Raw genomic sequence first — 56296 nt, 5'->3', positions numbered from 1 at the left:
ATTCTGAAACACGGAAGAAAGGCAAAGTCGTTTGTCAAGTATGGTCTGGAAGAGATTTTTACCATACTTATGCGTTCGACTTATACCCCAAAATTTGATGTTTTCAAATTTTTGTCATCTACTTAAACTTTATAGAATTACCATCGTTGTATTATCTCGCTTTCGCGGAAACGCCAGTAGGAAAGTGCATAGTTGATAATGCATCCAAATATGACAAGACACCATAACAGGCCCATGGATGGTTCGCCCGAAATCATACCGGAATACCAGTAGCCGGAGTCGAAAATCCTATATGTCCCGTAACCGATGAAATAGTAGACGGTCGCTATGAGCATGACTGCGATAAATGTCTTTGCAACCGGATGTTTCTGGAAGAATATACTGCCAAGTGCAAAAAGCGACTGTGAAAACAATACTGCCATCCAGAATACATTTACCTCTGACCACATTTCGTATTGTTCAATATAATCAGTTAACTCTGATGGAGTTATCAGTTTTAATGCTACTGCGGAGCCGGGAATGACGCTACGGCATATTATATAACGCAACAGGTCGGAAAGAAAACATGCCGCCAATGCCGCTAAAAGAAATAGCGGAATGTATATAATCCATCGTGCGAGGTACTTTTCCAACTGTGAGGCCGGATACATGATGGTTGAAAGACGGCTTTGCCGATCGCTCATATCTTTCATCAGATTGGAAGCGCTTATAGCTCCGAATATGATTATCGACCATACAAACAGCCCAAGCATGCTGACCCATAAAGGGTCTGCGGCTCTGTCAGGGTCTGTGCCGTACTTTTCATATTGCTGAAATACTATAAACAGAGTAAACAGACACATGATACCGGTCATAACTAATACTCTCATCAATAAGGTGCGCTTGTTTTCGCGCAGTTCTTTGGCAAATGTATCGGCGAAACGTGTGATTGAAAACATACTGATCAGTTGTCTAATAAGTTCGTGAATTGTCTATTAAGAAGCCCGGGCGATTCAAGCGCGAAATTAAACAGCGCTTCAAGATCAAGTTGTGAGTCTTCGTCATCATTGTTCGGCAGCACTACTGTGACTCCCGATGGATTATTCTGTGTATAAAGGGCGCGTTGAATGATGTCGCGGTCCTGTGTCGATGCGAACTTCAATGCACGGGTTATGTCAAACGCAGAATGATTGAACAGTACGTTATGATTGTCCATTATTATCACATGGTCAAGAACCGAGTCTATGTCTCTTACCTGATGTGTGGAGATGATGATGGTCTGGTCTTCACGCATTGACGAGACTATAAAACGGCGGAATGCGCTTTTGCCCGGTATGTCAAGACCGTTGGTGGGCTCGTCCATGAGTAGCAGCGATGTGTTGCATGCAAGAGCAAAACTCATGTAAACTTTCTTTTTCTGCCCCATAGACAGTGCTCCGAGGTTTATATCGGGAGCTATGTCGAATGTGGAAAGGTGGCGATGCATGTCATCCACCGAAAACTTCGGATAGAAAGGCCCGTTTATTTTTATATACTGATTAAGCGACACAGCCGGTAGGGTAAACTCTTCAGGCACTATGAATATGTCAGACAGCGTGTCGGGAAGTCTCCGACGTGTGTCGGCTCCTTTGTAAAGTACACGTCCTTTCTGTGGGAAGAGCAATCCGCATATAAGATATAACAATGTGGATTTCCCGGCTCCGTTTCGCCCCAAAAGTCCATATATGCCTCCGGGAGCAAGCTGAAGCGAAAAGTCATTGAGTACATTTTCGCGCCGCTTCGGATAATTAAACGTGAGGTTGTCAATTTCGAGCATAATGAGTGTATTAGTTTATTAGTACACCGCGAAGTAGTGCCAATTTATTTATTATCCAAATTTCTTTTAAACTTTTTTGAAAATAATGAATTTGCGTATTGTAAAACAAAGGCGCATTTCATATATTTGTGATATTAATATAAAGAATAGCAGATTATGAATATATATAATGCCGAAGTCGAAGGGCTGTGCAGGTTTCTTGATGACAGTGTATGCAACTTTTATGCCGTAGATACTCTAAAAAAAATGCTTGACACAGCCGGTTTCAAGGCACTTGAACAAGGCGATGCTTGGCGTCTGCATAGGGGCGGAAAGTATTATGTCACTAAAAACGGATCCGCGATATTCGCATTCATTGTCGGCGACGGGTCGGCGAATGACGGTTTTAAAATAATTTCGGCTCATAGTGACTCTCCGTGTTTCAGAATCAAGCCGAAGCCTGAGATGCTTACTGACGGTAATATAATAAAACTGAATACGGAAGTTTATGGAGGCCCCATATTATATACTTGGTTTGACCGACCGTTGTCGATTGCCGGACGAGTGCTTCTGAAAGGGACCGATGCTTTGCATCCTGTCACCCGGCTTGTCAGATTTGACAGACCGTTACTTACTATACCGCATCTGGCAATTCACTTCAACAGAGCTGTGAACGAGGGCAATCCTCTGTCAAGGCAAAAAGATATGCTGCCGGTTATCGGTGCAGTCAGGAATGCAGTGGAGAAAGACGGACTTGTCATGCGCACGGTCGCAGAGCGCCTTGGTATTGAGGTGGCAGACATACTTGACATGGACCTGTCGCTGTATGATACGACTAAAGCCTGCAGGGTAGGGCTGAATGATGAATTTATATCTTCAGGACGTCTCGATGACCTGTCTATGGTACATGCCGCAGTGTCGGCACTGCTCAATGTAGCGGGAGGACAGCCTATGACGCGTGTGATGGCCATATTTGACAATGAGGAGACCGGCTCCGGTACAAAACAAGGAGCTGCATCGCCGGTACTGATGAATATAATGAGACGCATAACAGACAGCCTCGGCGGTAATGAAGAGGACTATCTGAGGGCTGTTGCAAACTCATTTATGATTTCGGCCGATAACGCCCATGGCGTGCATCCAAATTATGTAGAGAAACAGGATCCTACCAATCATCCTGTACTTGGTGGCGGACCCGTGATAAAAATAAATGCCAATTGCAAGTATATGACCGACGCCGATTCCGCCGCGGTGTTTAAATCGATATGTGCCGAAGCAGGAGTGCCGTGTCAGTATTTTGTCAACCACTCCGATGTGGCGGGAGGGTCAACGCTCGGCAATATACTTACTTCGCAGATTGACTTGCGTGGCGTAGACATGGGTGCGGCTTTGTGGGCCATGCATTCGGTTCGCGAGACCGCTTCATGTGCCGATCATATATACACTATAAAGGCTTTTACCCGCTTTTATGAGCTATAGCTCTGAAACGTCAGCCGCTATCGCCCTCCATAGGTTGTCATCGGGCAACGGTGCTGTTATGTCTATCGGTTTTCCGATTACGGGATGGATGAACTCTATACGGTGTGACAGCAGTGATATGCTTCCGTCAGGATTACTGCGTTTGTCACCATATTTCAGATCGCCTTTAATCGGGCATCCGATTGCGGAAAGCTGCACTCTTATCTGATGCTTGCGTCCTGTGAGCAAATTTATTTCAAGAAGGTGATAACGGTCTGACGATGCTATGTACCGATACATAAGCACGGCACGTTGTGAGCCTTTTTTCTCCGTATCAGATGCATATGACTTATTGTTGCGCTCGGTCGAAGTTATGTAGTGAGTGAGTGTGTCGGCCTGTTTCGGAGGACAGTTGCGTGTTATGGCCCAATATGTCTTCTTTACCTCTCCGTTTCTAAACATCTCGTTCATCCTTGACAACGCTTTTGACGTTTTGGCAAAGACTACAAGTCCGCCTACAGGACGGTCAAGGCGATGGACTACCCCGCAGAATACATTGCCGGGCTTGGCATATTTTTCTTTAAGCCACTGTTTTAGTTCATCGACAAGAGGCCGGTCACCGGTTTTATCGCCTTGTACTATCTCGCCGGGAGCTTTGTTCACTATAATAAGGTGGTTGTCTTCGTAGACTACTTCCATGTCGTTAATGTATATAGTTGCGGGCGACTTTTAACGAGCCGCCCGCAATATTTTATACTATTATTATCAGTCGATGCCGAGGTCTTTCTTGATAGCTTCGATTTTAGCGTTGGCTTCGTTGTTGGCTTTCGCATAATCGGCATTGGTCTTCATCTCACCCTTGACTTCGACATAGAACTTGATCTTGGGTTCGGTTCCAGAAGGACGTATCGATACTTTTGTGCCGTCGGCCGTAAAGAACTGCAACACGTTGCTGGTCGTGGGCATGTCCATCTTGGTGATTTCGCCAGTCTTAAGATTTTTCATATTAAGGTCGGCATAATCTTTGACAGTCACCACATCGCTTCCTGCAAGTTGTTTAGGCGGGTTCTCGCGGAACGATTTCATTATGGCTACAATCTCTTCAGCACCGGTCTTGCCTTTGCGCACGAGCGATATGCCGGCTTCATGTGAGTATCCGTATTTAATGTATATATCCTGAAGCATCTGCAGGAAGTTCATATTCTTGGTCTTGGCCCAAGCAAGCGCTTCGGCCATAAGCGATATAGCCGATACCGCATCCTTGTCACGGCAGAAGTCTTCAGCCAAGAAGCCGTAGCTCTCTTCGCCGCCTCCAAGATAACGGCCCACACCCTCATTATCGCGTATTACGGCTGCAATCCATTTAAAGCCTGTGTAGCAGTCGTACATATTGAACCCGTTTTGTTCGGCGATAGACTTGATGGTCTCGGTTGTCACGATAGTCTTTACGATATATTCTTTACCTGTAATGCGGCCGAGCTCCTTGTTGCGGGTCATGATGTAGTTCAGAAGAATCATGACAATCTGGTTGCCGTTGATGAGCACGTACTCTCCGTTGTCATCGCGAAGCACGCAACCTATGCGGTCGGCATCGGGGTCCGATGCAAGGATAAGGTCTGCGTCGACTTGCTTGGCTTTTTCGATAGCCATGGCCATTGCGGACGGCACCTCGGGATTGGGCGACTCGACAGTGGGGAAATCACCGCTGGGTATATCCTGCTCGGGCACATTGATGATATTTGTGAAGCCGTAATTCTTCAGTGAAGCGGGTATCAGTTCCACTCCCGTACCATGTATAGGCGTATATATGATCTTCAGGTCATGATATTGCTTCACAGCCTCCGGACTGAGTTGCAGACCCTTGATGGCGGCAAGAAACTTATTGTCGATTTCTTCACCGATAATCTGAATTTTGGATTTATCACCGTCAAACTTGATTTCACCGACTCCGTTTATGCGGTTTACATAGTCGATGATATTCACATCATGGGGTGCGATAATCTGTGCACCGTCAGACCAGTAAGCTTTGTATCCGTTGTATTCTTTCGGATTGTGCGATGCCGTGATGTTGACTCCGCTCTGACAGCCGAGTTCGCGTATCGCGTAGGAAAGCTCCGGAGTGGGGCGGAAACTGTCGAAAAGATATACCTTTATACCGTTGGCCGAGAATATGTCAGCGACTATTTCGGCAAATAAACGGCTGTTATTGCGTACGTCGTGACCGACTACGACTGAAATTTCGGGCAGATCCTTGAAAGCGACCTTAAGATAGTTGGCAAGCCCTTGTGTGGCGGCTCCTACGGTATATTTGTTCATGCGGTTGCTGCCGGCACCCATGATGCCGCGAAGACCGCCGGTCCCGAATTCAAGGTCACGGTAAAATGAGTCGATCAACTCGGTTTTATCATCCGCCTCAAGCATACGTTTTACTTCAGCTTTCGTAGCGTCATCGTAACCTTCGCCCAACCACATGTTGGCTTTTTCGGTCACTACTTTCATCAAATCTTCATTTTCCATGTATGACAGTTGTTTTTAGGTGTTATATTATATAGGCAAAGATAGCATATTGAAGTTATAAAACCAAGCCGGTTGTTAATATATTTGGCCGGCTTAGTGAATTTTTTCAAGTCGTTAACTGAATGCGGAGCCTTTTACCATGTGAATTTGCTTTCATGCCGTGCCGTATTGCCGCATGCGTCGGTGACAGAGATGACAAGGTCGTGTTTTGTTCCCCGTGTCCAGCGTGAGGCATCCATCCTGAAGTTGAGTCGTCCTGTCTTTCCGTCAAGTTCAAACAGTGCGAATTTTCCGTCTATCTCTCCGCGATAATTATCTATACCGCTTAGATTGTCGCTGATTTTCACTTTAATAACACCGGTTTTACCCCAACGGGCCGGAACTTCGGGCCGTATCCGGGGTGCTTTGGTATCGGTAGTGACAGCAAAATTTCCGAGAGCGCTCGGTGTGCCTGTGACACGTCCGTCCTCATATCGGCTGTCAACGCGACTTACCCGCTTGCCGTTGATACGCACCATCAGGTATTTCGACTTGTCGGCTATCGTATCGTCAGGGAGGTCAATTGTCAGTTTATAGCTGCCGGAGACCGGTATGGCTCGGTCGCCTACGTGATATACAGGTGTAATATATTCTGCGGATGGACTTTTGCTTACCGAGAAGTCTATGTCGGAATAAAATGTTCCTGCAGGAAAATCCACTTTAATACCGTCGATGGAGTAGGTATTGTGTCCTTTGTAGTCTAACCTGTCGCCCTTAGGACTGACTTCGGCAATATCACTAACGTGTCCTTGTATGGTAAAGGGCACACGACGGGTGTTGCCGTACTCGTCGGCAAGTATCCATTCGCATTTATACTCGCGTTCTTCATTTATGTTTATTACTCCGCCGTCACATGAAGTGATCATATGGTCCAATGGTGCCGACTGGGGAATGAGTGTCCACATCATCCAAGAGCCGTGGTTGACTACAGCGTCGTTATCGACAAGAGTATGTATGGCTCGTGTGTTGTCAAAATCGAAACGTTCTATTGTACGATTATACACCTCTTTACCGTCGACTTTCAGTGTCATGTACTTAATCCCGTATATATTATGTGTGCCCGACATGCGGTCATAGGCTTTTATGGCAGGGATTACCTCTCCCCACGCAGAATATGGCTTGTTTAGCTCCGCAGGTGTATGTACCGACGGCTTATCGATGCTCTCTACCGCCCCTGAACCTTTCACGGGATAAAGAGCCACGGCCCTTACTTCAGGAGCTACATTGTCGGTTATATGACGCCGGAAGTAGGGTAGCGGATCAATCGCTTCACCTGTAGAGGTGTCGCGCACATCAAGATGCAGATGCGGACCGCCCGATGAACCGGCATTGCCGCTTTTGCCGATTGTTTCGCCTCGCTTGACAGGCAACTCGTCAGGCTTAAATTCACAGTCTATACTGAACTGCTCACGTTCATACTGCATTCTGCGTATAGTCTTGTCAATCTTAGGAGAGAAAGAATCGAGATGCCCGTATACGGTGGTGAGACCCGATGCCGGATGAGTCACGTAAACGGCACGTCCGAAGCCCCACGGTGATACCACTATGCGTGACACGTAACCGTCATCCACACTGAATACCGGCAATCCTATACGCCCTTGGGTCTTTAAGTCTATGCCGGAATGGAAATGATTGTTACGTAATTCGCCGAAGTTTCCACTCAAAAACAACGGTATATTAAGCGGCTTTGACAGCTCCGGCAGTTTCTCATTGCAAAAAGCTGATGATGCTGTTAATACAGCCGCAGTTAAGATGTATCTGTAATGTTTCATTTGTTTTCATTTATTTTGAGTATTCAAAGTTACGGCTTTCGTCTAAATAAAAATAGCCTCTGACGCCATAAAAATGCTGTCAGAGGCATAAGACCGGTTATAAAATGTTATATCCGCTTTAACGGGCGGCGTAGTATTTGTCGGCAGCCATTTGCTGGTAAGCATATACTCCGGCTTGTGACAGTTCTACTATCTGCATGCCGCCGTCGGGAGCTATCATTTTTACATGTGTGTCGTCAACAAATGTCATGAGTTTGTAGCTTTCGCCTTCGTTGACCGAAACGCTCCAAGAATTGTCGGATTTATCAAAGTCAAGACGCACTACGCTTTGGTCGTTTTCGCTGGTTATTGTATATCCTGTTTTGTCGCATTCTACAAGATAGCGTCCGTCCTGACCGTCAATCACCTTTGTGCCTTGAGCCACGGGATTGTTACCGCTCCAGAACTCAATGCTGTTGCAGACAAGTACGTCGGCCAATGCCGATATTTCATAGACTGGTATTACCCAGAAAGCGAAAAATACGAGTTCGTTTACAAACTTGTTGCCGACTGTCTGGTTCCATGCGAGCAGTTTGTTGGTAAGAGCAAAGCTGCCTATGCATGATGTTGAGAGCATCGAGGCGCACAACGCCAGAACTACAGCCACACTAAGATACTTTTTCTTCATAATCGTAATATATTTATGTTAATTAAGGAATTGATGTCAACGGGGTATTTGTCTGCGGCAACGTTCATAGAAATCCATTACTTTTGTCACATAGGCGGTTGTCTGTTTGCCGCGGAAATATCCGTATTTACATACCGGGTCATTATAGTATTCGGGATTGGCTTTCATAAGTATGGCATCGGCCACGTTGCCGTTCCATATCCGTGCATCTTTGCCGTATTTCCCGGCAAGCGCTATAGCGTCATATACATGGGCTATGCCTGAGTTATATGCTGCTATTACAAACTTGCGGCGCTCGACTGAATCGGGCACATGCTTTTTCAGTGATTTGTCAAGATCTCCGATTATATCTACGGCTGCCTTTATGTTGGCTTCAGGATTGGTTATGCGGTCGGCCGACAAGCCGTAGGCCCTTGCCGTACGCGGCATGATCTGCATAAGTCCGCGTGCACCGGCCCATGATACGACAGTCGTGTCGAAGTGGCTTTCAGCATAACCTTGCGATGCTATGAGACGCCAGTCCCATCCGATTTTTTTTGCATATTTTTTAAATAGTTCGTCATAGGGCGATATGCGTCCTTTTGACAAATCTATGTTGAACTGCGGACTCTCCTTGCTTAGCTCAAAATAGCGCTTGAGCAATCGTGCCTGTATTTGTGCGGGTTCACTTTTTATAAACCACTCGTTTATCGTATCGGCCAGCCAAGGCATGTCTGGGCGTACACCCCATGACGATCGTTGCTCGAAACTTATCTCAAGCCCGACGTCAAGGGAGTTGTAGTAAGTACGGTTGAGCCGTGCCACATCGCTGTCAACTATTGTAAGCGGTATTTTACCCGTCGATACCATCTCGATAAGGTCTTCGGTAATAAGAGTATCTTGATCTACCGTATGTATTATGATACCTCCACCTATCTCATCGTTAAGATTGTTCAGCCTGTGCTGATACTTTGAACCTTCTTCGACATAAATCTCTTTGCCGATAAGTTGGGTCACATCGGTGATGCGGTCTTTACCTTTCGGCTGTACGAGTACCTGATGGGTTATGTTTTCAAGGCCGCACGGCATGATATGCTTGCGAAATTCGGCTGTGACCGGTATTTCATAAGCGGCCAAGTCTATTTCTCCGGAGTCGAGCATCTCTATCAGTGCCGGAAGGCTTGGCGCCACATGCAGGTCTATGACAATACCTTTGTCGGCGCCGAAAGACATCATCAGATCATAATCGTAGCCCATTTTCTCCTCTCTATATATAAAATAGGAGGTAGGACTGTAAAGAGTACCTACACGCAATGTGTCGGGAAGCTCGCCGGGCGAATGGTCTTCCTGCGAATTTCCTTTTCTACCGTTGCATGCTACGGCCAATGTCGTGAGGATTGCGACAGCTGCGATTGCAAAAAGACCTCTCATATACCTGCACGGCGGAATCAATATTCAAATGTGCCTTTTTCCGAGATAATTGTGAGCCGGTTGCTGTCGCTGTCTTCAACACGGCCTACTATGCGCGCGGGAATACCCATGGATTCTGACAGAGCTATTACTTCGGAAGCATGTTCCGGAGACAGATATATCTCCATTCTATGACCCATGTTAAACACTTTATACATCTCTTTCCAGTCGGTGCCTGACTCACGCTGTATCATGTCAAACAGCGGCGGTACTGGAAACAGATTGTCCTTTACGACATGCTTGCGGTCTACAAAGTGCATGACTTTTGTCTGTGCGCCTCCGGAGCAATGTACCATACCGTGTATGTCGCTACGCATGGTGTCAAGAAGTTTCTTGATGACAGGAGCATAAGTACGGGTAGGGGAAAGCACCAGTTTGCCGGCATCCAGAGGTGTGCCTTCTACTTTGTCGAGCAGATTCATCGTGCCGGAATAAACAAGCTCTGACGGGACTGCGGCATCGAAACTCTCAGGATATTTTTCGGCGAGTATCTTGCAGAATACGTCATGACGGGCCGACGTAAGACCATTGGACCCCATGCCTCCGTTATATTCTTTTTCATATGCAGACTGTCCGTAGCTTGCAAGCCCCACAATGACATCGCCGCCTTTTATGTTGGCGTTGTCAATGACATCTGCTCGTTTCATGCGGCATGTTACAGTACTGTCGACAATTATGGTGCGTACGAGGTCTCCGACATCGGCGGTTTCACCTCCGGTACTGTAGATTGACACTCCCATATCACGGAGTTCGGAGAGCAGCTCTTCCGTGCCGTTTATTATGGCCGCTATCACTTCGCCCGGTATAAGCATCTTATTGCGACCTATCGTAGAACTTACGAGTATATTGTCGGTCGCTCCCACACATAACAGGTCGTCTATATTCATTATAAGCGCATCCTGAGCTATGCCTTTCCAGATACTGAGGTCGCCCGTCTCGCGCCAATAAATGTAGGCCAATGATGATTTTGTGCCCGCTCCGTCGGCGTGCATTATGTTGCACCATTCGGCATCACCGCCAAGATAATCGGGTATTATCTTGCAAAATGCTTTGGGAAACAAACCTTTATCAACGTTCTTTATGGCGTTGTGTACATCTTCTTTCGATGCCGACACTCCGCGCAGGTCATATCTTTGATCGCTCATAGTGATGAATATTTATATCATTACAAATTCTATATAAATAATAAGTAACAAGCCACTGCAGGTACCACACACAGCAATGAATCTATACGGTCGAGGATTCCTCCGTGTCCCGGTATTATTTTACCGGAATCTTTTACGTTAAGCGAACGCTTGAACATAGACTCCACAAGATCGCCCCATGTGGCAAATACCGATACCACTATTGAAAACCCGGCCATCTGACAGGTAGTAAGTGTATAGGTATCCGGCCAAAATGACTTAATAACAAAAGCCGCGGCTATACAAAAAACAAGACCGCCCCAAAAACCTTCCCACGACTTCTTTGGCGACAGACGTGGAAAGAGTCTGTGACGTCCTATAGAACATCCAACAATGAATGCGCCCGTATCGTTCAGCCATATGAAAATAAACATAGCCATTACCAGATAAGGTGAACTGGCATATATAAACATAATCGTGGATAGCGGCAAGGCTATATACAGTTGCCCCAAGAACGATTTTGACAACGAAGCTACAGGGTCGACGTCTTTTATGTATAATTGCGTGATAAGTCTTGCAAGCAAATATATCAGGTACGCGGCAATACCGTATATGCACCAACCGGTAACCAACAGCCATGTGCCGCTCACCATAGCCACACCGCCGGCCACATCAAGAATACATGTCAAATATTTGTGCCGCGATGCAGTCGTATGCAATTCAAGCGAAAAATACTCAATAAGTGACAATATAGTAAACAACACACATAAAGCGAGAAAAGTCCAATTGTTTATAAGGACTCCCGCCAATATAAGAGCAACATAGATTGCGCCGGAAATACTGCGCAACAATATATTTTTCATTTGTACGAATGCATATTAATTCGGGGTTCAAAAGTACACAAAAAAAGTGACACATGGAAATTTCGGCTGATCAACTTTCATAAACAGCTGATAAATATCGTACATAAAATTATATTGATAATATGTCCCATATTTTTTTGGATTTTCCGCGAATTATGTTAATTTTGCATTTAAATGTTAAAACGCCCCGGTCTATTTCGATTCTGCGAGAAAACATTTAACGCTATTATTTGTTAACGTTATATAATATAAAAGAAGTTTCACGCAAGTGTTACATCATTGATAAGATGAAAAAAGCGACTATTTGGTTCCTCACAATAATAATGGCTCTGACTTTCTGCGGATTGTTATACATTCAGATCATGTATATGAATAACATGGTCAAGATGCGCGACGACCAGTTTGCCGAAGGTGTGCGTAGGAGTCTGTACGGGGTCACCACGACACTTGAACAGGACGAGACTCGGCATTTTCTTGAAGAAGATGTCGATGTTATAGAACAATCGATATACTCCCAATTTGACAGCAAGAGGGGTAACAACCGCTTTAATCTGTCATATACTACTCCCGACGGTATCGAACTTACTATACAAGGCGATCCAAAATCATTGCCCAAAATCGACTCTTCGACAGCCGACAAGTACCGTGACATACAGGAGTCAATCAAGGGGCAGTATCTATATCAGCGCGGACTCCTCAATGAAGTCATACTCAATATACTCAGCCAGTCGAGCAACCGTCCTATACAGGAGCGTGCCGACTCTGCGGCGGTTGACGGCTATCTGCGTTCCGAATTTGAGAACAACGGTCTTAACCTGCCTTTTGAGTATGCCGTCGTGAATCGCGGCGGTCGTGTGGCATATCAGTCAAGCGGGTATGATCCCGCTCAGGCCGGGCGCAACAATATGTTTATCCAGACTCTTTTCCCAAATGACCCCGCCAGCCGCATCAATTATCTAAAAGTATATTTTCCGACTAAAAAGGATTATATAATGTCGTCGGTCAAGTTTATGATACCGTCGTTTATATTCACCTTTATTCTGTTGATAGTATTCTTATATACTATCATTATCGCATTTAAACAGAAGCGTCTTACAGAGATGAAAAACGATTTTATCAACAACATGACCCATGAGTTCAAGACTCCGATATCGTCAATCTCGCTTGCGGCACAGATGCTCAATGATGATTCGGTAAGAAAGTCGTCAACGATGATGCAGCATATAGCCACCGTGATAAATGATGAGACAAAGCGCTTGCGTTTTCAAGTAGAGAAGGTGCTGCAGATGTCTATGTTTGACCGCCAGAAAGCCACTTTGCGTCTGCAGGAGATAGATGCAAACAAGGCCATATCCAACATAGTGTCTACATTCAAACTGAAAGTGGAGAGCTATGGGGGCAAAATTGTAAGTGAACTAAATGCCACCGACGCTATTGTCGAAGTGGATGAGATGCATTTTACCAATGTCATCTTCAATCTGCTTGATAATGCAGTGAAATATCGCCGTGACGACGAACCGTTAATGCTTAAAGTCACGACAGCCGACATCTCGGGGACGCGCCTTGAGATTCGTATTTCAGACAATGGCATAGGCATCAAGCGCGATGACTTAAAAAAGATATTTGAGAAATTTTATCGTGTCTCCACCGGCAATCGCCATGACGTGAAAGGCTTCGGCCTCGGGTTGGCTTATGTGCATAAAATGGTGCATGAGCTTAAAGGCGACATACGCGTGGAAAGCGAATTAGGGATAGGAACAACATTTATAATTATATTACCACTTACTTAAACTTAAACGATTATGGAAGAACGTTTGCGTATATTACTATGCGAAGATGACGAAAATCTTGGCATGTTGCTGCGAGAATATCTTCAGGCAAAGGGCTTCAACGCCGACCTGTTTCCTGACGGAGAGGCCGGTTACAAAGCGTTCCTCAAGGGGAAATACGACCTCTGCGTGCTTGATGTCATGATGCCGAAAAAAGACGGTTTCGCTTTGGCTCAGGAAATCCGCACCGTAAACTCTGAAGTACCCATCATTTTCCTTACGGCAAAGTCGCTCAAAGAAGATATACTTGAAGGATTCAAGATAGGAGCTGACGACTATATCACCAAGCCTTTCTCGATGGAAGAGCTGGTATTTCGTATAGAGGCAATACTGCGCCGTGTAAAGGGCAAGAAAGGTAAGGAGATTACTATGTATCAGATCGGCCGGTTTACCTTTGACACACAGAAACAGGTGCTTATGATTGATGACAAAGTCACCAAGCTCACAACAAAGGAGTCGGAACTGCTTAGCCTTTTATGTGCTCACGTCAATGAGATACTTGAACGCAATTTCGCACTAAAGACCATATGGATTGACGACAACTACTTCAACGCCCGTTCAATGGACGTGTATATCACCAAGCTGCGCAAGCATCTTAAAGATGATCCCTCGATTGAGATCATAAACATACACGGCAAAGGCTACAAGCTCATCGCTCCGGAGGTTGAAGGTAAAAACTGATACTTGCCTGACATATAATAAAGGCGCTTTGACATTGTTGTCAGGGCGCCTTTTGTATGTTGCGCCATTGTGCAAACCTTCGACGCCGTTTAAGATAACCGGGGTCGTCCTGATATCGATAGGCTTCGCGCTCCATCGACAGCGCCCGGTAGCTCCCGAAAAGATTGCCGCCCGACAAAACGACTCTTACAAGCCACTCCGCCACATATATTATATAGAACGGTATGATAAACAGTTCGGTCATCTGCCGCGTATGTATGCGCTCGTGAGTCAGCAGTTCGGGGGTAAGTTCGGCACTCTGTTTTACAAAAAGCAGTCCGCATATGTTTATTGCGCTGAAGCGCCGGCCTATAGGAAGCACTCTGTTGCGTATTATCATCATATGACTGCGGATATTTACCAATAAGAATCAATCTGTTGTATGCGGAGTACTTTCCCGTTCTGAAAGGTCACATAACGATTATTGGGATAATACCAGTAATTAAATGTTTTGCCTTTCACCTCCGCTTGTTCAACTCGGTAAGGACGCCCCCATGCTGTAGCTACCATCTCTTCCGTCATAGCTATGTCTATGTCGCCTCTTGCTATCTGTGGCCCGAATTTGTCTCCGAAACTTTTAGACATCTCTTTAATAATATCTTTGCTGACGAAGCCGGTGACAGTGCGTCCGAACGGTATTGATTTTACCTTATCGCCCGATGAGTTTTCAAGTATAATAAAAGCACCGTCGTTTTTATTCATTTCCAAGCCAATGTCGATACATCGGTACTCTTCGCCTTTTTCAGTGCGTATGATACCGCCTTCCAGTCTCTTTACGTTAGTCCCGAGCGCTTCGAACGTACTTCCTACATGCATCGTTTTCATTTTGTCGTAAAAGCCTACACATGTAAAAGCCCGTGTAGCCGTCCCCGGCTTGAAATAAATGTCTTCGCCTGTCTTGTTGTCACGTAACAGCAGGCAGTAATTAAAATATTTTCCCGCCGGTTGGGTCCATACTTTTATCACGTCATAATACTTGCCGGTTACAGCCTCCGGATCGGTATAACCGGTGCGCCCCTCCATTTGTCTGTATACTTCGTGCTTTCCTTTTAAAATATTTCCGGTAAAGAAAGCATCATAATATCCGATCTTGTGTTCGTCAGATCCGTGCATGAATAGAGTCTGTCCCAGAAATTTTGTAAAATGCGGGTCGTAAAACGGTATAAGGCTGTCGTAAGGCTCGGAATTAGCTACGGTATATTCTTTCACTCCGTCCTCCGGAGCAATAATATTGAGTTGGGCGTTTAAAGTGCATGGCATTAATACCATAATGGCATATGACATGTTTTTTATATGGGTGAATTTCATATAATTGATATTTTGTGCAAAAATAATGTTATCCTTTAATAATCGCACATGTTTTTTATTAGTATTTTTCATAAATAGCCAATATTGGTCTGATTAACCAAATTTAACTAATGGGGGGGGGTAAAAAGCACATATTGTGTAATTTTGCGAAATTATTTTTTGTCAAAACTTAATAATTATTTAACAATGAAAAAACTCAATTATTTAATCGCAGTGCTTGTGATGGCGATCTTGCTGCCGTCGTGTAATCAGATTTCCAAATTGGCCGAATCGGCTTCAGGCGGTTTGTCTATGGACAGCGAAGGTGCAGCCGCTGATATCGTGGAGTGTCTCGGAAAAATCGATCAGAATCAATGGCGTGTTTTGTCTTTGACTATTAGGGCTGATGGCAGTCAGGATGAATGTTCCAATACGTTGGGAAATATATATGCATATATGATAAACTCTGATGATCAGATTGTGTTTCAGAATTTGTGGCCAAACGTTACCGCTCCTGAACCTAAAGGCGGCAACTTTTATAAAAATAAAAAATTTGCCGGCATACCGGAACTTAAACTAACGGTTGACGATCTTAAGAAAAACATTGAGGCATGCAAAGCCATGTTGCCGGAAGAATACAAATTCTTAAGTCTGTTTAGATATGAAATAGAGTTGGAGAAAAACAGTGATGTATACACTACCGGTATCGTAATGAATGTGCAGGAAAAGGGTAAAGAGACTATCTCGGCCAACGGAGTGGAGTCGGCGGTGTACTACGAAGTTAAATTCGAAATATCGCCTGACGGTAAAGTTACAATCAAGGATTAAAAAATAGAATAAATACGATTGTCTTGTTCGGTTTTCACGGACTTTTTCGGCAAAAGGGGATTTAAGAATGGAAATATTATGATATTTCATAAAAAATCATTACCTTTGCCCCGCTTTTTAGCATCCCCGTGTGATGGGAAATTAAGGAGCATTATTGAATCACTTAATTTTGAGTAACACAATTAATTATTTCAACAAAATGAAAACTTATCAATTGACAGCCGAACCTCGTACCGATCTCGGCAAGAAAGCAGCCAAGGCTCTTCGTGAGGAAAACAAAATCCCCGTAGTACTTAACGGTGGCGAAATCGTGGAACTCCCGTATACCGGCACTCTCAAAGCAGGAGAGAAACTCGTTGAAATCGACGCAAAGCGCGGTATCATAACTACCGATTTGATGGTATCGAACGAGGATGTGCGCAAACTTATATACACTCCCGACATTTTTGCTATCGAGCTTGACCTCAATGGCGAAAAGAGAAACGCAGTGCTTCGTGAAGTTCAGTTCCATCCGGTAAAAGACACCATCCTTCACATAGATCTTCTTGAAGTGAACGAGAACAAGCCCGTGGTAGTTGAAGTACCTGTTAAGCTTGAAGGCCACGCCGAAGGTGTGAAAGCCGGTGGTAAGCTCACACTCTCAATGAAGAAAATCAAGGTTAAGGCTCCCTATACCGCTATACCCGAACGTGTTGTGATCAATATCGACCACCTCGGCCTCGGCAAGACTCTTCAGATCGGTGACCTGCACTTCGAGGGTCTTGAATTGATGAACGCCAAGAATGCTGTCGTATGTGCCGTTCAGCTCACTCGTGCTGCCCGCGGTGCCGCAGCTAAGGCATAAAATCGATTTACTTCAGATGAAATACTTGATTGTAGGTCTGGGTAATATCGGTGATGAATACCGTGGGACCCGCCACAATATAGGTTTTAGAATATTGGATGCCTTAGCCGAGGCATCCAATATTGCTTTTAAGACTGAACGATACGGCGATGTGGCACGTATGAGACTTAAAAACAAGCAGCTTATACTGCTTAAGCCGTCGACATACATGAACCTGAGCGGAAATGCCGTAAGATACTGGAAGGAAAAAGAGAACATAGACCTCGGCCACATACTCGTGGTTGTAGATGATATAGCACTGCCGTTCGGGGCTATAAGAATAAAGCCATCAGGGAGCGACGCCGGTCACAATGGACTTAAAAACATTGCCGCCATGCTTAACACTCAGGCTTATGCGCGTCTGCGCTTCGGGGTGGGCAACGATTTTCCGAAAGGTTGTCAAATCGATTATGTACTCGGGCACTTCTCTCTTGAGCAGCGACAGCAGATGCCGGTCCGCGTCGATATTGCATGCGATGCTATAAAAGCATTCTGCCTGTCAGGTATTGATTTCGCCATGTGTAATTTCAATAACAAATAGTGTTATGGCAAAAAGCGAAGAACGTATAGACAAATGGCTGTGGGCAATGCGTATTTTCAAGACCCGCACAATATCAACAGAGGCATGTAAAAAAGGTCGCGTCATGATAGACGGCGTGGCAGCGAAGCCTTCGCGCATGATAAAACCCGGTGACACGATCAATGTAAGAAAGCCACCTGTCATGTACTCGTTTTTGGTAAAAGCTCTTACGGAGAACCGGCTCGGAGCGAAACTTGTGCCTGAATACATGGACAACATAACGCCACAGTCTGAACTTGACTTGCTTGAAGTAGTGAAAATCAGCGGATTTGTGGATCGTCGAAAAGGGCTTGGGCGTCCAACCAAGAGGGAAGGGCGAGAGCTGTCGCGCTTTAAGGAGGACACATGTGATGATGGCTGGGACTTCGATTTTGATCTTGACGACGAAGATGATGAAGAATAAATAGTCTATTTTTGCTGTAGATACAAAATAAATGACTATCTTTGCAGCGCAAAGAGCTATGGAGTGGTGCTCGAGTGGCTGAAGAGGCACGCCTGGAAAGCGTGTATACCCCAAAAGGGTATCCCGAGTTCGAATCTCGGTCACTCCGCTTGGTAAGTCTTTAATTATTAGCTTTTATATTAACGGGCTAACAATTAAAGACTTTTCTTATTATTATAACCGTAAATTCAGCTTATGAATACCTATTTTATCATTGAAAAGGGGCACGGTTTGAGTAAAATATGTAACTTTGCGATAATATGAATAAAACCGTTGTTATCGTAGGCTTGACGGCAATGATGGCATTGTCGGGACAAGCACAGAACAGAAAGGAAGATGAGCCCCAACAAAAAGGGCCTGATATACAGCAGGTGGCTTCGGCATGGAAGATAATACCGCCACTCGGATTGCGTGAGCCTGCTCCTGTCGATACGCTACTGCTCAATTATGGACAGAGATCGGTGCCTTCGGCGCAAAGTATAGCTTATGCTACTACCGGAAATCCGGGCGGAGCAGGGGAAACGTTGCTGTTTTTTGACAGGGAACCGTACAGCCCGTTTTTTTTCAATGATGCGCTGTATAACCGGTTACCGTCACTTAGTACACAGCGGTTCTATAACACCAGAATACCGATGACATTGTTGTCATACAACACCGGTGGTGATAGAGAGACTACGCAGGATCGTCTGAATGCCGTTTTTTCCGGCAATATTAATCAGCGGGCCCAAGTAGGGGCGTTGTGTGATTATATATATTCTAAAGGAAGTTACGATTATCAGGCTGTAAAAGGACTTACTTGGGGCTTGTCGGGATCATACATCGGAGAACGGTATGAGATGCAGGCATTCTATAACCATTGGAACACCCTCGGCATGGAGAACGGCGGTATCACCGATGACCTCTATATTACCGACCCGGCGGAATTGCAGGGTGGCCAGAATGAAATAGAACCTAAAGCCATTCCGACCCGGCTCACGGGAGCGTTTAACCGCATAAAGGGTGGCGAGCTCTACGTTAATAATATATATAAGGTGGGCTTCTGGCGAGAGGAAGAGATTGATGACACTACCACGGTAGAAAAGTATGTGCCGGTAACAAGTTTCTCATGGACCTTGAATTACAAAAACGGAAGTCATAAATTCTTGGATAACGCAGAGAAGGACCGCGAGTTCTGGAAGAATACCTACTTCGACTTGAACGGAAGCAATGATTTGACCACATATTGGTCCTTGTCCAATACATTGGGGGTATCGCTGCTTGAGGGCTTCAACAAGATAGCTCGTTTCGGCTTGTCAGCCTTTGCCACTTATGAGATAAGGAAATACACACAGACTGCCGACACTCTTGATATGATGCCGGAAAAACCTGAGGGGCTTACTCCATATCCGTTTGAAAACAAAGTGCCGGCCAAAGGTACCGAAAATCTTATGTGGATAGGAGGACAACTAACCAAACAGCACGGCTCGATACTCACGTACGGGGCTACGGCGCGTTTTGGAATTGCCGGTTCTGTTGCCGCTGACATGCATATTGACGGGCATGTATCGACCCGTTTCAGATTGTTTGGCGACACGGTCACAATAACCGGTTACGGAAAGTTCCGTAACGAGGCTGTGCCTTATCTGTTGCAGCATTATGTGTCCAATCACTTCATTTGGGAGAATAACTTTGGCAAGACCCGCAGTCTGCGTCTCGGAGGTATGCTTGTCATACCTCATACCCGTACCCGGCTCAATATCGGTGTAGAAAACATACAAAACCAAATTTATTTCAATTCTGATTGTTTGCCGGTCCAGCACGGTGGAAGCGTTCAGGTACTGAGTGCGTCACTCGACCAGAACTTTAAGTTCGGACCTGTACACTTGGACAATCGTATCGTATATCAAACAACATCACAGGCTTCGGTAATACCGTTGCCTAAATTATCGGTATACAGCAATCTCTATTTCGGCTTTAAAGTAGCAAAAGTGCTTGATGTCCAGCTTGGAGTAGACTGTGACTATTATACAAAATATAAGGCGGTGGATTATCAGCCGGCTACAATGGCATTCTATAACCAGAATGAAATCGAATGTGGCAACTATCCGTTTATGAATGCCTATGTAAACATGAAGTTAGGCAAAACCCGATTTTATATAATGATGTCGCATGTCAACCAAGGGCTGAACGGCACAAATTACTTCTCGATGCCTCACTATCCTCTCAACCCGCGCCGTTTCCAACTGGGACTTTCGATTGACTTCGCTAATTAATGGATATGGCTCTGAACAAGCTTCAACATAAAGGACATGCATGGATTATGCTCATAGGGCTGTTGCTTGTGATGGCTCTTATGTACTCGCTGAGACGGTGCCGGTATGCGGGAGAGTCCGAGAGGCTGCATCCCTCGGGTGGCGACACTATCGATGTGGCGATAGAGTATTCGCCGATGTCTTTGTACCGTTATGACGACACTTTAGGCGGTTTTAATTACGATATGATAAGACTGCTGGCGGAGAAACATGGTTTTACAGTGAAGTTTCACCCGGTGGTAAAGCTTGCCAAGTCGCTCGAACATATAGAAGACAAGACGTATGACATACTTGTCGCCGATATACCGCTGACGGCAGAGTTTAAAGACCGTTATGATTTTCTTGAACCCGTATTGCTTGACCGGCAGGTACTCGTACAGATGAAAGACTCTACCGGGCAACCGCAAATAAAAAACCGGCTCGACTTGGCCGGCGATACGGTGTGGGTGGTTGACGGTTCTTCTATAGTGGGCCGTATCAATAATCTTGCACATGAGATAGGCGATACGATCTACATAAATTATGAGCCTGAATATGGCGCAGAACAACTGTTCATAATGACAGCGACCGGCGAAATAAAACAAGCGGTGATTAACGAGCGGATAGCTAAATCGCTTTCTGCTGATTATCCTGACGCCGATATATCGACCAATATATCATTTACTCAGTTCCAATCATGGATTGCCGGCAAGAAGCGCCCTGAATTTACCGATAGTCTTAATAGATGGATTATCGAGTTCAAGGGCACTCCCGAATACCGCAATCTCGAAAAACGCTATTTGCGCTAAATAAGCCCTACAATATCGTTTATGTCGCTTATGCCGTGACGTGAACAATAATCGTTCATGTAATCGATGATTTTCATGGTTACCGCAGGGTCAATGAAGTTTGCGGTGCCGACTTCAACTGCCCGTGCTCCGGCGAGTATGAACTCTATGGCATCGCGGCCGTCCATAATGCCGCCAAGTCCGATTACGGGTATATTGACTGCATGGGCCACCTGCCATACCATACGCACCGCTACAGGGCGTACGGCAGGTCCTGATAGTCCGCCTGTGATTGTCGACAGACACGGGCGTTGGCGTTCGACATCGATGGCCATACCCAGCAGAGTGTTAATCAAAGATACGGCATCGGCCCCTTCTGCCTCTACTGCTTTCGCTATGTCGGCGATGCTTGTGACATTGGGCGACAGTTTCACAATAACGGTTTTCGGATATGCATTCCGCACCGCTTTGGTAACTTCGGCCGCACCGCTGCATGTCGTTCCGAATGCCATTCCGCCTTGTTTTACATTCGGGCACGATATATTTACTTCAATCGCGTTTATGCGGTCAAGCGGAGCGAGCTTCTCACATACCGCTACGTAATCGTCAATCGTAGCTCCCGATACATTCACGATAAGCTGCGAGTCTACGTCTTTTATGCGTGGATATATATTTTGGATGAAGTAGTCCACTCCTTTGTTCTGAAGGCCTACGGCATTAAGCATACCTGAGGGCGTTTCAGCCATGCGGGGATAGGGGTTGCCTTCACGATGATTCAGCGTTGTGCCCTTTATGATGAATCCTCCAAGCCGGTTAAGGTCTATGAAATCGGAGAACTCCTCACCGTAGCCGAATGTGCCGGAAGCGGTGAGAACCGGGTTCTTTAACTCTAACGCACCTATTTTTACTTCTAATCGAGCCATGTCAGTTCTTTTATATTAAATACGGGACCTTCGGTACATACACATACATTACCGCGTACGGTCTTTTCCACACAACACAGACAAGCGCCGAGTCCGCATGCCATCATGTTTTCCAATGACACTTCACAATCAGTGCCCATCTCTGATGCTTTTCGGGCTACGGCTTTCATCATCGGAGCCGGGCCGCAGCAATATATTTTATCCCATTTTTGGTTCAAGATGCTATGAGCGGTTACAAGCCCTTTTTCGCCATATGAACCGTCCTCGGTAGAAACATGGACCTGACCTATATTGTTGAATTCATCCAGTTCAAGCACGTCTTTATAAGATCTGGCTCCTATAAGGAAATGGGGGACATATCCGTCTTTTTTCAGAACCTCGCCCAAATACAGCAACGGAGCTACGCCTACGCCACCACCGATAAGCAACACTTGTGTGGCCTCCTCGGGAGCGTTAAAGCTATTTCCTAACGGTAATACCATGTTTATCGTATCACCGGCTTTTTTCTCCGTTATGGCTTTTGTGCCGTCACCGGCTTTTCTTATAAGCAGCCACAGCGTACCGTTTTTCCGGTCTATATAATTTATGGATATCGGACGGCGAAGAAATGTGGTCTTGGAATTATCAACGGCAATCTGTACAAATTGCCCGGGCAGTACTTCAGGCAACATGCCGTCGATCGGTGATAATATAAGCAAAGAGTACAACTCATGCAGATGTCGGTTCTCAACAACCTTGAAATTGAGGATATATTTTTTCATATATAAAATATGGTATATTGTAAACGCAAAGTTAGTTAATTTAGGTCTTCGGGACAAATGTTTCAAAACTGCTGTCGCTATAGAACACCATTATGTTTACTACCTTTCTTGTGTTATCTACTCCGAGCGACATTGCCGATGCGTGATTAGGAGCTATTTTTTGTGTCGGTATCTCTTCTACAGCCCTGTTTATAGTATTGACGGTTGTTTTTTCTTCCGCCGATTTTTTTTGAGTAAATTCCGATGACTCGGAAAACAAGTTATCCTCAAATGTAAATTCCTCTGTATCAATATTATCTGTGTCAGAATCTTGACTGTCGGAGGCTTTTTGAAGCTCTGAGAATTGAATATTTCCATCTATCCACATATCTCCCTCGCCAAACATAAGCCATAAGATGGATAAACTTGGATATGCCTCATGAATTTTATCTATTACTTCATTACTTACTTTTTTATTGCGACCATTCAATAATTGTGATAGTGACGGACGGGGTATGCCGCATGTGTCGGCAAACTGTGAATTTTGAATTCCGGTTGCATCCATGAATTTTTTTATGCGCGAAGCGATATCCATAGTGAGTTTTGTTTTGCAATTTACAATGTGCAAATGTAATTAATTAATTTGTAAATTCAAAATTTATTAACGCAAATATAGTGATTGCAGATGTAAATACCTATGACTACAAAACCCGAAATACATTCGATTTGCAAAAGCAATACTTAGACTCATACTTTAAGTTGACCATGTTATCATATTGGTATAGTGCAAGATAGATAAGTATATATATTGTAGAAATAGGGAGATGAGAGGTGTATTGGCAAATATTTAATCAACCGCTTTAATCTTTAGCCATAATTAATATGTATATCAGTAAGTTAGGCTAAGTGTAATTAATTGTGAATGCATCAAATGTACTAATGTAAATGCGATAAATTTGTTAATTTGAGAAATTGAGCGATGTGCAAAGCTAAATTAATGCGATTTTAGAGCTATCGGATATTTGGTTTTAATCTATTATTCTCTATGCAAATTGGAATTTGCAAATACTAATACTGACTGCGAAATTCAAAATTTGCAATTTGATATTTATGTTTCTCTAAACAATTGCAAATTATAGCGTCGTTTATAATAGAACAGCCCCTAAGTAAATAAGGATTAGGATGTTAGCTCTATTTAACGCTTTAATGTCCTCAAAATCCGATAATTAACTTTTGTTTAGCTTATCTCGACATATGATTGAATTTTGCAAATAATTCCACATGTTTTACAGCAGATTTTCTTTGTGATATTTTAGTGTCTAAATAAAAAAGCCCGGAACTTAATAATTCCGGGCCCTTGAGATCAAAAAAACTTTTATAAGCCTAATTCCTCCCTTATATAACGGCTTGTCGGAGATGCGCATGATGCTATGTCATGCGGTGTACCTTCTGCTATTATTTGCCCTCCGTTCTTTCCTCCTTCAGGTCCCATGTCAATAATATAATCGGCACATTTAAGTATATCGAGATTATGTTCAATAACAAGCACGGTATTGCCCTTATCCACAAGTCGGTTCAGAACTCCAAGGAGCACGTTTATATCCTCGAAATGCAGTCCGGTAGTAGGTTCGTCAAGAATAAATAGAGTCTTTCCAGTATCGCGTTTGGCAAGCTCCGTCGCCAGTTTCACCCGTTGGTTTTCACCTCCCGACAGAGTACTTGACGGCTGACCGAGTTTTATATACCCGAGTCCAATATCCTGTAGTACCTGTATTTTTTTTAGGATATTGGGTATTCCGGCGAAGAATTCCACAGCCTGATTTATTGTCATATCGAGTACATCGGCTATTGATTTTCCTTTGTATCTAACCTCCAGAGTCTCTCTGTTGTATCGTTTGCCGCCGCATACTTCACACGGTACAAGTACATCCGGCAGAAAATTCATTTCTATGACTTTATATCCGTTGCCGTTACAGGCCTCGCATCTTCCTCCTGATACATTGAAGGAGAAACGTCCAGGCTTATAACCCCTTATTTTTGCTTCGGGAAGATTCACAAACAGGTTGCGTATATCGGAGAATACACCTGTGTATGTTGCCGGATTGGAGCGCGGCGATTTACCTAATGGCGATTGGTCCACAGTCACTATTTTGTCTATATTGTCGATGCCGCTTATCGATTTATAAGGTAGAGGCTCCTGTAATGACCGATAAAAATGCTTGCTGAGAATCGGCTGTAAGGTACCGTTTACAAGGCTTGATTTGCCACTTCCCGACACTCCGGCTATACATACAAATTTTCCTAAAGGCAATCTTAATGTTACATCACGCAGGTTGTGGCCTGTGCAACCCTCCAGAACAAGGTATTTGCCATTGCCTTCCCTGTATTTCAGTGGGGCTGCAATAGTTCTGTCTCCGTTAAGATAATCGGCCGTGAGGGTATGTGTACGCAGCATCTCCTCGGGAGTTCCTGCAAATACCACATTGCCGCCTTTTCTGCCGGCTTTTGGACCTATATCTACGATATAATCGGCTTCAAGCATTATCTCTTTGTCATGTTCGACCACGATTATTGAATTGTAGGCGTCGCGTAAGCGTTTCAGCGAATCGATAAGCCGTTTGTTATCGCGCTGATGAAGACCTATGCTCGGCTCGTCGAGTATATACATGACATTGACCAGTTCGGAGCCGAGCTGTGTGGCAAGCCTTATACGCTGGCTTTCTCCTCCGGAAAGAGTTGCTGAATTACGGTTTAATGAAAGGTACTCCAGCCCGACGTCGACAAGGAAGCGCAGACGTGTGCGTATCTCTTTCAGAATCTCGGTACCGATATAGAGTTGTTTTGAGGTAAGACGCGGTTCTACATTGCATACCCATTCATATAGTGAAGATATATCCATCTCCGCCAGTTGTGCTATGTTTTTCCCATCGATAAAAAAGTGCAGAGCCTCTTTGTTAAGACGCTGCCCGTTGCATTCCGGACAAGTGACTCGTGAATAGAACTGTCCGCTCCATTTCTGCGCTTTGGCCGATGCATCCTCGTTTTGCTGTAGTTCAAGATACTTTACAAGGCCTTCATATGCCTGAAAGTAAGAAAACGTGTTTTGTGACTCCGTTTTAAGCTGCAGACGTTCATTGGTGCCGTTAAGGATGTCGTTTACAGCCTCTTCGCTCAGCTCTTTCAGAGGTGTTTTGATTGTATATCCGTACTTCTCGCAAATAGCCGATATCTGCCAGAAAATCATCGTGTTTTTGTACGATCCGAGCGCAATTATGCCTCCGTCATATATTGATTTGCTGTCATCGGGAATAAGTTTGGACCGGTCCACTATATTTATATAGCCGAGTCCCTTACATGCCGTACAAGCACCTTGCGGGGAGTTGAATGAAAAGTCGTGGGGGGCGGGATCACGATAGGATATGCCGCTTTCAGGATCCATTAGCAACTGGCTGTAGTGTCCTATTGAATCAGAGTCAAGGTCGTAGATCATAATCTGTTTTCCACCATGTTGCAATGATTTGTTGACAGAGTCATGAAGGCGCTGCATGTCTTTTGACGACACCTTCAGTTTGTCTATGACGAGTTCAACCGAGTGATTTTTATATCGGTCAAGTTTCATGCCATAAGTTATTTCGCGCATTTCGCCATCGACTCTTACTGTAAGGAAGCCTTTTTTTCGCAGTTGTTCAAACAACTCTTTGTAGTGTCCCTTACGGTTTTTCACCAAAGGAGCAAGCAAATAAATCTTATGCCCGTCATATTTATTGAGAATAAGACTGACTATTTTTTCGGAAGTATATTTCTCCATAGGAAGCCCCGATATATAACTGTATGCTTCACCTATGCGTGCATAAAGAAGACGCAGGTAGTCATACACCTCGGTTGTTGTGCCTATGGTGCTTCGCGGGTTACGGTTGACGGTTTTTTGCTCAATTGCTATTACCGGACTTAATCCGGATATATTGTCTACGTCAGGGCGTTCGAGTGTGCCTAGCATATTGCGAGCATAAGCTGAAAACGTCTCGACATAGCGGCGTTGTCCTTCGGCAAATATCGTATCAAATGCCAATGAAGATTTACCACTGCCGCTAAGTCCTGTTATGACAGTCAGTTTGTTGTGCGGAATTGTCACATCTATGTTCTTAAGATTGTGTACCCGAGCCCCGAGTACCGACAACATGTCTTTGTAATCTTCCATTCGATATTGTTGTTTAATCGGTCACCCAAGCCTTGTTATATATTGTCTTTTGTTGAGTGGACCGGTTTAAATCCTGTTTCAAAGGTATTTTCACCTGATATGTCTTTCCGGTTTTGTTTGGAAGTGACTTGGCCCTTATCCATGGATTATACTCTCTTAACTGCATGTAGCTTATGCCGTTCTTCTTGGCCCATGCCGTCCAGTCTTCAACCGGTCCGTTGACATCTACAGTTTTGGTGCGTACCGGCTGATATAATTGTCCCGCTTTGAGCTTGTAGCCGTAAGCCCTCGGGTTCTCCATTATCAGTTTCATTGCTATGAGCCTGTATATGTAACGTGCTGTTTCATCAACAAGATATAAGTCATAGGCCGATTTCTCGCCCTGCGCGTTAAGTTCTTTGGTTATGCGCCCCATGCCGCCGTTATATGATGCGGCAGCCGATTCCCAGTTACCGTATTTGTTATAAGCTGATTTAAGATAACGGCATGCCGCTTCTGTTGATTTGACAGGATCATAGCGCTCATCGACATACTCATTGATTTCGAGGCCGTATTGTTTTCCGGCCGAAGGAATAAACTGCCATATACCGGCGGCTTTAGCCCCTGAGTATGCTCTTGGATTTAGCGTGCTTTCTATACATGCGAGATATATGAGATCTTCGGGCAGTCCGTTTTTCTTCAATATAGGTATCAACTCGGGAAAATATCTGTTGGCTCGTTTTATGACAAGCAGAGTATTGCCGTGGGTGTAGGCCATGGAGGTAAGTTCCCGGTCAAACCGTTCATACATATCGGTACGGTCAAGATTAACCTGTTGACCCGCAAAAGTCACGGTAGATGGAATTATTGGATTTTCAACTGAAGAAAATATCGGTGAAGACTGACTGTAAAGTGACGGAGTCACTGTCAGAGCCATAGTTGCGATTGCTATTTTAGTAATATGTTTCATAAGTTCATGTTATTAATATATGCTTTTGCTTTTTATTATGTTTATGTCACCTTTGAGATGATATACCTTTCCGTCGGCACCTTCGGCATCTATTATGTAATAGTATACACCTGAGGGCACGTTTTTTCCTTTATATCGACCGTCCCATCCGTCAGCCGGATTCTTCAGGCGTGCTATTTCGATACCCCAGCGGTTGAATATGCGGCAATCGAAGTTAAGAATTGACCGGTAACTGACCTTCCATTCATCATTCACTCCGTCATTGTTGCCGGGAGAAAAAGCATTAGGACATTTTATATCAGATGCTCCGATGCTGATTTCATACACCGGGCTGAAATAATCGCATGTACCGTCAGAATTTCCTGCTACAAATCTGGCATATGTAAACCCTTCGTCATTAAACGTGTGGATAAAAGATCTGTCATTATGGCGAATGTCTATTGACTCAAATTCAGGGTCAGACGAAATTTGCCATTCCGTAAAAATGACAGCATCGCTTACTGTAGCTTCGAATTCAATTTCAACCGGCGCCGAACCACCTAAAACCGTATCATCCACTTTCTGTTCATTGGAGTTGTATCGCGACAATTGTTCGGCATAGGTGTGGGCTTCCACCGCCGATGCGGTATAGCGGGGCGACACAATGCTTTCTGTCATGTTCCATGCTTCAAGAAAACGGTCGCCTGACAATCTGAATTCAGTATCGCATAACGGGGCTTTGACTTTTATTGAAGACTCTATCGACGCATACCTGTGTTCGATATGTTTTACCGAATATGTGTCTGACAACTCATCGTATTGGAGTGTATCAAACTTCAAGATGAAATCTCGGTCAATATTATAGCTTCGACCCGTAATGCCGTGGTAAGTCATTGCAGACGCGTTTCCGGCAAAGTCAAGATTAACCGAATTGCAATCGTTGTCCGCCATAATGTCGATACTTGTGAATCGTGGTATGTATTTCCTATAATCCACCACCCAGATATATTCGCGTATATTTCCGTCTTCTACTATATAACCGCAATCGCCTTCAGTTATGGTCAATTCCGATACGTCGTCAACTATGGTTGCATCTCTGGTCAACTCTTCGGTATAGGCCGCGCCGTCAGCACTGAATCTGTACCATCTTATGTTTTGAGTATTTATTGGGCGATATGTCATTTTGGCATTTAAAGGGTCCCAAAGTATACATACTTGTGATATACCCGATGACTTGTCGGCATCCAAAATCACGACACTTTTTGAAGTGTCGGTAAATATGACTTTGCCCGAGGCCGAAGTACATATTAATAATAACGTCGATATGAATGCCGTTCGTTTCATCTTTGCGCCGGTAGGACCTACAAAGGTACTAAAAAAACGCGTAAGGACCTATCATTTCGCTACCGGAGCGGCTTCGGCAGCCGACTTTGAACTTTTTTTAACGTCATTTCGGGCAAGTTCAGATTGTTGCGTGGTCTTGCGTGTAAGAGCATTTGTGATATAAACGGTAAATACCGGAAACAAGATAAGTCCTTCGGCCGATAAAATTACCGACAGTACCTTCCCGGTTGCGGTTATGGCATTTATATTGCATCCTACAGTAGTTATGTTCATGAATGACCACCACAATGCCGACCAATATGTAGGCACTCCTGTATTTATATAATGCTCTTCTATAAAAAACATCATGCTGGCAAAGTACACCGTAGCTATCAGCAGACCGATATAGGCCGAGAAAAGACTCGAAACCCTGTCGGTTGACAAGGCACTCAATACAAGAGTAAACACATATGCCGCGCGTATCATCGGTATGAATCGTATAAGATACTGCATCTCGGGCGACAGGCTTATGCCGAAATAATGTATGATATTCAGATACGGAATGCACACAAACAGTGCAAACAGGTGTGTATAGAAGTATCTCCATCTATCAGATGCCAAGAAAAACTCAACAATTACATCTAATATGAATAACACACATATCCAAAACTGAATAGTCATATAGTTCTCGTTTGCGAGAAAGGATATATTTCGGAAGCAATCATAAGATATAAGAACAATAAGCCCGACAGCACCCAGCAGAACGAGGATGTGAAGCACTCTCAGTACATCGTTCTTTATATGATCTTTTGTCGCAATGCCCATAAACAGTTGAATTTATATATAAAAACACCCTGTAAGTGCTTATTGTTGGTGACAACACTATAAAAGAGCGAGGCTCTCACGAGTCCCGCTCCCTTCATTCATCACATTATGCTTAAAAGTGCTATAGTCTGAGAATAATGCGCTGATGCGCATTATGGAAAAGTACAATTATAATTTTTTTGTATAGCGGCTTCCGACCACGTTCCAGTCGACAATGTCCCACAATTTATGAAGGGCTTCGGCTCTACGGTTCTGATAGTCCAGATAGTAGGCATGCTCCCATACATCAAATGTCAGTATAGGGGTGAGCCCTTGTGTGAGAGGATTGGCCGCATTGGGACCTTGGGTAATAAACAACTTTCCGTCTTTGTCCTGCGACAACCATACCCATCCTGAACCGAACAGACCTACACCGGCTTCTTCAAACAAGCGTTTAAATTCCTCAAATGTGCCGAAATCACGTTTGATAGCTTCGGCAAGGTCGCCGGTGGGTTCTCCACCTCCGTCAGGATTAAACGAAAAGAAGTAGAAAATATGATTCCATGCCTGCGAAGCGTTGTTAAACAACGGTCCGTCGGCTGTACGTATAATATCTTCAAGTGCGGTATCTTCCCACTCGGTGTCACGGATAAGTTTATTCAGATTGTCTATATACGTCTTTTCATGCTTTCCCCAATGATAACTTATTGTCTCGGCGCTTATGATAGGTGCGAGAGCATCAGGAGCATAAGGTAGTTTAGGCTGTGTATAAACATTTGTTTCCATACATATAGAGTTTTAGTTGATATATACTAAAAACGCTCCAAGCAATGAATTGTTTGAAGCGTTTTTGTCTTTAATCAATTATAACATTTACTCGTCAAGCAACATATATTTATTTAATACAGCCGCTTCAAGATGATAATTGTATTGAGCATCGAGCAGGTCTTGCCATGCATCAAGGAAGTAGGACATTTCATTAAGATATTCCTGTGCAGTTATAATGCCATTGTCAAGTGATTTCTTAAGAAGAGCCTGATTGTTGCCGTTTTTAAGTATTGCGTCCAATGCCTTATATTCTTTGTATAAAGCAAGCGCCTTGTCACGTGAAGCCATCATGGAAGTACGTTGGCTGATTGCCTGTGTAGCTTCATCGTATTTTAGCGAACGTTGTAATGCCTCGGCCGCTTTTATCTTGTGGCGCGTTGAAAATACCGGCAGACTTATACCGGCCGATATGCCGTTGAATATCTCTCCGTCTTCACGGGCATGGACATAACCTAATGAAATACCGGGGAAACGTTTAAGCTTTTCGGCCTTGACATTCTGCAACTGTGACTGTACCATCAATGCAGAATAACGTTTCATCGGGTCCTTTTCAAGAATCTGATTTTCATACTCGTCTACTGATAATATCATCTCATCAGGATATTCATCCAAATGCGCCAGAATCTCTTCACAATCAAGACCTCCATTCATCTGTATAAGAGACGTTTTAAGAGCCGTATATTGATTTTCAAGATTCACCAACGAGTTTTTGAATCTGATTTTGGTTATTTCCAATTTGTTAAGCGTGAGTATGCTTTGCTCTCCGTTTTCTACACCCGTACGACATATAGCGATAAGGCTATCGGTCTGTTTGTCCCGTTCATGGAGTAACGCTAACTTTTTGCGAGTGTTGATAATATCGATGAACAATAGTTTTATCTCTAACTTTTTATCAAGATAATTGCTACGGTTAAGACTTTCAATAGCCTGCGACCCAAAGTTTATGGCTTTGCTGCGTGCGGCGTATGTTCCGGGCCAGTCAAAACTTTGTGATACGCTTATATTGAATTTGTTCTTGGCATCGTGTCTGCCCCATAAATGCTCGACTTCCACTTCGGGATCGGCAAGATTGTTTTCGCTCTTAAGCTGAAGCAATTCATTTTCATTGGAAGCCTGCGACGAGGATAGGGCCATGTTATTGCCCAACACAGTGTCAAGCAGTCCGTTAAAGTCCCGTGCTTCAGCATTCCACGCAGCTATAAGCGTCAATATGAAGAATATGCTTATTGATTTATACATATTATAATGGTTCAATTAGTTATCATTTCTTAGGACTTGTCATATAGTAAATGACCGGTATTACAAATATATTCAAGACGGTTGATGTAAGCAATCCTCCAAGAATTACGATAGCCATGGGTGACTGGATTTCATTGCCGGGCTCACTTCCGCGCAGGGCAAGAGGTATCAGCGCCAACGCTGATGTCAGTGCAGTCATGACAATAGGAAGCAGTCGGTCGGTAGAGCCTTTTATAATACGTTCCATTACGTCGTAATGCTCCGCCTCAAGATTATTGTATCTTGACATAAGCAACATACCGTTGCGGGTAGTTATACCCATAAGAGATATAAAACCTATTATAGCAGGTATATTAAGTTCGCCTGACGTGCATCTTAATATAAGTATACCGCCGATCATAGCCAAAGGCATGTTTATAAGTATTATCAATGACTGCTTGAAGTTCTTGAACTCTGAATAAAGCAGCATAAGTATTATGACAAGCGCTCCCAATGAAGTCAAAGCCAGAGTGCGTGACGCTTCAGCCTCGCTTTCAAACTGCCCTGAATAAGCCACATAATAGCCTTCCGGAAGTTTCACATCTTCATCAACCATGGCTTTTATGTCATTAACCGCACTGCGCAGGTCACGTCCGTCGACATTGGCTGAAATGACTATTCGCCGGCTGACATTCTCGCGGTTGATGGTATTAGGACCTGTAACCGACAAAATATCGGCCACGCTGCTTAACGGCACCTTGCCCTTATTTGTGTCAATCATCAATTGCGATATGTCGGATATCGAATTGCTGCGTTCGTTATCAATGCGTAATGTCACGTCATACGGTTGACCGTGTTCATAGACCTGTGAAACCACCTGACCACTCAACGCGACATTTATGAACTCCACGAATTTGTTCACAGGTATGCCATAGAGAGCCAGCATCTCGCGTCGAGGACGTATATCTATCTGCGGGCGGCCCACCTGCTGCTCTATATTCACATCTACGATACCCGGTACTTCAGAGGCAGCATTTTTAATCTGCGATCCTAAAGTATAGAGATTTTCAAGATCATCGCCAAACAATTTTATGGCAATCTGCGCCTCAGTTCCAGAAAGCATGGCGTCGATACGATGTGATATAGGCTGACCTATTTCAATATTGACTCCGGGAATTTCAGATAATTTATGGCGTAATTCCTGAACCATCTCATTGCGTGAACGTCCATCAAGAACATATGGTGCTTCTATTTCCGAAACATTGGCTCCGAGTGAATGCTCATCAAGCTCGGCACGACCGGTCTTGCGTGCTACAGTCGTGACCTCAGGCACACTAAGAATAATTTCTTCAGCTATGCGTCCTATATGGTCGCTCTCTTCAAGAGATATACCGGGCAATGCGCTGATATTGATTGTCAGCGAACCTTCATTGAAAGAGGGTAGGAAACTACGGCCTAATGTAAACAACACGCCTAAAGAAATCAGGAATAACGCTCCCACGCTTATAATAAGACCTTTTTTGAAAGAAAATGCTTTGTCAAGAGCTTTGGCATAAACTGATTTCAGTTTTCTCGAGGCCCATGACTCTGTGGTAAGATGCTTATCATCGCCTTTAAGCAGATAGCTGCATAGTACGGGTGTCAGTGTAAGAGCTACGATAGTTGATGCAATAAGCGCAACAATGAACGATATGCCGAGCGGCACGAGCATACGTCCTTCAATACCGTGAAGGAAAAACAACGGCAGGAAACTTGCTATAATGATGAGCGATGAATTGAATATAGGCATTCTTACCTCTTTGGAGGCTTCGTAGACGAGTTTGACCGTATTCATACGTTTTTCGGAAGGCAGCCGATGATTTTCACGAATGCGTTTGTATACGTTTTCTACGTCCACGATAGCATCATCTACCAACGAACCGATGGCGATAGCTATACCTCCAAGACTCATTGTGTTTATATTCAAGCCCAAGAAATGCATGACCAGTATCGTGATGATGATCGACATAGGCAACGCCACCAGTGAAATGAGAGTGGTGCGTATATTCATCAGAAAGAAAAACAGAATGATGATGACAAAAAGAGCTCCTTCAAATAACGATTGCTGAAGATTGCTTATCGAATTATCAATAAAATCGCTCTGTTTGAATATGTCGGTCGACATCTTTATGTCACCCGGAAGGGACTTGGACAATTTAGCCAGTTCGGTCTCGATATTCTCTGTCAATTCGATAGTGCCGGTTGACGGTTGCTTTGTCACTGTCATCAAAACTGCGGGCTTAGCTTCAACGGAGGCAAGTCCAAGCCGGGGCTGTTTGCCGGCTACTTCTATGTCAGCTATGTCAGCTACCGTGACTACACCTCGTTCATCACTGCGCACCACGCTCATGCCTATATCTTCGGGAGAAGAGGTGTTTACATCGCCTTTGATAAGGTACTCGTTGCCGTAGTCATATATTATACCTCCGGCCGCATTTGTATTGATGCCTTCGGTTGCGGCAATGACTTCGTCAAGTGACACGTCAAGATATTTCATACGCTCCGGATCGAGCTTTATTTGATATTCTTTGATGTCGCCTCCTATTACAGTCACCTGTGAAACACCTCCAGTGGCAAGAAGTCGCGGTCTTATAGTGCGGTCGGCAATAGTACGTAGCTCGGCAAGAGATGTAGAGTCGGCTGTTAGACCTATTATAAATATTTCACCGAGTATTGATGACTGCGGTCCAAGTACGGGCGAGCTTATGCCTGCCGGCAGAGCATCAGATATTTCCGTAAGTTTTTCAGAAACGATCTGTCGTGCCTTATAAATATCGGTGCCCCAGTCAAATTCGACCCAGACCACGGAGAAGCCGGTAGCTGATGATGAACGTACGCGCCTTACGTCGGTAGCTCCATTCAACGACGTCTCAATAGGGAAGCTGACAAGTTTCTCTACCTCTTCAGGAGCGAGTCCCGGAGCTTCAGTCATGACAACTACCGTAGGTGCGTTCAGGTCAGGAAAAATATCCACATCCATGCGTAGCAGCACGGCAGTCCCTGTCAACAGCAATAGACCGGCCAATATAAGCACGACAATGCGGTTGGACAAAGAAAATTTAATGATTCTGTTCAGCATGGCACATCAATGATTATGTGAATGACCTTCAGGTACGACGTTACTTGTCTCGGCGAGTTTCACAAATATACTCCCTTTAACCACGACGCAGTCTCCCGAGTGTAAACCTGACAATATCTCTACATCCGTGCCGTTATCACGGCCCAAAACCACCGGACGCTTTTCATAGCCGTGATCGTCTATTTTTACATAGACAAAATGGCGTCCTTGTTGTTCGACGACAGAAGCTACCGGCACAACAAGTACATTTTCTTTACGAGCTCCAATAAGATATACCTCCGCATAGCTTCCGGGCAGAACTGTGCCATTATTGTCAAATGAAAAATAAACAGGTATATATCCGGGATTTACGGCTACCGAAGCTGATGAAATACGTTTTCCGTTAAGATCGGCAAGTGACATAACAGAATCAGAGTAGCTTATACGGAAGTTGGCGGTCGATATATCGGCAAGTTGACGGGCATATTTTTGTGGCAGGTCGGCCCTGAGCGTAAGGCGCATATCATGTGACACAGTAGCTATTATGTCGCCGGTGTTGACAAAAGCTCCCTGACCCGCATTAATCGCGGTAATGACTCCGGATATAGGGGAGGACGCCACGCTTCCCGATGCGCTGCCTGAGTACATAGCCCGCGCCTTATCATATGCAGCTACAGCTGCGTTATACTCTTTTTGTGTTATAATACGCTCCTCATAAAGCGGGCGAAGACGGTCGACCTCTTTTTTTGCAGCAGCCACATCAGCAGCGGCAGCGGCGTTGACATCACCTCCGGCTATACCTTTGGATGATATCGACGCTATACGTGTGCCCGCCGATACTTGTTTGCCTACCACCATGCCGGGGGCCAGATTCACTATGCCTGCCGATTTGGCAGCTATATATGCCATGTCTTCGGGTGCAGAAGCGATTTCACCCGATACGGTGATGACTTCATTAAAAGGGGAGGGTGTTATAACTTCGGAAAGTACACCAAAATGCTCAGCCGCTTCGGGTGCCAATATGATTTCATCAGCACCATGTGCATGGGTTTCGGTCTCTTTTACTTCTGCATCCTCATGTCCGTGACCGTCACCTTCTTTGTGGCCACAAGAAAATAGGGTAGAGAGCAACGTTGCTCCTACAATGTAAATATACGATATTCGCATGTCTTGTTAAAATTTAATATGGTACAAAGTTAATATCCTAAGTTTGCAAGTAGATTGCAAACATCATATCAGTACCATAATGGAGGCGCGCGAAATATCGAAGAACTGTAAATAATATTTTTTAGTGCATATTTAAATATATCAGGATAATTACGGTCAGTATCAGGAGATGTGTATGTTTTAAATATAAAAGTCTGGCAAAACGACTCGTATAGCCCTCCGATTGTTGACAGTGGAGTCTTGGGTATATTTACAGCTTTGCGTATCTCCTGAAAACTGATATGCATTGAACAACGCGTGCCGCCATTGCATTTGTGGGGCCGGTTATGATTATGATTGCATTCATGAATGGCGTCATCATAGTCGCCCAATGCTATTTCAGTTGCTGTAGATAAACTTAAATATATATGCCCGTCACAGTCATGATGATGGAATTGCATGACCGAAGCCAGCAATGTAAACATCATTACCGTAACTGTAAATATATATTTAAACGGTTTTAGCATAATCTACGAAAGCATTCACCGATATATTTATCTGCGGCGTTTTTTGGATCCGGATCCGGTAATGTTTTTCACCATTTCACGGCCTAATGTACGCCCGATAGTTGTGAGCACAGGTACAGCAATTTTTACTACCGCACCCCAAAATCCGCCTCCGTTCTTTTTGTGCTCCGGCGCAGACTTTGTTTTGGCGGTTTTGACATCGGCAGTTTGTTGCCCTTTTTCAGCAGTTTCAGCACGCTGCTTTTCCGCAAGTATCTTTTCAAAAGCGCTTTCCCGATCTATAGACTTCTCGTATCGTCCGTACAATTTTGATTTTTTGATAATCGATGTGCGCTCATCATCTGTTATGGCTCCTATTTGGCTAAGAGGAAAAAGTATTTTAGCTCTGTTTACAATAGCCGGAGCTCCGTTTTCGTCTAGAAATGACACGAGAGCTTCACCTGTACCGAGCTCCTGTATAGCAGTCTGGGTATCAAAATCAGTATTGGCACGGAAAGTTTCTGCTGCCGCTTTAACCGCTTTTTGGTCACGCGGAGTAAACGCACGTAAGGCGTGTTGCACACGATTGCCGAGTTGTCCAAGAATAGTATCAGGGACATCAATCGGATTTTGAGTTATAAAATATATGCCTACACCTTTACTTCTGATAAGCCTTACTACACGCTCTATATTGTCAAGCAATGCCTTGGGCGCATCATCGAAAAGCAAATGGGCTTCGTCAAAGAAAAACACGAATTTAGGAAACTCCATGTCGCCAATTTCCGGAAGCTGTGTGTATATTTCGTTAAGAAGCCACATAAGAAAAGTGGAGTATAGCTTAGGATTAAGCATCAACTTATCGGCGGCCAATACGTTTAAAACACCGTGGCCGTTTTCCGTCTGCATAAGGTCGTATATGTCAAACGCAGGCTCTCCAAAGAATGATGTACCACCTTGATTTTCAAGAGATAATAGCGCACGTTGGATGGCTCCTACGCTTTGGGTAGTTATATTTCCGTAAACCGATACATAATTACGGGCATTTTTCGAAACATAGTCCAACATGGATCTAAGGTCTTTAAGGTCTATTAGTTCCATGTTTTCATCGGATGCAATCTTAAAGACTATATTTAGAACCCCGGTCTGGGTCGGATTCAACTCTAGCAACCGAGCCATCAGATCCGCACCCATGCTTGCCACCGTAGCTCTCATCGGATGACCTTGCTGACCGAATACATCAAAGAACCTTACCGGTGATGCCTCAAACGACGGATTGCTTATACCAAACTCCGCACATCTTTTGTCAATGAATTTGGTCAGTCTGCCGGCTTGACTCACGCCGGAAAGATCACCTTTAATATCGGCCAAGAAACAGGGAACACCCGCCTGAGAAAACGTTTCAGCCATAACTTGTAATGTAACCGTTTTTCCTGTACCTGTAGCACCAGCTATCAGTCCGTGACGATTGGCCATGTTTCCAATTATGCTTAAAGGACCGTCAGAACAATGAGCTATATACAGACCGTTTTTCTTATCGTACATTTGATTTAGTATTATGTTCGGTATAATAACAAAGTTAAGTAGAAAAAATGAAATATAGAAATACATAAGCAGATTATATATTAAATATGTCATGATAAAAGTATCTTTATGTGGCGCCCATAATCGACATTATGTTAAATAGCATATATGGGAAATATCGCCCCTATTCGACATTCATTATTATTTAAGAGGTTTATGGTTTATTAATCAGGTCTTGAATAACTAACTGCTATAAGAGATTGTTTCAATTAAACATATCTAATTTAAAGAATTATGGAACCGATTGTAAACAGTAAAATTATTGAATTTAAATTGCCCGCATATAAAGACGGCGAATTTATAGATGTCAGCAACAAGGATATTGAAGGTAAATGGTCAGTGTTTTTCTTCTATCCGGCCGATTTTACATTTGTATGTCCTACCGAGCTGGTAGATATGGCTGAGAATTATGACAAATTCAAAGAACTTGGAGTTGAAATTTATTCAGTCAGTACCGACACGCAATTTACTCATAAGGCATGGGCCGATGCATCAGATAGTATAAGGAAAATCAAGTTTCCGATGATTGCCGACAAGACCGGCATGTTGAGTGAATCTTTAGGTGTGCTTAATCGAGAGGATTTTCTCGCATATCGAGGTACTTTTGTGATTGACCCGCAAGGACTTATCAAAATTGTTGAAATTCATGACAATGGCATTGGTCGCGATGCAGCAGAATTGCTCCGTAAGGTAGAGGCGGCCCAGTTTGTTGCAAACAATCCCGGTCAGGTATGCCCGGCAAAATGGAAGAAAGGCGAACCTACCCTATCTCCCAGCATTGAACTTGTTGGAAAAATCTAATAACTCACGGAAAAAGGGTGGCCATTATTTTGAAAGGCCACCCTTTTAATTATTTATATTTGAATTTTATACAATAAGATAAGGAAGCATACTATTGCTACATACAAAACTGCAAATATAATCATACTTATTTTCAGGCATCTGATTGCCCTATTCCACGAATCGTAAAAATCGTTATCATTAGTAGAAAACTTATTTCTTGCTTTATTAACGAAATACAACGGAAATAATCCAATAATCGGACATAATATTAAAAAGAGGATTGATACTAAATGGATTGTATCAATATTTTGCTGTTCTATTCTTTTTTTAGTCATAATAAAATAAATTAGTGATTGGTACTATTTTTGTTAGCTAACGATATGCCAAAATTAATGTTTTGGTCGCAATTATCACTAATTCATTTGTTCTTCATTTATCTCGTAATATGTTGTTTATTAGCAAATTAGTCAATGAAGAATTCTGGAAATTTCTTCATTGACTGATCTGCTGATAACTTTGTTAGAATCAAGCAATTAATACCTATGGTATCAATAAATTGGAGTCACTTATTTTCGATTGCGTTAAGAAATAGCATTTTGTCGGGAGCATCAGAATTTTCAATACGATGTTTGAGGCGGCTCCTGCGAGTATAGAATGTTTTCAATTTAGTATCTGTAAGTATGCAAATGGCTCTGGGTTGTAACCCGGAATAGATTAATGCTAAGAGCATATAATCATTATCAGTCGTCAGTGGAAATTGTTGTTTATATTTGACTAAAATATTGTCTCTACATTTATTTACAATATCTTCCAGTTTTATAAAATCATGCTTTTCACATATTCGTTTTATTTCTCTTTCGGCTTGATAATACAGCTGGATTTTATGTTTGTCAGAATTTCCGATATCGAAATATTGATTACACAACGAATTAAAAATTTTAAATTTTTCATTAAACAAGTCATTCACCAACAGCCTCAATTCGATGTTAATCTCTTGTTCATTTTTTAAATCAGATGATATAATGGAATTATTAGATTGGCTAATATTGTATTTTTCAGCCATTATCTTTAATTCGCTCATACGTTTTTCAATCTCCCAATCTTTTAGCCCCATACCTATTTTATGGATTATAACAGATATTAATGAGATGGCAATAAAAGATATCATAAGCGCGTATGCTAAGAAAAAAATTGAGGCATAGGGCTTCATTGCATTTTATTAATTAAATTTGTTCAAGAAAAAATGATATAATGAAATCTCAAAAACGTCGTGTTCATCGCCTATTGGCTTGGTCTATTCTTTTAACGATATTTTGTGCTATTTTTGGTATTATCCCATTAGTATATGGCATTAAAGCATTATCACGTTATAATCATTCCGATCCTATATATGTGAATTACATGATTAAAGGATATATTTGGCTCAGGAATTGTAGTGTGGCTTTTATATGCATTTATTCAGTAGGATTGATATTCCTTGCCGGATTGTACTATTTTCAAAAATAATAACAACCGGCTTGATATATTATTACAGCCGGTTGTTAAATAGTGTCTTAGTTAAAAACAGATCCGGGCAGAGCGCGGCAATTATATTGCGAAGCCATGATTTCACCATATGCACCTGCCGAACGAATAGCGAGTAGATCGCCACGCTGCGTAATGGGAAGAGTTTCGTCGGTGCCGAAGCAGTCGGAGGACTCACATATGGGCCCTACTACATCATAAACTCCGTTCTCGGTGTATTTACTCGTTAAGTTCTGTATCTTGTGATGAGCCTGATAAAGTGCCGGTCGTATAAGATCGGTCATGCCTGCATCCACGATAACAAACTTTTTCTTTAAGCCCTCTTTCACATATAATACTTTTGTAATAAGGGAGCCGCACTGAGCCACAATAGAGCGACCAAGTTCGAAGTGCAGCTGCATCCCCTGCTCCAACTTCAGATTGGTCCGGAATATGTCGAAATAGGACTTGAAGTCTGGTATCGGATTAGCATCAGGATTATCGTAATCCACGCCAAGTCCGCCACCGACATTAATGCTTTCAAAATGTATGCCTTGATCTTTATACTTGTCAACCAGCTGATTGATGCGGTCGCACAACACCTTGAACGGTTCGAGAGTAAGTATCTGAGAACCGATGTGAAAATGAAGTCCGATAAGACGTAGACTCGGCTGCTTTGCGCAGTATGCTATGGCTTCGTCAAGCATCTTCAGGTCTATGCCGAATTTATTTTCTTCCAGTCCTGTGGTTATGTAATGGTGGGTATGTGCATCAATATCGGGATTGACACGCAACGCGACATTTGCAATCTTGCTTTTGTCGGCCGCCATCTCTTCGATAAGTTGAAGCTCCGGCAGTGACTCAACATTAAAGCATGCAATATCGTTGTCAAGCGCAAAGTCAATCTCGCTGTCACTCTTACCCACTCCGGCAAATACTATGCCTGATGCGGGAAATCCGGCATTAAGTGCGGCGCGTATCTCGCCTTCACTTACACAATCGACACCAAATCCAGCCTCACAGATATACTTCAATATCTCCGGATTGGCATTGGCCTTGATAGCGTAATGGACATGATACTCCGCCTCCGGGGAGGCTTTTTTTATAGCATCAAGTGTGGCGACAAGCAATTTCTTGTCATAGTAATAAAAAGGAGTTTTAATAGAAGCAAACTCCTTTAACGGGAATTCAGTCATAAACAGATCGTTATTGTTTATTTTTAAACAAACGGTCGCTTAGAAGGTTTAAAGCCTTTATCTTGTCATCCTTTTTGACAAGGAATGAAATATTATAGTTGCTTCCACCGTACGAGATCATTCTTACGGGTATCTCTTTCAATGCATCAAGGGCTTCAGCCTCGAAGCCGCGGTTCTGCCATTCGAGATCACCTACCACACATATTATGACCATGTCCTTATCAATGGTCACAGTGCCGAATTTACGCAGGTCGTCAAGTATTGCGCTAAGATTACGTTCATTATCGATGGTAAGCGAAACGCCGACTTCTGAAGTCGCAATCATGTCGATAGGAGTCTGATGAGTCTCGAACACCTCGAATACTTTCCTTAGGAAACCGTAAGCAAGAAGCATGCGGCCAGACTTGATCTTTATAGCAGTGATGTTGTCTTTAGCCGCAACAGCTTTGATAGTACGTGCCGTCTGCACATTGTGGATGAGAGTTCCGGGAGCGTCGGGCTGCATGGTATTAAGCAGTCTGACCGGTATGTTGTTTAATTTTGCCGGCAGAATACATGTTGGATGCAGTATTTTTGCTCCGAAGTAAGCGAGTTCGGCAGCTTCTTCGAAATGGAGTTCCTGTACGGGATCAGTATTGTCGACATAGCGGGGATCGTTGTTGTGCATGCCGTCGATGTCTGTCCAAATCTCAATCTCTTCGGCATTTATAGCCGCACCGATCAATGAAGCGGTATAGTCGCTGCCGCCACGCTGCAGATTGTCAATCTCGCCGTATGCATTGCGGCATATATAGCCTTGTGTTATATATATATCGGCATCTTTGTGCTTCTCGAGCTGTGCCGAAAGTTTCTGTTTGATATATTGAGTATCAGGCTCAGCGTTCTTGTCGGTACGCATAAAGTCAAGCGCAGGCAGAAGTACGCTGTTCAATCCTTTTTCACGCAGATAGATATTCATCATAGCTGTAGACATGAGTTCGCCCTGAGCCAGAATCTCTTTCTCTTCAAACAATGTGAAAATATCTTTTGTAAACGAACGGATGTAGTTAAAACAGCCTTTTACTTCACGAGCCGCTTCGTCTTTTGATGCGGGTGTGTCGTAAAGTTCGTCGATGGTACGCATGTACTTCGCTTCAAGTTGATTGACAGTCTCTTTAGCTCCGTCAACATTTTTCTTGTACAGGTAATCGGATATTTCAACAAGCGTGTTTGTGGTACCCGACATTGCCGAAAGGACAATAATGTTACGTCCGCGTTCGGTAACGAGTTTCGCAACTTCTTTAAATCTTTGGGCCGATCCCACGGAGGTACCTCCAAATTTCAGAACTTTCATTATACGTTATTTATCAATAATGTTAGTAAAATTTCACAAAAGTACAAAAAACGCGTCAATTAATCTAATTGAGGCGCAATTAAATGCTTGTCGTCGCAACGCAATACACGTCCGGGGAACTGTTCTACAAAACTTAAATTATGTGTTGCCATTATAACGGCCGTCCCCTCCTGCGCTATGTCATGAAGATAACGCACAATCTGCTCTCCTGTAGCAGGATCAAGATTGCCGGTAGGCTCGTCGGCAAGAATAAGCTTCGGTTTGTTAAGCAGCGCGCGTGCAATTACGATACGCTGCTGTTCGCCGCCCGACAATTCATGAGGCATTTTATACGACTTCGTAAGCATGCCAACTTCTTTGAGGACTTCTTCAATGCGGTCGTCCATATCGGTTTTGTTTTTCCAACCTGTAGCCTTTAGCACAAACAGCAGATTATCGTAGACACTGCGGTCAGTAAGCAACTGGAAATCTTGAAACACTATGCCGATTTCTCTACGCAACATAGGTATCATTTTGCGTTTTATGTTCATCAGATCATAATCCAACACATGCGCTTCACCCATTTCAATAGGTATCTCGGCATACATTGACTTAAGAAGGCTGCTTTTGCCGCTACCGACACGACCTATGATATAGGTGAATTCTCCGCTCTCAATCTCAAGATTCACATCCTTCAGTACGACATGTTCCTTACGGAGAATCTCCACTTTTTTATAGTCAACAATCTTCATCGAAATTATTCTTTATGACGTTTGGCAAGCTCTTCAGCCAATTCTTCAATGCGGTGACCTTTGGACGTCAGCAATACGATAAGATGATATATGAGGTCGGATGCTTCATATATGAGTCGGTCGTCGGTGCCGTTGGTTGCTTCTATCACGGTTTCGACGGCTTCCTCTCCAACCTTCTGTGCCATACGATTCACACCTTTCTTGAATAGAGATGTCGTATAAGATCCTTCCGGCATCTCGTCATGGCGTTTTATTATAAATTCCTGAAGATAATGCAGAAATTCAACACCAGCATCGTTGGAAGTTCCGAAACATGTATCAGTGCCCTTATGACATGTAGGACCAACGGGATTTACCAAAACCAACAACGTATCGCGGTCGCAGTCAACCTGCATTGATACAACGTTCAGAAAGTGTCCGCTTTCCTCCCCTTTAGTCCATAGCCGATTTTTAGTGCGGCTGAAAAAAGTCACTTTTCCCGTCTTTACGGTCTTGTCATATGCTTCTTCATTCATAAAACCGAGCATAAGTACGTTTTTAGTCCTTGCGTCCTGAATAATCGCAGGGACAAGACCGTTTAACTTATTGAAATCCAAGTCTGCCATATTTGTGCTTTTATTATAATCTTACTGTAATATTTCGTTCGTTCAAATATCTTTTCAGTCTTTCGACTGAAATCTCGTTAAAATGGAATATGCTTGCCGCCAAGGCCGCATCAGCCTTCCCTATTGTGAATACATCGTAAAAATCCTTGTAGCTACCCGCTCCGCCTGAAGCTATGACCGGAATCGACAATATGTCATTCAGTGCCGCCAATGCGTTATTGGCAAAACCGGATTTTACTCCGTCGTGATCCATACTTGTAAAAAGTATTTCGCCGGCTCCCCTTTCCTGTGCTTCTTTAGCCCATTCAAACAAGGTTTTGCCGGTAGGTATGCGGCCACCGTTAAGATAACATATCCATTCATTTTCGGCTGTTGTCTTGGCATCAATCGCGACAACACAGACCTGTGACCCGAATCGTGACGCTATTCCGTCAATCAATTCCGGGTTGCGTATCGCAGCAGAGTTGATTGAGATTTTATCGGCACCTGCATCAAGCAGTTTTTCAACATCATCGATGTCCGAAATGCCACCTCCGACTGTAAACGGTATGTTTATGGCAGAAGCCACACGTTTTACGAGTTCAACAAATGTGCGCCGGCCTTCATGAGAAGCTGTTATGTCAAGATATACCAACTCGTCGGCACCTGCGTCACTGTATCGCTTCCCCAGTTCGACAGGATCACCAGCTTCGCGGAAATTGACGAAGTTAACACCTTTTACCGTAGTGCCGTCCTTTACATCAAGACATGGTATAATGCGCTTGGCGAGCATGATAATTTAATAATTATAGTGTTCAATATCCTTTAATGTTATACGCCCTTCATAAAATGCTTTTCCGACTATTACCGCCGGAACAGAAGCAGCATGCAGAGCGTCAATGTCGGCGATTGAACCGACTCCGCCGCTTGCTATAACGTATACGGACGGTAGCTCGTTCAGAAGCTTCGTATACATGCCGATCGAAGGTCCGGAAAGAGTGCCGTCAACGTTTATATCGGTGGAGATTACTTGAGTTATACCTTTTTTGCAATAAAAACGGACAAACGGTATTAGTTCCATTTCAGAATCGTGCAACCATCCAGATGTACTGATCCTGCCGTCACGAGCATCGGCTCCAAGTATGATTTTATCGGGTCCGTATACAGTCAGCCAGTATTCAAACGTATCGGGCTGATTGACGGCCACGCTTCCTCCGGTTATCATCGAAGCACCACTGTCAAACGCGATTCTTATGTCTTCATCGCTTTTTATGCCGCCACCGAAATCAACGACAAGTCCGGTATGGGATGCAATTCTTTCCAATACGGCATGATTAACAACATGCTTCGATTTAGCACCGTCAAGATCGACGAGATGCAACCGACGACAACCAGCATCCTCAAAACGTCGAGCCACATTAAGCGGGTTGTCGCTATAAATCCGAGCCTGCCCATAGTCACCTTTTGTAAGCCGCACGCATTTACCTCCTATTATGTCAATTGCAGGTATTATGTCAATCATAGCTCCAGAAAGTTTTTTAGGATGAGTTCTCCTATTCCACCGCTCTTTTCAGGGTGAAACTGTGTAGTATAAAAGTTGTCTTTGTGCATAGATGCGCTGAATGGCAATATGTATTCTGTAACGGAATCCGTATACGGTCCTACAGGCACATAATAGCTATGTACATAATAGACATACTGACCGTCGAGCTGTTTGCTGACAATGCCGTTTCGCAAATGATGAACCGTATTCCAGCCCATATGCGGTATCTTGTCTAATCGTGACTGTGCTTCAAAACGCCGCACATCAGTATCGAATATGCCAAGGCATTCGACATCATTCTCTTCAGAATGGCGACATAAAAGCTGCTGTCCGATACATATACCAAGAACCGGCTGGCGCAAATCGCGAATCACACGATCAAGACCGTGAGCTTTTAGATAAGACATAGCTGATGCCGCTTCACCCACTCCCGGAAAAATAACTTTAGGCGCGTTTGTAATGACATCCTTGTCGTCAGTAAGCACCGCATCGACACCAAGACGCCTTAATGCGCACATAACAGAAAAGTTATTGCCGGCGTTATATTTAATTATCGCGACGTCCATCTTAACTGAAAACGATGGTTTTATTATTATAAGTCAGGATCTTACGTTGTATATGTTTTTCGACGGCTCTTGAAAGCACAATCTTTTCAAGGTCACGTCCTTTTTTTACAAGATCGTCAACCGTATCCTTATGGGTGACACGGGTTATGTCCTGTTCGATTATAGGACCGGCATCAAGATCGGGCGTCACATAATGGCTTGTGGCTCCTATCAGTTTTACTCCACGGTCGTAGGCTGCATGATATGGTTTTGCCCCGACAAACGCAGGTAGAAATGAGTGATGAATGTTTATTATATGGTGGGGATAACGCCGAATGAAGTCTTCTGAAAGAACTTGCATATAACGTGCAAGGACTATGAAATCAATGTTATATGACTCGAGTATTTCAAACTCCCGAGCCTCCATTTCAGCCTTGGTTTCTTTTGTTATGGGTATGACTTCAAACGGTATGTCAAACTGCTTGGCAACAACTGCGAGGTCAGGATGATTGCTAATTATAACAGGAATCTCAACGTCCCATTCTCCTGATATGTAGCGGGCAAGAATATCATAAAGACAATGCGACATCTTGCTGACGAAAATAGCCATACGCTGACGCTTTTCTGAAAATTTCAGAGTATAATTCAAGTTATACCGCTTTGCATAGAGTGTATCAAAATACTCGCCTATTTTATCTTTGGGTATTATGAAGTTGTCTAATTCCCACTCCACACGCATATAAAATATGCCGTTTATTCTGTCAACATACTGGTCGAGATATACTATATTACCACCATTGACATCAATAAATTCGGTTATGACGGCTATAATGCCCGGCTGGTCGGGGCAATGCATCAGTAAAATGGCCGTATTCTTGTCTTTTTTCTCCATTAGTCAATTTAATTGCATGCAAATATAGTGAATACTCCCCTTTTTGACAATAAATTGACAGATAAACAGCAATAAAACATGCACTTTTGTTTAAAATATAGATTATTTCAAACAAAAGTGCATGCAATACGGCTTATATTTGAGCAAATTGCATCAATTGCCCATTTCCGAAAGGAACTTTATGCGGATAAGTCTTATCTCTTCCTCTGAATATTCGTTGCCGAGCTCATCTATGGCTTCGTTTATGTCGTCGCTTTCACTCTCTTTGAAGTAATCGAATATATCCTCCTGCCGGTCATCATCCATCACTTCATTTATGTAATAATCAATACTTATTTTGGTGCCAGAATATACAATGGCTTCAATCTCATCAAGAAGTTCGCCAAATTCAAGTCCTTTGCTTTCGGCAAGTGCGTCCAACGGTATTTTGCGGTCAATACCCTGTATTATGTAAATCTTCAGCTTGCTCTTGTTTGCGACACTACGGACTCTAAGATCCTCGGGACGTTCGATTTCGTTTTCTTCGACATGAGCTTTTATGACATTAACGAAGTCTTCGCCATATCTTTTTGCCTTGCCGACTCCTACTCCGGGGATGTTTTGCAGTTCTTCCACTGTAATAGGATAGGTAGTGGCCATCGCTTCAAGCGAAGGGTCTTGAAATATGACATATGCCGGCAAGCCAAGTTTCTTGGCCATTTTCTTGCGCAAATCCTTAAGAATGTTGTACAGTTCTGGATCCACGGCACAGGCCGCACCACCTTTTACTATAATCTCCTCTTCGTCTTCATTGAAGTCGTTATCTTCCACTATTTTAAAGGATGTAGGCTTTTTGTAGAAATCCTTTCCTTTTTTTGTGACTTTCAACAATCCGAAGTTCTCGATATCCTTATCAAGATATCCTGCAATAATAGCTTGACGGATAATCGTATTGGCTGTTTTGGCATCAGTACCCTGAAGACATCCGAATACTTCAAGTTCAGATTGATTATATGATTTTACTGTAGCTGTATTTTTGCCAAGCATCACATCAATTACTTGGTCTGCTTTGAATTTTTCCTTAAGGGCTGTAACCGTTTCGATTACGGCGCACAATTCATCTTTTGCTTCCACTTGTTTTTTGGGATTTAAACAATTGTCACAGTTCCCGCAGTTATCTTCATTATACTCTTCTCCGAAGTAATGCAACAACGACTTTCTTCGGCATATCGACGACTCGGCATAAGAAGCAGTCTCAAGAAGCAGCTGTTTGCCTATTTCCTGTTCGGCAAGTGGCTTCCCCTGCATAAACTTCTCCATTTTTACAAGGTCCTTGTTGATGTAGAAGGCTATACAGCGGCCTTCACCGCCGTCGCGTCCGGCACGTCCTGTCTCCTGATAGTAACCTTCAAGAGATTTAGGTATATCATAGTGTATCACAAATCTGACGTCAGGCTTATCTATGCCCATGCCAAACGCTATCGTAGCCACTATCACATCAACTTTTTCCAACAGAAAAGCATCTTGGTTGGCTGAACGTGTAGCCACATCCATGCCGGCATGATAAGGCAATGCTCTTATGTCATTGACGCGAAGTATCTCGGCCAATTCTTCCACTTTTTTACGGCTCAGACAGTATATTATACCGCTTTTTCCCTCTTGACTTTTGATATACTTTATTATATCGCGGTCTATATTGGGCGTTTTGGGCCGCACTTCATAAAACAGGTTACGACGGTTGAATGACGACTTGAATACGGTAGCGTTCTGCATACCGAGATTCTTTTGTATATCGTGCTGTACTTTAGGAGTTGCCGTAGCCGTGAGCGCGATAACCGGTCGGCGACATATCTCGTTTATAATAGGACGAATACGTCGGTACTCCGGTCGAAAGTCATGCCCCCACTCCGATATGCAGTGTGCTTCGTCGACAGCATAAAAAGAGATGGGAACTGTTTTCAGAAACTCAATATTCTCTTCTTTTGTAAGCGACTCGGGCGCCACGTACAACAACTTGGTCTTACGGGCGATGATGTCGCTTTTTACTTGATCTATAGCTGTTTTATTCAAGGACGAGTTAAGGAAGTGGGCCACATTGTCATCTTCACTGAAGCTGCGCATGGCATCAACCTGATTTTTCATCAGAGCGATCAACGGTGAAATGACTATGGCGGTTCCTTCCATTATGAGCGCAGGCAATTGATAACATAACGATTTGCCTCCTCCGGTAGGCATGAGCACAAAGGTGTCGTTTCCATCCAGAAGGTTGGAAATGATGGCTTCCTGATTGCCCTTAAAGGTGTCAAATCCAAAATGCCGTTTTAATTCTTCGGCAAGTGAAGTATTTTTTGCCATGGTCATAAGGTTGCGTCCTGTTATATATCAGTCTGTTATTCTGTTCAATTCAAAATTGGCCTTACGCAGTTTTTCCAACGCATATTCATCAGTCACCGTAAAAGCATCGGTATCGGATGACGGTACGTCAAACATAGAGTCAATCATTATCGTCTCTACGATCGAGCGCAATCCACGTGCTCCAAGTTTATACTCAAGGGCTTTGTCCACAATAAGGTCAAGCGCACTATCGGTAAACTCAAGTTTCACTCCGTCCATCTCAAAAAGCTTCTTGTATTGACGTACGATGGCATTTTTCGGTTCTGTAAGGACCCGACGCAAAGCATCACGGTCAAGAGGTTCAAGATTGGTAAGAATCGGGAGGCGGCCTATTATCTCCGGTATAAGCCCGTAGGATTTCAAGTCTTGGGGAGCGACAAATTTAAGATAGTTGTCGCGTTGCACGCGCTGACGGGCCGGATCGGTAGAATATCCTACGACATGAGTGTTCATACGGTGAGCTATCTTCTGCTCTATGCCGTCGAACGCACCACCGCATATAAAAAGGATATTTTTTGTATCGACAGGTATCATGCGCTGTTCGGGGTGTTTTCTGCCACCTTGGGGCGGCACATTCACCACCGATCCCTCAAGCAACTTCAGCAAGCCCTGTTGAACACCCTCGCCACTTACATCGCGTGTTATCGAAGGATTGTCGCCCTTGCGCGCTATCTTGTCTATTTCATCAATAAACACTATGCCTTTTTCCGCTTTTGCCACATCATAATCGGCTACCTGAAGCAGTCGAGTGAGCAGGCTCTCGATATCCTCACCTACGTATCCCGCCTGTGTAAGCACTGTCGCGTCAACTATAGTAAACGGCACATCAAGCATCTTTGCTATAGTTTTGGCAAGCAGAGTCTTGCCCGTTCCTGTCGGCCCGACAAGTATGATGTTGCTCTTTTCTATGTCTACATCGTCATCTGACGATTGAGCAAGACGCTTGTAGTGGTTGTATACCGCCACAGACAGATATTTTTTAGCATCATCCTGCCCGATGACATATTTATTAAGGAATTCATATATCTCCTTGGGTTTGGGCACACTGCTCATTTCGGTGAGAGTAGAGTCGCCAGAAGCTTTAGACTCCTGACGATATTCTTTCAGCAGGTCGTCTATGGCCTCTACGCAATCGGAACAGATATAAGTGTTGGGCGAACTCGCCGACGGTACCATCACTTCAGCCATGTCGGCCGGTCGTCCGCAGAACGAACATTTGGTCGTGTCAGTCTTTTTTGCCATATCCGCCTCTTAACGGTTTGCTTTAACAAGTACGTTGTCAATCATGCCATATTCCTTGGCCTCTTCCGCAGTCATCCAATAATCGCGATCGGAGTCTTTCTCTACCTTATCATATGACATGCCGGAATGGTCGGCTATGATCGAATACAATTCTTTTTTCAACTTTTGGATTTCGCGTGCGGTAATTTCAATATCTGAAGCCTGCCCCTGCGCGCCTCCCATCGGCTGATGTATCATGACGCGCGAGTGTTTTAGAGCAAAGCGTTTGCCTTTTTCTCCCGACACGAGAAGTACGGCAGCCATAGATGCGGCCATACCGGTACATATCGTGGCCACATCGCTGGCCACATACTGCATTGTATCATATATGCCGAGGCCGGCATATACGGATCCGCCGGGCGAGTTGATGTATATGGATATGTCTTTTCCGGGATCTGAGGTGTCAAGATACAGCAATTGTGCCTGTATGACATTGGCGGTATAATCGTTTACGTCGGTCCCGAGAAATATGATGCGGTCCATCATCAGACGTGAGAATACGTCCATCTGGGCCACGTTAAGCTGACGTTCTTCAATAATCGTGGGTGATATATAGCTGGATGTTATGTTGGCGCCACCGGTTGCTGCAATGTATTGGTCAAGGGCAAGCCCGTTCATACCTAAATGCTTTACAGCATAATTTCTAAAGTCGTTGTTCATATATTTTGTAAGATATTTAGTATTGGCTACTCAAAGATACAATAAAAAATCAGAAATATGCAAATTTTGCAAGAATTATTGTATGTATTGATGTGTCGATACATACACGGAGCGACACCATGGCGCCGCTCCGTGATTTAATTTAAGACAAGACCAGATTATTGTTTTGTCGCTATTTCTTTAAATTTGTCAAGTGTCACGTTTTCAGCGTTAATCGTCACGGCTTCTTTTACTGCCGCAAACAATTTTATGTCGCCGACCTCTTCAACTATTCTGGGACGATAGTTCTTGTCAGCGAGAATGCGCTTGGCATAGTCGGTCAGTGTGTCATCGTCCATATTAGTCATGCCGTATTGAGCAAACTGCATGGAGGCAATCATTTTGGCGTGTCCGATGAGATCCTGCTCTTCAATCTTTATCTGGCATATCTCACCGATACGCTCTTTTATGAGCTGCCATTTCAAGCCCTGCTCCATTTTTGCATATTCCTCGTCGATGTTAGCGTCGTTGAGTTCGTCGTTACGACGTATGAGCCATTTTTTGAGAATTTCTACAGGCAGTTCCATGTCACCGTACTTTTCCATCATAGCTTTTTCAGTGTCAACTCGGAAAAGCATTTCGCTGTTGCGTGAAAGTTCACGGGCAATCATGTCTTTCAGTGCATTGCGGTACTCTTCTTCGGTAGTGGCTTTGTCTTTGCCTAAAACATTGTCGTATAGCTCCTGACCGAGTTCAGCAGGACGCAAAACGATAATCTCCGAAATCGATAATTCGAAATCACCTTTTATATCGGCAGCCTTGCTCTTGTCGACACCAAGCATCGAAGAAAGCTCTGCGGCATTACCTTCACACGTTTTCCACGGATTGAAAACTACCTTGTCATTGACCTTTTTACCGATAAACTTGTCGGCTTCCGCTTTATCCTTGAAATACATGGGAGCTACGATGCCGTTTATCATCTGTATGGCGTCGTCGGAAGTCTTTACGTTTCCGGCTTCGTCAAGTTCCATTATCGAGCCTTTAACAAGAGAGTTGGCTTCAACTTCTTCGCCGGGCACCTGTGCGCCGAAGCGTTCACGGAAGTTCTTGTCCTGCTCGTTGATCATATCCTCGCTTACCTCTATGTTATAGTAAGGAAGGTGAACGTCTTTGTCAAGTGTGACATTGATTTCAGGAACAAGAGCGAGTTCATAGCTGAACGAAAAGTCTTTCTCGTTCTTAAGGTCAAGTTCCTTTACCTCCACGGGTATAGGCTCGCCGAGTACGGCAAGTTTATTGTCACGGATGTATCCTATCACGGCGTCATACACTTCGTTGTTTATGACATCGCTGGTCACCTGCTTTCCAAAGCGACGGTTGAGCTCGCCAAAAGGAACATGTCCCTGACGAAATCCGGGAATGGCATGTTTCTTTCCTATCTCTTTAAGTTCCTTTACAACTTTGTCCTTGTAGTCGTTCTCTTCAATAGACACGTTGAGTTTTGCACTCACTTCGCTGGTCTTTTCTAATGTTACGTTCATAAAATTATATTTGTTTCTACCTTGTCTGGTTTAATTTCGGCACAAAATTAACTCGAATATCTTCATAAAACAATTTAAGAGAGCTATTTTTATCCCGATGTTGTTTAATTACAGCAAATGTCATGCCAAAATTTATTAAAAACGCATCTCGACACACAATTCTGTTGTGCAAAATTAAAGAATCGAAGAGAATTTTACAAATCGGGAAGAATAACTAATAATTTCGTTAGAAACGCTTGCGCAACTAAAATATTCGTTTTATATTTGCCGTAATTAAAAACAGCAGCAATGACACGACAGAAAAAGAAAGACAGCCTGACTGACAAAGAAGAGCAATTGATGCATCTCTTCTGGGCGCATGGCCCCCTATTTGTAAAGCAGCTCGTTGAGTTGCTCCCCGACCCTAAGCCACATTTCAACACCGTATCGACTTTCGTAAGGATACTGGAGAAAAAAGGCTTCGTGTCGCACAATGAACTCGGCGGCTCATATCAGTATTACGCAGTGGCTCGCATGGAAGACTTCCGCCGTAAAAGATTCGGTAATCTCATAAAGAGTTATTTTGGCAACAGCTACTTCGGAGCTGTATCTACTCTGGTCGAAGAAGAAAAGATAACGGCCGACGAACTTCGCGAACTCATCGAACTTATCGAGAAGAAAAATTCCAAATAACAGACTACGCACCGCATGGGTACACTATTCACATACTCTCTGTCATCAGGCATTATATTAATGGCTCTGTATGTCATATACAAATGGCTGCTTGCAGGAGAAAATCAGCATGCCTACAACCGCACTATAATATTATGTATATATGTAGTAGCCTTTCTATATGTTCCGATAGCCGGTGTATACGGCCGGCTGTTTTCTCCCGAAGAACCGGCATCTGTTATTGATACCGATCTGACAGTATTATTACAGACCATCGCGTCAGTTGACGAAGGCAATGCATATGTAGCCCCCGTTTATCCGCTTGTCATAATAGCGTTATATATTGCCGGAGTCGTAGTGATGACCACGAGCACGCTTATTGTGTGGATGCGTATAATGAAGCTGATAGCCCGTGGTGAAAAACGGCAGAAAGGCCGTTATACGCTGGTGTTGATTGATGATCATAATGTAGCCCCGTTCAGTTGGATGCGATATATAGTGATGAGCCGCGACGATTATTTATCGGCCGGAGAAACGATAACGCTTCACGAGACAAAACACCTTCAGTGCATGCACTGGATAGACATGCTCGCAGCTCAGGCGGTGCTGGTTATAAACTGGTTTAATCCGGCGGCATGGCTTATGCGCGAAGAGCTGAAAGCCATTCATGAATATCAGGCCGACATGTCGGTGCTTGAAAGCGGCGTAAATGCACGCCAATATCAACTGTTGTTAATAAAAAAGGCTGTCGGCGCGAGATTCCCGTCACTTGCCAACAGCCTGAATCATAGTAAACTTAAAAAACGTATCACCATGATGTTATCATCAAAATCAAGCAAGTGCCGTCGGTGGCGAGCCCTTGCTCTGGTACCGGCTTGCGCAGCCGCACTCGCAGTAGTCAATCTTCCGGCAATCGCATCGGTTATTTACGATGTGGAATCAGCCGATTTCGGTTCGGCTCTTGCCTACGATGACAAAGTTAACGATTTTCCTGAAGAAAGTCAAATTCTAACTATTTCCGACGTACCGAAGGAGTTTGCTTCCGATGAAGTCGGAGAAACGGCGTCGGAACGGTCTTCGGATCAGGCCAAAGCTACCAAACCGAAGTCGGTAAATAACGAACCTTATCCTTATTATGTGACTGGACAGGTCGTTGATGAAACCGGTAAACCTATAATAGGCGCCATTGTGAAGTCAGATGATGGAAAGCGGGGAACTGCGACCGATACCGAAGGTAAGTTCAAATTAGAGTCGGCAGACAAGAATGTGAAATTCAAAGTCATGTATATCGGCTATAACACACTTGACATATCATGCAATAACGGGGCTTCCGTTAAATTGACACTTGAACCAGATAAGGAACGTGAAACCCCGTCGGGCAGCTCTAAATCGAGCAACATCAGCGTTGTAGGCTACGGCGATATGAAAAAATCCGATATGACGATGAGTATATCGGTTGACCGAGAAATTACACCTGAAATACTTGACAAAAGCGAGATATTATATGCCGGTAAACGAATATCAAGAGAAAAATATGCCGCATTGTCTCCCGAGATAAAAAAGACAGCATTTGTCATAACTGAAACTGACAATGATAACTCCACTACAACAAGAGTGATTATCCCGAATAGTGACAATGATAAAAGCACTGTTTACATGATCGACGGCAAAATCATCAATGAGGAAGATTTAAAGAATTTATCTCCTGACAATATAAAGAGCATAACCGTAAATAAGAAAAACAATGTTGTCGTCATCGAAACGATCGATAAAAAATCGGATGGTTCGTCAACCACCACTACGGTTACCACTACCACTGCTACATTTGACGACTGACAAAATATACATCTTTTTCATACTACAAAGCGCATCCTCCGATTGTGAAACCGGGGGATGTTTCTTTTTATGTAATTTATTAGTGTTTTTCCGACGTTTTTTAGTATTTTTGCAAGCCTAAAACCAATCAAATAATAACTTCAAAACAGGCATATATGGTTGTTTTCTTTAAAAAAGGTGCGAATCACATCATTGCGGTAGAAACTACACAGCGTTTTGATGACGAGCAGCGTCAGAAGTTGTCATGGCTTTTTGATGGCGCCACTCCCCTGTCAGCCACTTC

General features: G+C 43.7%; 49 protein-coding genes, 1 tRNA gene and 1 pseudogene (1 of these 51 running past the window's edge). 15 read left to right on the top strand and 36 right to left on the bottom strand.

The window, feature by feature from the left end:
• A pseudogene (locus FW767_RS05685) lies at window positions 1–126 on the top strand (IS4 family transposase); the annotation flags it as partial.
• A gap of 11 nt (window positions 127–137) precedes the next feature.
• Here FW767_RS05685 and FW767_RS05680 read toward each other — a convergent pair.
• The gene (locus FW767_RS05680) at window positions 138–938 is read right to left on the bottom strand and encodes a hypothetical protein (protein ID WP_121699649.1); all 801 of its coding nucleotides are present in this window, start codon (window positions 936–938) and stop codon (window positions 138–140) included.
• 5 nt (window positions 939–943) lie between these two features.
• Entirely contained in the window at window positions 944–1795 is an 852-nt protein-coding gene (locus FW767_RS05675) for an ABC transporter ATP-binding protein (RefSeq protein WP_121699650.1), read from the bottom strand.
• A 156-nt stretch (window positions 1796–1951) separates the two neighbouring features.
• On the opposite strand from FW767_RS05675, the gene FW767_RS05670 reads away from it, so the two are divergent.
• Window positions 1952–3253: a M18 family aminopeptidase gene (locus FW767_RS05670; protein ID WP_121699651.1), complete on the top strand. Its 1302-nt coding sequence runs from the start codon at window positions 1952–1954 to the stop codon at window positions 3251–3253.
• Here the strand turns inward: FW767_RS05670 and FW767_RS05665 are convergent.
• The 7 genes from FW767_RS05665 to FW767_RS05635 form a co-directional block, all read right to left on the bottom strand.
• Window positions 3248–3931 (bottom strand): RluA family pseudouridine synthase, encoded by a 684-nt coding sequence (locus tag FW767_RS05665; RefSeq protein WP_121699652.1) that lies wholly within the window; start codon window positions 3929–3931, stop codon window positions 3248–3250. The two genes, FW767_RS05670 and FW767_RS05665, sit on opposite strands and share 6 nt — an antisense overlap.
• Window positions 3932–3997: 66 nt before the next feature.
• Window positions 3998–5749, bottom strand: coding sequence for a phospho-sugar mutase (locus tag FW767_RS05660; RefSeq protein ID WP_148464007.1), 1752 nt, complete (start codon window positions 5747–5749; stop codon window positions 3998–4000).
• Window positions 5750–5883: 134 nt separating this feature from the next.
• Window positions 5884–7560 (bottom strand): M23 family metallopeptidase, encoded by a 1677-nt coding sequence (locus FW767_RS05655; RefSeq protein WP_121699654.1) that lies wholly within the window; start codon window positions 7558–7560, stop codon window positions 5884–5886.
• Window positions 7561–7678: 118 nt separating this feature from the next.
• Window positions 7679–8227, bottom strand: coding sequence for a DUF3332 domain-containing protein (locus tag FW767_RS05650; protein ID WP_121698929.1), 549 nt, complete (start codon window positions 8225–8227; stop codon window positions 7679–7681).
• 36 nt (window positions 8228–8263) lie between these two features.
• Window positions 8264–9637: an MltF family protein gene (locus FW767_RS05645; RefSeq protein ID WP_121698930.1), complete on the bottom strand. Its 1374-nt coding sequence runs from the start codon at window positions 9635–9637 to the stop codon at window positions 8264–8266.
• A 17-nt stretch (window positions 9638–9654) separates the two neighbouring features.
• Complete coding sequence (locus FW767_RS05640; RefSeq protein WP_121698931.1) at window positions 9655–10821, bottom strand: AIR synthase related protein; 1167 nt, start codon at window positions 10819–10821, stop codon at window positions 9655–9657.
• Between the two features lie 29 nt (window positions 10822–10850).
• The gene (locus FW767_RS05635) at window positions 10851–11663 is read right to left on the bottom strand and encodes a phosphatidate cytidylyltransferase (protein ID WP_121698932.1); all 813 of its coding nucleotides are present in this window, start codon (window positions 11661–11663) and stop codon (window positions 10851–10853) included.
• 287 nt (window positions 11664–11950) lie between these two features.
• Between FW767_RS05635 and FW767_RS05630 the strand changes: the two genes are divergently transcribed.
• Both FW767_RS05630 and rprY read left to right on the top strand, forming a co-directional pair.
• The gene (locus FW767_RS05630) at window positions 11951–13453 is read left to right on the top strand and encodes a sensor histidine kinase (protein WP_121698933.1); all 1503 of its coding nucleotides are present in this window, start codon (window positions 11951–11953) and stop codon (window positions 13451–13453) included.
• Between the two features lie 12 nt (window positions 13454–13465).
• Window positions 13466–14173: a response regulator transcription factor RprY gene (gene rprY / locus FW767_RS05625; RefSeq protein WP_121698934.1), complete on the top strand. Its 708-nt coding sequence runs from the start codon at window positions 13466–13468 to the stop codon at window positions 14171–14173.
• A 40-nt stretch (window positions 14174–14213) separates the two neighbouring features.
• Here rprY and FW767_RS05620 read toward each other — a convergent pair whose 3' ends face one another.
• Together FW767_RS05620 and FW767_RS05615 are read right to left on the bottom strand one after the other, a co-directional pair.
• Complete coding sequence (locus FW767_RS05620) at window positions 14214–14555, bottom strand: hypothetical protein (protein ID WP_121698935.1); 342 nt, start codon at window positions 14553–14555, stop codon at window positions 14214–14216.
• A gap of 14 nt (window positions 14556–14569) precedes the next feature.
• Window positions 14570–15520 (bottom strand): hypothetical protein, encoded by a 951-nt coding sequence (locus FW767_RS05615; protein ID WP_121698936.1) that lies wholly within the window; start codon window positions 15518–15520, stop codon window positions 14570–14572.
• 186 nt (window positions 15521–15706) lie between these two features.
• Between FW767_RS05615 and FW767_RS05610 the strand changes: the two genes are divergently transcribed.
• From FW767_RS05610 to FW767_RS05580, 7 genes are all read left to right on the top strand, one after another.
• A complete protein-coding gene (locus FW767_RS05610) occupies window positions 15707–16327 on the top strand; it encodes a hypothetical protein (RefSeq protein ID WP_121698937.1) in 621 nt (206 codons plus the stop codon).
• A gap of 199 nt (window positions 16328–16526) precedes the next feature.
• A complete protein-coding gene (locus FW767_RS05605; protein ID WP_121698938.1) occupies window positions 16527–17171 on the top strand; it encodes a 50S ribosomal protein L25 in 645 nt (214 codons plus the stop codon).
• 16 nt (window positions 17172–17187) lie between these two features.
• Window positions 17188–17751, top strand: coding sequence for an aminoacyl-tRNA hydrolase (pth, locus tag FW767_RS05600; protein ID WP_121698939.1), 564 nt, complete (start codon window positions 17188–17190; stop codon window positions 17749–17751).
• Window positions 17752–17755: 4 nt separating this feature from the next.
• Window positions 17756–18193 (top strand): RNA-binding S4 domain-containing protein, encoded by a 438-nt coding sequence (locus FW767_RS05595; protein WP_121698940.1) that lies wholly within the window; start codon window positions 17756–17758, stop codon window positions 18191–18193.
• A 60-nt stretch (window positions 18194–18253) separates the two neighbouring features.
• Window positions 18254–18341 (top strand) — tRNA-Ser (locus tag FW767_RS05590).
• Window positions 18342–18492: 151 nt separating this feature from the next.
• On the top strand, window positions 18493–20484 hold the full coding sequence (locus FW767_RS05585) for a putative porin (RefSeq protein WP_121698941.1): 1992 nt from the start codon (window positions 18493–18495) through the stop codon (window positions 20482–20484).
• Window positions 20485–20489: 5 nt separating this feature from the next.
• Window positions 20490–21311: a transporter substrate-binding domain-containing protein gene (locus tag FW767_RS05580; RefSeq protein WP_205523825.1), complete on the top strand. Its 822-nt coding sequence runs from the start codon at window positions 20490–20492 to the stop codon at window positions 21309–21311.
• Here FW767_RS05580 and FW767_RS05575 read toward each other — a convergent pair.
• The 12 genes from FW767_RS05575 to FW767_RS05520 all read right to left on the bottom strand — a co-directional run bounded on the left by FW767_RS05575 (window position 21308) and on the right by FW767_RS05520 (window position 38543).
• Window positions 21308–22213, bottom strand: coding sequence for a dihydroorotate dehydrogenase (locus tag FW767_RS05575; protein ID WP_121698943.1), 906 nt, complete (start codon window positions 22211–22213; stop codon window positions 21308–21310). The two genes, FW767_RS05580 and FW767_RS05575, sit on opposite strands and share 4 nt — an antisense overlap.
• Entirely contained in the window at window positions 22201–22974 is a 774-nt protein-coding gene (locus FW767_RS05570; protein ID WP_121698944.1) for a dihydroorotate dehydrogenase electron transfer subunit, read from the bottom strand. The genes FW767_RS05575 and FW767_RS05570 overlap by 13 nt, the downstream gene beginning before the upstream one ends.
• Window positions 22975–23014: 40 nt before the next feature.
• Complete coding sequence (locus FW767_RS05565) at window positions 23015–23548, bottom strand: helix-turn-helix domain-containing protein (RefSeq protein WP_121698945.1); 534 nt, start codon at window positions 23546–23548, stop codon at window positions 23015–23017.
• Between the two features lie 780 nt (window positions 23549–24328).
• Window positions 24329–27151 carry an excinuclease ABC subunit UvrA gene (gene uvrA, locus FW767_RS05560; protein WP_121698946.1) on the bottom strand — a complete coding sequence of 941 codons (2823 nt, stop codon included), beginning with the start codon at window positions 27149–27151 and terminating at the stop codon, window positions 24329–24331.
• Between the two features lie 13 nt (window positions 27152–27164).
• Window positions 27165–28100, bottom strand: coding sequence for a lytic transglycosylase domain-containing protein (locus tag FW767_RS05555; RefSeq protein ID WP_121698947.1), 936 nt, complete (start codon window positions 28098–28100; stop codon window positions 27165–27167).
• 12 nt (window positions 28101–28112) lie between these two features.
• Entirely contained in the window at window positions 28113–29423 is a 1311-nt protein-coding gene (locus tag FW767_RS05550; RefSeq protein WP_150980390.1) for a gliding motility-associated C-terminal domain-containing protein, read from the bottom strand.
• Between the two features lie 51 nt (window positions 29424–29474).
• Window positions 29475–30227 (bottom strand): ion channel, encoded by a 753-nt coding sequence (locus FW767_RS05545; protein ID WP_121698949.1) that lies wholly within the window; start codon window positions 30225–30227, stop codon window positions 29475–29477.
• 168 nt (window positions 30228–30395) lie between these two features.
• Window positions 30396–30992: a superoxide dismutase gene (locus FW767_RS05540; protein ID WP_121698950.1), complete on the bottom strand. Its 597-nt coding sequence runs from the start codon at window positions 30990–30992 to the stop codon at window positions 30396–30398.
• Between the two features lie 87 nt (window positions 30993–31079).
• Window positions 31080–32273, bottom strand: coding sequence for a TolC family protein (locus FW767_RS05535; RefSeq protein ID WP_121698951.1), 1194 nt, complete (start codon window positions 32271–32273; stop codon window positions 31080–31082).
• Window positions 32274–32295: 22 nt separating this feature from the next.
• Window positions 32296–35370: an efflux RND transporter permease subunit gene (locus FW767_RS05530; protein WP_121698952.1), complete on the bottom strand. Its 3075-nt coding sequence runs from the start codon at window positions 35368–35370 to the stop codon at window positions 32296–32298.
• Window positions 35371–35376: 6 nt separating this feature from the next.
• Complete coding sequence (locus tag FW767_RS05525; protein WP_121698953.1) at window positions 35377–36516, bottom strand: efflux RND transporter periplasmic adaptor subunit; 1140 nt, start codon at window positions 36514–36516, stop codon at window positions 35377–35379.
• A gap of 533 nt (window positions 36517–37049) precedes the next feature.
• Window positions 37050–38543 (bottom strand): helicase HerA-like domain-containing protein, encoded by a 1494-nt coding sequence (locus tag FW767_RS05520; RefSeq protein ID WP_121699019.1) that lies wholly within the window; start codon window positions 38541–38543, stop codon window positions 37050–37052.
• Window positions 38544–38816: 273 nt separating this feature from the next.
• Between FW767_RS05520 and ahpC the strand changes: the two genes are divergently transcribed.
• Window positions 38817–39383 (top strand): alkyl hydroperoxide reductase subunit C, encoded by a 567-nt coding sequence (gene ahpC, locus FW767_RS05515; protein WP_121698955.1) that lies wholly within the window; start codon window positions 38817–38819, stop codon window positions 39381–39383.
• Window positions 39384–39927: 544 nt separating this feature from the next.
• Here ahpC and FW767_RS05510 read toward each other — a convergent pair.
• The 13 genes from FW767_RS05510 to FW767_RS05450 all read right to left on the bottom strand — a co-directional run bounded on the left by FW767_RS05510 (window position 39928) and on the right by FW767_RS05450 (window position 53526).
• The gene (locus FW767_RS05510) at window positions 39928–40575 is read right to left on the bottom strand and encodes a hypothetical protein (protein ID WP_121698957.1); all 648 of its coding nucleotides are present in this window, start codon (window positions 40573–40575) and stop codon (window positions 39928–39930) included.
• A gap of 343 nt (window positions 40576–40918) precedes the next feature.
• Window positions 40919–42064, bottom strand: a complete 1146-nt coding sequence (gene lysA / locus FW767_RS05505) for a diaminopimelate decarboxylase (protein WP_235898069.1) — start codon at window positions 42062–42064, stop codon at window positions 40919–40921.
• 10 nt (window positions 42065–42074) lie between these two features.
• Window positions 42075–43397, bottom strand: coding sequence for an aspartate kinase (locus tag FW767_RS05500; protein WP_121698959.1), 1323 nt, complete (start codon window positions 43395–43397; stop codon window positions 42075–42077).
• 59 nt (window positions 43398–43456) lie between these two features.
• Window positions 43457–44128, bottom strand: coding sequence for a cell division ATP-binding protein FtsE (locus FW767_RS05495; RefSeq protein ID WP_121698960.1), 672 nt, complete (start codon window positions 44126–44128; stop codon window positions 43457–43459).
• Between the two features lie 5 nt (window positions 44129–44133).
• Window positions 44134–44733: a bifunctional phosphoribosyl-AMP cyclohydrolase/phosphoribosyl-ATP diphosphatase HisIE gene (gene hisIE / locus FW767_RS05490; RefSeq protein WP_121698961.1), complete on the bottom strand. Its 600-nt coding sequence runs from the start codon at window positions 44731–44733 to the stop codon at window positions 44134–44136.
• A gap of 13 nt (window positions 44734–44746) precedes the next feature.
• Window positions 44747–45505: an imidazole glycerol phosphate synthase subunit HisF gene (gene hisF, locus FW767_RS05485; RefSeq protein WP_121698962.1), complete on the bottom strand. Its 759-nt coding sequence runs from the start codon at window positions 45503–45505 to the stop codon at window positions 44747–44749.
• Between the two features lie 6 nt (window positions 45506–45511).
• Entirely contained in the window at window positions 45512–46234 is a 723-nt protein-coding gene (hisA, locus tag FW767_RS05480) for a 1-(5-phosphoribosyl)-5-[(5-phosphoribosylamino)methylideneamino]imidazole-4-carboxamide isomerase (RefSeq protein ID WP_121698963.1), read from the bottom strand.
• A complete protein-coding gene (gene hisH / locus FW767_RS05475; protein ID WP_121698964.1) occupies window positions 46231–46821 on the bottom strand; it encodes an imidazole glycerol phosphate synthase subunit HisH in 591 nt (196 codons plus the stop codon). The genes hisA and hisH overlap by 4 nt, the downstream gene beginning before the upstream one ends.
• Window position 46822: 1 nt before the next feature.
• Window positions 46823–47692 (bottom strand): formyltetrahydrofolate deformylase, encoded by an 870-nt coding sequence (gene purU / locus FW767_RS05470; RefSeq protein ID WP_121698965.1) that lies wholly within the window; start codon window positions 47690–47692, stop codon window positions 46823–46825.
• 153 nt (window positions 47693–47845) lie between these two features.
• On the bottom strand, window positions 47846–50026 hold the full coding sequence (recQ, locus tag FW767_RS05465; RefSeq protein ID WP_121699020.1) for a DNA helicase RecQ: 2181 nt from the start codon (window positions 50024–50026) through the stop codon (window positions 47846–47848).
• 27 nt (window positions 50027–50053) lie between these two features.
• Window positions 50054–51307, bottom strand: a complete 1254-nt coding sequence (gene clpX / locus FW767_RS05460) for an ATP-dependent Clp protease ATP-binding subunit ClpX (protein ID WP_121698966.1) — start codon at window positions 51305–51307, stop codon at window positions 50054–50056.
• Window positions 51308–51316: 9 nt separating this feature from the next.
• Complete coding sequence (gene clpP / locus FW767_RS05455; protein WP_121698967.1) at window positions 51317–52006, bottom strand: ATP-dependent Clp endopeptidase proteolytic subunit ClpP; 690 nt, start codon at window positions 52004–52006, stop codon at window positions 51317–51319.
• Between the two features lie 158 nt (window positions 52007–52164).
• Window positions 52165–53526, bottom strand: a complete 1362-nt coding sequence (locus FW767_RS05450) for a trigger factor (protein ID WP_121698968.1) — start codon at window positions 53524–53526, stop codon at window positions 52165–52167.
• Between the two features lie 288 nt (window positions 53527–53814).
• Between FW767_RS05450 and FW767_RS05445 the strand changes: the two genes are divergently transcribed.
• The 3 genes from FW767_RS05445 to purL all read left to right on the top strand — a co-directional run.
• Window positions 53815–54198: a BlaI/MecI/CopY family transcriptional regulator gene (locus FW767_RS05445; RefSeq protein WP_121698969.1), complete on the top strand. Its 384-nt coding sequence runs from the start codon at window positions 53815–53817 to the stop codon at window positions 54196–54198.
• A gap of 15 nt (window positions 54199–54213) precedes the next feature.
• A complete protein-coding gene (locus FW767_RS05440) occupies window positions 54214–56013 on the top strand; it encodes a M56 family metallopeptidase (protein ID WP_121698970.1) in 1800 nt (599 codons plus the stop codon).
• A 134-nt stretch (window positions 56014–56147) separates the two neighbouring features.
• On the top strand, window positions 56148–56296 hold the 5' end (the start) of the coding sequence (gene purL, locus FW767_RS05435) for a phosphoribosylformylglycinamidine synthase (protein ID WP_262714005.1). The gene runs 3574 nt beyond the window's last position; the window shows 149 of its 3723 coding nt (coding positions 1–149); the start codon lies at window positions 56148–56150; its stop codon lies off the right edge, out of view.

Source organism: Heminiphilus faecis, from assembly GCF_008728965.1.
GTDB lineage: Bacteria > Bacteroidota > Bacteroidia > Bacteroidales > Muribaculaceae > Muribaculum > Muribaculum faecis.
Note: the sequence above shows the minus strand (reverse complement) of the source record. Positions and strands in the feature narration are given on the sequence as shown.

Excerpts from the sequence above, each read along its gene's own strand:
- FW767_RS05570 (WP_121698944.1), bottom strand. The coding sequence starts at position 22,974 with ATGAAAAAATATATCCTCAATTTCAAGGTTGTTGAGAACCGACATCTG.
- FW767_RS05440 (WP_121698970.1), top strand. The coding sequence starts at position 54,214 with ATGGGTACACTATTCACATACTCTCTGTCATCAGGCATTATATTAATG.
- FW767_RS05635 (WP_121698932.1), bottom strand. The coding sequence starts at position 11,663 with ATGAAAAATATATTGTTGCGCAGTATTTCCGGCGCAATCTATGTTGCT.
- FW767_RS05655 (WP_121699654.1), bottom strand. The coding sequence starts at position 7,560 with ATGAAACATTACAGATACATCTTAACTGCGGCTGTATTAACAGCATCA.
- hisIE (WP_121698961.1), bottom strand. The coding sequence starts at position 44,733 with ATGGCAGACTTGGATTTCAATAAGTTAAACGGTCTTGTCCCTGCGATT.
- lysA (WP_235898069.1), bottom strand. The coding sequence starts at position 42,064 with ATGACTGAATTCCCGTTAAAGGAGTTTGCTTCTATTAAAACTCCTTTT.
- FW767_RS05645 (WP_121698930.1), bottom strand. The coding sequence starts at position 9,637 with ATGAGAGGTCTTTTTGCAATCGCAGCTGTCGCAATCCTCACGACATTG.
- FW767_RS05585 (WP_121698941.1), top strand. The coding sequence starts at position 18,493 with ATGAATAAAACCGTTGTTATCGTAGGCTTGACGGCAATGATGGCATTG.
- FW767_RS05580 (WP_205523825.1), top strand. The coding sequence starts at position 20,490 with ATGGCTCTGAACAAGCTTCAACATAAAGGACATGCATGGATTATGCTC.
- ahpC (WP_121698955.1), top strand. The coding sequence starts at position 38,817 with ATGGAACCGATTGTAAACAGTAAAATTATTGAATTTAAATTGCCCGCA.
- FW767_RS05615 (WP_121698936.1), bottom strand. The coding sequence starts at position 15,520 with ATGAAATTCACCCATATAAAAAACATGTCATATGCCATTATGGTATTA.
- FW767_RS05550 (WP_150980390.1), bottom strand. The coding sequence starts at position 29,423 with ATGAAACGAACGGCATTCATATCGACGTTATTATTAATATGTACTTCG.
- FW767_RS05610 (WP_121698937.1), top strand. The coding sequence starts at position 15,707 with ATGAAAAAACTCAATTATTTAATCGCAGTGCTTGTGATGGCGATCTTG.
- FW767_RS05535 (WP_121698951.1), bottom strand. The coding sequence starts at position 32,273 with ATGTATAAATCAATAAGCATATTCTTCATATTGACGCTTATAGCTGCG.
- purU (WP_121698965.1), bottom strand. The coding sequence starts at position 47,692 with ATGGAGAAAAAAGACAAGAATACGGCCATTTTACTGATGCATTGCCCC.
- FW767_RS05500 (WP_121698959.1), bottom strand. The coding sequence starts at position 43,397 with ATGAAAGTTCTGAAATTTGGAGGTACCTCCGTGGGATCGGCCCAAAGA.
- pth (WP_121698939.1), top strand. The coding sequence starts at position 17,188 with ATGAAATACTTGATTGTAGGTCTGGGTAATATCGGTGATGAATACCGT.
- FW767_RS05450 (WP_121698968.1), bottom strand. The coding sequence starts at position 53,526 with ATGAACGTAACATTAGAAAAGACCAGCGAAGTGAGTGCAAAACTCAAC.
- FW767_RS05665 (WP_121699652.1), bottom strand. The coding sequence starts at position 3,931 with ATGGAAGTAGTCTACGAAGACAACCACCTTATTATAGTGAACAAAGCT.
- hisH (WP_121698964.1), bottom strand. The coding sequence starts at position 46,821 with ATGGACGTCGCGATAATTAAATATAACGCCGGCAATAACTTTTCTGTT.
- FW767_RS05675 (WP_121699650.1), bottom strand. The coding sequence starts at position 1,795 with ATGCTCGAAATTGACAACCTCACGTTTAATTATCCGAAGCGGCGCGAA.
- FW767_RS05605 (WP_121698938.1), top strand. The coding sequence starts at position 16,527 with ATGAAAACTTATCAATTGACAGCCGAACCTCGTACCGATCTCGGCAAG.
- hisA (WP_121698963.1), bottom strand. The coding sequence starts at position 46,234 with ATGATTGACATAATACCTGCAATTGACATAATAGGAGGTAAATGCGTG.
- FW767_RS05525 (WP_121698953.1), bottom strand. The coding sequence starts at position 36,516 with ATGCGAATATCGTATATTTACATTGTAGGAGCAACGTTGCTCTCTACC.
- FW767_RS05650 (WP_121698929.1), bottom strand. The coding sequence starts at position 8,227 with ATGAAGAAAAAGTATCTTAGTGTGGCTGTAGTTCTGGCGTTGTGCGCC.
- FW767_RS05620 (WP_121698935.1), bottom strand. The coding sequence starts at position 14,555 with ATGATGATAATACGCAACAGAGTGCTTCCTATAGGCCGGCGCTTCAGC.
- FW767_RS05660 (WP_148464007.1), bottom strand. The coding sequence starts at position 5,749 with ATGGAAAATGAAGATTTGATGAAAGTAGTGACCGAAAAAGCCAACATG.
- FW767_RS05555 (WP_121698947.1), bottom strand. The coding sequence starts at position 28,100 with ATGAAACATATTACTAAAATAGCAATCGCAACTATGGCTCTGACAGTG.
- hisF (WP_121698962.1), bottom strand. The coding sequence starts at position 45,505 with ATGCTCGCCAAGCGCATTATACCATGTCTTGATGTAAAGGACGGCACT.
- FW767_RS05530 (WP_121698952.1), bottom strand. The coding sequence starts at position 35,370 with ATGCTGAACAGAATCATTAAATTTTCTTTGTCCAACCGCATTGTCGTG.
- rprY (WP_121698934.1), top strand. The coding sequence starts at position 13,466 with ATGGAAGAACGTTTGCGTATATTACTATGCGAAGATGACGAAAATCTT.
- FW767_RS05595 (WP_121698940.1), top strand. The coding sequence starts at position 17,756 with ATGGCAAAAAGCGAAGAACGTATAGACAAATGGCTGTGGGCAATGCGT.
- FW767_RS05545 (WP_121698949.1), bottom strand. The coding sequence starts at position 30,227 with ATGGGCATTGCGACAAAAGATCATATAAAGAACGATGTACTGAGAGTG.
- FW767_RS05520 (WP_121699019.1), bottom strand. The coding sequence starts at position 38,543 with ATGTACGATAAGAAAAACGGTCTGTATATAGCTCATTGTTCTGACGGT.
- FW767_RS05680 (WP_121699649.1), bottom strand. The coding sequence starts at position 938 with ATGTTTTCAATCACACGTTTCGCCGATACATTTGCCAAAGAACTGCGC.
- clpX (WP_121698966.1), bottom strand. The coding sequence starts at position 51,307 with ATGGCAAAAAAGACTGACACGACCAAATGTTCGTTCTGCGGACGACCG.
- FW767_RS05540 (WP_121698950.1), bottom strand. The coding sequence starts at position 30,992 with ATGGAAACAAATGTTTATACACAGCCTAAACTACCTTATGCTCCTGAT.
- FW767_RS05640 (WP_121698931.1), bottom strand. The coding sequence starts at position 10,821 with ATGAGCGATCAAAGATATGACCTGCGCGGAGTGTCGGCATCGAAAGAA.
- FW767_RS05565 (WP_121698945.1), bottom strand. The coding sequence starts at position 23,548 with ATGGATATCGCTTCGCGCATAAAAAAATTCATGGATGCAACCGGAATT.
- FW767_RS05445 (WP_121698969.1), top strand. The coding sequence starts at position 53,815 with ATGACACGACAGAAAAAGAAAGACAGCCTGACTGACAAAGAAGAGCAA.
- FW767_RS05670 (WP_121699651.1), top strand. The coding sequence starts at position 1,952 with ATGAATATATATAATGCCGAAGTCGAAGGGCTGTGCAGGTTTCTTGAT.
- uvrA (WP_121698946.1), bottom strand. The coding sequence starts at position 27,151 with ATGGAAGATTACAAAGACATGTTGTCGGTACTCGGGGCTCGGGTACAC.
- FW767_RS05575 (WP_121698943.1), bottom strand. The coding sequence starts at position 22,213 with ATGGCTCGATTAGAAGTAAAAATAGGTGCGTTAGAGTTAAAGAACCCG.
- clpP (WP_121698967.1), bottom strand. The coding sequence starts at position 52,006 with ATGAACAACGACTTTAGAAATTATGCTGTAAAGCATTTAGGTATGAAC.
- FW767_RS05630 (WP_121698933.1), top strand. The coding sequence starts at position 11,951 with ATGAAAAAAGCGACTATTTGGTTCCTCACAATAATAATGGCTCTGACT.
- FW767_RS05495 (WP_121698960.1), bottom strand. The coding sequence starts at position 44,128 with ATGAAGATTGTTGACTATAAAAAAGTGGAGATTCTCCGTAAGGAACAT.
- recQ (WP_121699020.1), bottom strand. The coding sequence starts at position 50,026 with ATGGCAAAAAATACTTCACTTGCCGAAGAATTAAAACGGCATTTTGGA.
- FW767_RS05510 (WP_121698957.1), bottom strand. The coding sequence starts at position 40,575 with ATGAAGCCCTATGCCTCAATTTTTTTCTTAGCATACGCGCTTATGATA.